At 58.8% G+C, this 57,671-nt stretch carries 51 protein-coding genes (1 of these 51 running past the window's edge); 19 read left to right on the plus strand and 32 right to left on the minus strand.

Features of this window, described 5'->3' with window-relative positions:
• Positions 1 to 10,305, minus strand: a 10,305-nt coding sequence (locus tag AD670_RS29805) for a non-ribosomal peptide synthetase (protein WP_053140601.1), incomplete at its 3' end; no start/stop codon positions are given.
• A gap of 210 nt (positions 10,306 to 10,515) precedes the next feature.
• On the opposite strand from AD670_RS29805, the gene AD670_RS29810 reads away from it, so the two are divergent.
• A complete protein-coding gene (locus tag AD670_RS29810; RefSeq protein ID WP_038846635.1) occupies positions 10,516 to 10,767 on the plus strand; it encodes a type II toxin-antitoxin system HicA family toxin in 252 nt (83 codons plus the stop codon).
• Positions 10,764 to 11,129, plus strand: coding sequence for a type II toxin-antitoxin system HicB family antitoxin (locus AD670_RS29815; RefSeq protein WP_053140604.1), 366 nt, complete (start codon positions 10,764 to 10,766; stop codon positions 11,127 to 11,129). The genes AD670_RS29810 and AD670_RS29815 overlap by 4 nt, the downstream gene beginning before the upstream one ends.
• Before the next feature lie 30 nt (positions 11,130 to 11,159).
• Here AD670_RS29815 and AD670_RS29820 read toward each other — a convergent pair whose 3' ends face one another.
• The 4 genes from AD670_RS29820 to AD670_RS29835 form a co-directional block, all read right to left on the minus strand.
• The gene (locus tag AD670_RS29820; RefSeq protein ID WP_053140607.1) at positions 11,160 to 12,332 is read right to left on the minus strand and encodes an MFS transporter; all 1,173 of its coding nucleotides are present in this window, start codon (positions 12,330 to 12,332) and stop codon (positions 11,160 to 11,162) included.
• A 40-nt stretch (positions 12,333 to 12,372) separates the two neighbouring features.
• Positions 12,373 to 13,728, minus strand: coding sequence for an MATE family efflux transporter (locus AD670_RS29825; RefSeq protein ID WP_053140610.1), 1,356 nt, complete (start codon positions 13,726 to 13,728; stop codon positions 12,373 to 12,375).
• Positions 13,729 to 13,973: 245 nt separating this feature from the next.
• A complete protein-coding gene (locus AD670_RS29830; protein ID WP_256243962.1) occupies positions 13,974 to 14,438 on the minus strand; it encodes a hypothetical protein in 465 nt (154 codons plus the stop codon).
• Positions 14,439 to 14,446: 8 nt separating this feature from the next.
• Positions 14,447 to 15,361, minus strand: a complete 915-nt coding sequence (locus tag AD670_RS29835) for a hypothetical protein (protein ID WP_053140617.1) — start codon at positions 15,359 to 15,361, stop codon at positions 14,447 to 14,449.
• A 185-nt stretch (positions 15,362 to 15,546) separates the two neighbouring features.
• Here AD670_RS29835 and AD670_RS29840 point away from each other — a divergent pair, with 185 nt between their 5' ends.
• The gene (locus AD670_RS29840) at positions 15,547 to 16,035 is read left to right on the plus strand and encodes a type VI secretion system tube protein Hcp (protein ID WP_053140620.1); all 489 of its coding nucleotides are present in this window, start codon (positions 15,547 to 15,549) and stop codon (positions 16,033 to 16,035) included.
• Here the strand turns inward: AD670_RS29840 and nadE are convergent.
• Genes nadE through AD670_RS29855 form a run of 3 tightly spaced genes read right to left on the minus strand, consistent with a single transcriptional unit; the run spans position 16,025 to position 18,715 of the window.
• Positions 16,025 to 16,837: an ammonia-dependent NAD(+) synthetase gene (gene nadE, locus AD670_RS29845; RefSeq protein WP_053140623.1), complete on the minus strand. Its 813-nt coding sequence runs from the start codon at positions 16,835 to 16,837 to the stop codon at positions 16,025 to 16,027. The genes AD670_RS29840 and nadE overlap by 11 nt on opposite strands.
• A 1-nt stretch (position 16,838) precedes the next feature.
• Positions 16,839 to 18,056: a nicotinate phosphoribosyltransferase gene (gene pncB, locus AD670_RS29850; RefSeq protein WP_053140626.1), complete on the minus strand. Its 1,218-nt coding sequence runs from the start codon at positions 18,054 to 18,056 to the stop codon at positions 16,839 to 16,841.
• An 11-nt stretch (positions 18,057 to 18,067) separates the two neighbouring features.
• Positions 18,068 to 18,715 (minus strand): nicotinamidase, encoded by a 648-nt coding sequence (locus AD670_RS29855; protein ID WP_053140629.1) that lies wholly within the window; start codon positions 18,713 to 18,715, stop codon positions 18,068 to 18,070.
• A gap of 146 nt (positions 18,716 to 18,861) precedes the next feature.
• On the opposite strand from AD670_RS29855, the gene AD670_RS29860 reads away from it, so the two are divergent.
• Positions 18,862 to 19,554 carry an NUDIX hydrolase gene (locus AD670_RS29860; RefSeq protein WP_053140632.1) on the plus strand — a complete coding sequence of 231 codons (693 nt, stop codon included), beginning with the start codon at positions 18,862 to 18,864 and terminating at the stop codon, positions 19,552 to 19,554.
• Positions 19,555 to 19,694: 140 nt separating this feature from the next.
• Here the strand turns inward: AD670_RS29860 and AD670_RS29865 are convergent, their stop codons facing one another.
• A complete protein-coding gene (locus tag AD670_RS29865) occupies positions 19,695 to 20,468 on the minus strand; it encodes an L-iditol 2-dehydrogenase (RefSeq protein ID WP_053140635.1) in 774 nt (257 codons plus the stop codon).
• 21 nt (positions 20,469 to 20,489) lie between these two features.
• Entirely contained in the window at positions 20,490 to 21,800 is a 1,311-nt protein-coding gene (locus AD670_RS29870) for a sugar ABC transporter substrate-binding protein (RefSeq protein ID WP_053140638.1), read from the minus strand.
• Between the two features lie 211 nt (positions 21,801 to 22,011).
• On the opposite strand from AD670_RS29870, the gene AD670_RS29875 reads away from it, so the two are divergent.
• The 3 genes from AD670_RS29875 to AD670_RS29885 all read left to right on the plus strand — a co-directional run bounded on the left by AD670_RS29875 (position 22,012) and on the right by AD670_RS29885 (position 25,096).
• On the plus strand, positions 22,012 to 22,950 hold the full coding sequence (locus tag AD670_RS29875; RefSeq protein WP_053140641.1) for an AraC family transcriptional regulator: 939 nt from the start codon (positions 22,012 to 22,014) through the stop codon (positions 22,948 to 22,950).
• 155 nt (positions 22,951 to 23,105) lie between these two features.
• The gene (locus AD670_RS29880) at positions 23,106 to 24,053 is read left to right on the plus strand and encodes a nucleoside-specific channel-forming protein Tsx (protein ID WP_053140644.1); all 948 of its coding nucleotides are present in this window, start codon (positions 23,106 to 23,108) and stop codon (positions 24,051 to 24,053) included.
• A gap of 14 nt (positions 24,054 to 24,067) precedes the next feature.
• Entirely contained in the window at positions 24,068 to 25,096 is a 1,029-nt protein-coding gene (locus AD670_RS29885) for a purine nucleoside permease (RefSeq protein WP_053140647.1), read from the plus strand.
• A 16-nt stretch (positions 25,097 to 25,112) separates the two neighbouring features.
• Here the strand turns inward: AD670_RS29885 and AD670_RS29890 are convergent, their stop codons facing one another.
• The 3 genes from AD670_RS29890 to AD670_RS29895 all read right to left on the minus strand — a co-directional run bounded on the left by AD670_RS29890 (position 25,113) and on the right by AD670_RS29895 (position 27,122).
• Positions 25,113 to 26,072, minus strand: coding sequence for a zinc-binding alcohol dehydrogenase family protein (locus AD670_RS29890; RefSeq protein ID WP_053140650.1), 960 nt, complete (start codon positions 26,070 to 26,072; stop codon positions 25,113 to 25,115).
• Positions 26,073 to 26,102: 30 nt separating this feature from the next.
• On the minus strand, positions 26,103 to 26,276 hold the full coding sequence (locus tag AD670_RS31310) for a DUF1427 family protein (RefSeq protein ID WP_082341076.1): 174 nt from the start codon (positions 26,274 to 26,276) through the stop codon (positions 26,103 to 26,105).
• A gap of 69 nt (positions 26,277 to 26,345) precedes the next feature.
• The gene (locus tag AD670_RS29895) at positions 26,346 to 27,122 is read right to left on the minus strand and encodes a helix-turn-helix domain-containing protein (RefSeq protein WP_053140653.1); all 777 of its coding nucleotides are present in this window, start codon (positions 27,120 to 27,122) and stop codon (positions 26,346 to 26,348) included.
• A gap of 116 nt (positions 27,123 to 27,238) precedes the next feature.
• Between AD670_RS29895 and AD670_RS29900 the strand changes: the two genes are divergently transcribed.
• Positions 27,239 to 27,481, plus strand: coding sequence for a DUF6555 family protein (locus tag AD670_RS29900; RefSeq protein ID WP_053140656.1), 243 nt, complete (start codon positions 27,239 to 27,241; stop codon positions 27,479 to 27,481).
• Between the two features lie 16 nt (positions 27,482 to 27,497).
• Entirely contained in the window at positions 27,498 to 27,761 is a 264-nt protein-coding gene (locus AD670_RS29905; protein ID WP_053140659.1) for a hypothetical protein, read from the plus strand.
• Between the two features lie 39 nt (positions 27,762 to 27,800).
• On the opposite strand, the gene AD670_RS31315 is transcribed toward AD670_RS29905, so the two are convergent.
• The 3 genes from AD670_RS31315 to AD670_RS29915 form a co-directional block, all read right to left on the minus strand.
• Positions 27,801 to 27,971: a metallothionein gene (locus tag AD670_RS31315; protein ID WP_082341077.1), complete on the minus strand. Its 171-nt coding sequence runs from the start codon at positions 27,969 to 27,971 to the stop codon at positions 27,801 to 27,803.
• Between the two features lie 88 nt (positions 27,972 to 28,059).
• Positions 28,060 to 28,512, minus strand: a complete 453-nt coding sequence (locus AD670_RS29910) for a DMT family transporter (RefSeq protein WP_053140662.1) — start codon at positions 28,510 to 28,512, stop codon at positions 28,060 to 28,062.
• A gap of 4 nt (positions 28,513 to 28,516) precedes the next feature.
• Entirely contained in the window at positions 28,517 to 29,005 is a 489-nt protein-coding gene (locus AD670_RS29915) for a DMT family transporter (protein WP_053140665.1), read from the minus strand.
• 118 nt (positions 29,006 to 29,123) lie between these two features.
• Between AD670_RS29915 and AD670_RS29920 the strand changes: the two genes are divergently transcribed.
• Complete coding sequence (locus tag AD670_RS29920; protein ID WP_053140668.1) at positions 29,124 to 30,056, plus strand: LysR family transcriptional regulator; 933 nt, start codon at positions 29,124 to 29,126, stop codon at positions 30,054 to 30,056.
• A 15-nt stretch (positions 30,057 to 30,071) separates the two neighbouring features.
• On the opposite strand, the gene AD670_RS29925 is transcribed toward AD670_RS29920, so the two are convergent.
• From AD670_RS29925 to AD670_RS29935, 3 genes are all read right to left on the minus strand, one after another.
• The gene (locus AD670_RS29925; RefSeq protein WP_053140671.1) at positions 30,072 to 31,391 is read right to left on the minus strand and encodes an Nramp family divalent metal transporter; all 1,320 of its coding nucleotides are present in this window, start codon (positions 31,389 to 31,391) and stop codon (positions 30,072 to 30,074) included.
• A 41-nt stretch (positions 31,392 to 31,432) separates the two neighbouring features.
• Positions 31,433 to 32,986: a DUF726 domain-containing protein gene (locus AD670_RS29930; protein ID WP_053140673.1), complete on the minus strand. Its 1,554-nt coding sequence runs from the start codon at positions 32,984 to 32,986 to the stop codon at positions 31,433 to 31,435.
• Between the two features lie 93 nt (positions 32,987 to 33,079).
• On the minus strand, positions 33,080 to 33,862 hold the full coding sequence (locus AD670_RS29935; RefSeq protein WP_053140676.1) for a helix-turn-helix domain-containing protein: 783 nt from the start codon (positions 33,860 to 33,862) through the stop codon (positions 33,080 to 33,082).
• A gap of 103 nt (positions 33,863 to 33,965) precedes the next feature.
• On the opposite strand from AD670_RS29935, the gene AD670_RS29940 reads away from it, so the two are divergent.
• Positions 33,966 to 34,847 (plus strand): EamA family transporter, encoded by an 882-nt coding sequence (locus AD670_RS29940; RefSeq protein ID WP_053140678.1) that lies wholly within the window; start codon positions 33,966 to 33,968, stop codon positions 34,845 to 34,847.
• A 20-nt stretch (positions 34,848 to 34,867) separates the two neighbouring features.
• Here AD670_RS29940 and cysC read toward each other — a convergent pair whose 3' ends face one another.
• The 12 genes from cysC to AD670_RS30000 form a co-directional block, all read right to left on the minus strand.
• Entirely contained in the window at positions 34,868 to 35,488 is a 621-nt protein-coding gene (gene cysC / locus AD670_RS29945) for an adenylyl-sulfate kinase (RefSeq protein ID WP_053140681.1), read from the minus strand.
• A gap of 73 nt (positions 35,489 to 35,561) precedes the next feature.
• Positions 35,562 to 36,518 carry a hypothetical protein gene (locus AD670_RS29950; RefSeq protein WP_053140683.1) on the minus strand — a complete coding sequence of 319 codons (957 nt, stop codon included), beginning with the start codon at positions 36,516 to 36,518 and terminating at the stop codon, positions 35,562 to 35,564.
• Positions 36,519 to 36,609: 91 nt separating this feature from the next.
• On the minus strand, positions 36,610 to 37,689 hold the full coding sequence (locus AD670_RS29955) for an acyltransferase (protein ID WP_156338349.1): 1,080 nt from the start codon (positions 37,687 to 37,689) through the stop codon (positions 36,610 to 36,612).
• Between the two features lie 201 nt (positions 37,690 to 37,890).
• Positions 37,891 to 38,598, minus strand: coding sequence for a cytidylyltransferase domain-containing protein (locus AD670_RS29960; RefSeq protein ID WP_053140688.1), 708 nt, complete (start codon positions 38,596 to 38,598; stop codon positions 37,891 to 37,893).
• The gene (gene hisH, locus AD670_RS29965) at positions 38,595 to 39,245 is read right to left on the minus strand and encodes an imidazole glycerol phosphate synthase subunit HisH (RefSeq protein ID WP_053140691.1); all 651 of its coding nucleotides are present in this window, start codon (positions 39,243 to 39,245) and stop codon (positions 38,595 to 38,597) included. Before hisH ends, AD670_RS29960 begins: the two co-directional genes overlap by 4 nt.
• Complete coding sequence (gene hisF / locus AD670_RS29970) at positions 39,238 to 39,999, minus strand: imidazole glycerol phosphate synthase subunit HisF (protein ID WP_053140694.1); 762 nt, start codon at positions 39,997 to 39,999, stop codon at positions 39,238 to 39,240. Before hisF ends, hisH begins: the two co-directional genes overlap by 8 nt.
• Entirely contained in the window at positions 39,996 to 41,315 is a 1,320-nt protein-coding gene (locus tag AD670_RS29975) for an N-acetyl sugar amidotransferase (RefSeq protein ID WP_371263210.1), read from the minus strand. Before AD670_RS29975 ends, hisF begins: the two co-directional genes overlap by 4 nt.
• A gap of 396 nt (positions 41,316 to 41,711) precedes the next feature.
• Positions 41,712 to 42,404: an acetyltransferase gene (locus AD670_RS29980; RefSeq protein ID WP_053140700.1), complete on the minus strand. Its 693-nt coding sequence runs from the start codon at positions 42,402 to 42,404 to the stop codon at positions 41,712 to 41,714.
• Positions 42,401 to 43,486, minus strand: a complete 1,086-nt coding sequence (gene neuB, locus AD670_RS29985; RefSeq protein ID WP_053140703.1) for an N-acetylneuraminate synthase — start codon at positions 43,484 to 43,486, stop codon at positions 42,401 to 42,403. The genes AD670_RS29980 and neuB overlap by 4 nt, the downstream gene beginning before the upstream one ends.
• A 3-nt stretch (positions 43,487 to 43,489) precedes the next feature.
• Positions 43,490 to 44,644: a UDP-N-acetylglucosamine 2-epimerase gene (gene neuC / locus AD670_RS29990; RefSeq protein ID WP_053140706.1), complete on the minus strand. Its 1,155-nt coding sequence runs from the start codon at positions 44,642 to 44,644 to the stop codon at positions 43,490 to 43,492.
• The gene (locus AD670_RS29995) at positions 44,641 to 45,792 is read right to left on the minus strand and encodes a LegC family aminotransferase (RefSeq protein ID WP_053140709.1); all 1,152 of its coding nucleotides are present in this window, start codon (positions 45,790 to 45,792) and stop codon (positions 44,641 to 44,643) included. The genes neuC and AD670_RS29995 overlap by 4 nt, the downstream gene beginning before the upstream one ends.
• Before the next feature lie 8 nt (positions 45,793 to 45,800).
• A complete protein-coding gene (locus tag AD670_RS30000; protein WP_053140711.1) occupies positions 45,801 to 46,781 on the minus strand; it encodes an NAD-dependent 4,6-dehydratase LegB in 981 nt (326 codons plus the stop codon).
• Between the two features lie 695 nt (positions 46,782 to 47,476).
• Between AD670_RS30000 and AD670_RS30005 the strand changes: the two genes are divergently transcribed.
• The 7 genes from AD670_RS30005 to AD670_RS30035 all read left to right on the plus strand — a co-directional run bounded on the left by AD670_RS30005 (position 47,477) and on the right by AD670_RS30035 (position 55,937).
• On the plus strand, positions 47,477 to 48,544 hold the full coding sequence (locus tag AD670_RS30005; RefSeq protein WP_053140714.1) for a nucleotidyltransferase family protein: 1,068 nt from the start codon (positions 47,477 to 47,479) through the stop codon (positions 48,542 to 48,544).
• Positions 48,501 to 48,986 (plus strand): hypothetical protein, encoded by a 486-nt coding sequence (locus tag AD670_RS30010; protein WP_156338351.1) that lies wholly within the window; start codon positions 48,501 to 48,503, stop codon positions 48,984 to 48,986. Before AD670_RS30005 ends, AD670_RS30010 begins: the two co-directional genes overlap by 44 nt.
• Positions 48,987 to 49,214: 228 nt before the next feature.
• Complete coding sequence (locus AD670_RS30015) at positions 49,215 to 50,768, plus strand: hypothetical protein (protein WP_156338353.1); 1,554 nt, start codon at positions 49,215 to 49,217, stop codon at positions 50,766 to 50,768.
• A gap of 5 nt (positions 50,769 to 50,773) precedes the next feature.
• On the plus strand, positions 50,774 to 51,625 hold the full coding sequence (locus AD670_RS30020) for an ABC transporter permease (protein WP_032885379.1): 852 nt from the start codon (positions 50,774 to 50,776) through the stop codon (positions 51,623 to 51,625).
• Positions 51,622 to 53,022: an ABC transporter ATP-binding protein gene (locus AD670_RS30025; protein WP_053140723.1), complete on the plus strand. Its 1,401-nt coding sequence runs from the start codon at positions 51,622 to 51,624 to the stop codon at positions 53,020 to 53,022. Before AD670_RS30020 ends, AD670_RS30025 begins: the two co-directional genes overlap by 4 nt.
• A gap of 147 nt (positions 53,023 to 53,169) precedes the next feature.
• Positions 53,170 to 54,234 (plus strand): hypothetical protein, encoded by a 1,065-nt coding sequence (locus tag AD670_RS30030; RefSeq protein WP_053140726.1) that lies wholly within the window; start codon positions 53,170 to 53,172, stop codon positions 54,232 to 54,234.
• Positions 54,234 to 55,937: a hypothetical protein gene (locus tag AD670_RS30035; protein WP_053140728.1), complete on the plus strand. Its 1,704-nt coding sequence runs from the start codon at positions 54,234 to 54,236 to the stop codon at positions 55,935 to 55,937. The genes AD670_RS30030 and AD670_RS30035 overlap by 1 nt, the downstream gene beginning before the upstream one ends.
• A gap of 53 nt (positions 55,938 to 55,990) precedes the next feature.
• Here the strand turns inward: AD670_RS30035 and AD670_RS30040 are convergent, their stop codons facing one another.
• Complete coding sequence (locus AD670_RS30040; RefSeq protein ID WP_256243963.1) at positions 55,991 to 56,920, minus strand: glycosyltransferase family 2 protein; 930 nt, start codon at positions 56,918 to 56,920, stop codon at positions 55,991 to 55,993.
• Positions 56,921 to 57,481: 561 nt separating this feature from the next.
• Between AD670_RS30040 and AD670_RS30045 the strand changes: the two genes are divergently transcribed.
• Positions 57,482 to 57,671, plus strand: partial view of a monovalent cation:proton antiporter-2 (CPA2) family protein gene (locus tag AD670_RS30045; protein ID WP_053140730.1) — the 5' portion only. It continues 1,619 nt past the right edge of the window; 190 of the gene's 1,809 nt are visible here — the first part of the coding sequence; the start codon lies at positions 57,482 to 57,484; the stop codon falls past the right edge of the window.

The following is a 57,671-nucleotide window of genomic DNA, read 5'->3' on the forward strand; positions in this document are numbered from 1 at the left end:
GCTGCCGGGTTTGCCGAACGGGTCGGGCACAAAGCGCTCGGCGGTCAGCGCCGGACGCTCCAGGTAACCACGGGCCACGCCCTCGCCGCCCAGGTACAACTCGCCGGCGACGCCGATGGGTTGCAGGTTGAGTTGCGCATCCAGCACGTAGCCGCTGCGGTTGCCCAGCAACGTGCCGATTGGCGCGTAGACGGCGCCGCAAGGATCGCCTCGGCGGGCTTTCCACAGCAGCGGCGTGACCACGGTTTCGGTCGGGCCGTAGCCGTTGAACAGGTAGGTCGGCTTGAGCGCGCGCCAGGCCAGGTCGTAGCTGGCCTGCGCCACCGCATCGCCGCCAAAGCAGTAGACCCGCACCGCCGGTGGATTGCCGTCACGCTCGGCATGCTCGGCCAGTTGTTGCAGGTACACCGGCGGGAATACCGCCATGGTCACGTTGTGGCGGTGCATCTGTTCGTAGGTGTACTCGGGCAGCCACAGGCTGTCGTCACGGATCAGCACACTGGCGCCGTTGATCAGCGGGTGCATCCAGCCTTCGTGGGAACCGTCGAAGGCGAATGACATGAAGTGCAGTTCGCAATCGGCAGGACTGGTTTCGTAGCGCTCGCCAGTGGCAATGATGTGCGCCACCAACGGCCCATGGGCGACCGCCACGCCTTTAGGCATGCCGGTGGAACCGGAGGTGTAGATCACGTAGGCGAGGTTGTCGCCGTGCAGGTTGACCTGGGGCGCAGTGTCGCTGTAGTCGGCCCAGGCCTCGGTGCTATCGATGGCCAGCGTCTGCATGCCTTCGGGTACCGGCAGTTGCGGCAGCGCGCGGGTGTGGCTCAGCAGCAATTGGGCGCGGCTGTCCTGCATCATGTACAGCAGGCGATCACGCGGGTATTCGATATCCAGCGGCACATAGACGCCACCGGCCTTGAGCACCGCGAGGAACGCCACCAGACTTTCGGCGCTGCGCGGCATGGCGATGGCCACGCGCACTTCGGGGCCGATGCCACGGGCGATCAAGGCATGGGCCAGGCGGTTGGCCTGGCGGTCCAGCTCGCCATAGCTCAGGGTTTGTGTGTCGAACTTCACCGCCACGGCAGCGGGATTTTCCCGCGCACGGTCGGCCACCCGTTCGTGCACCAGGCGCTCGGCGCTGAAGCCGGCGTCGGTTTGATTCCACAGCGCAAGGATGTGCTGCTGCTCGTCCTGGTCCAGCAGGTTCAACTGGCTGATGGACTGCTGTTGATCGGCAACCATCGCCTGCAACAGGTTCTGCCAATGGCGCGCCATTCGCTCGATGGTGGGGGTCTCGAACAGGTCGGTGGCATAGCTCAACGACGCGCGCAACCGGTCCTGGGACTCCTCGATATCGAGGGTCAAGTCGAACTGCGCGACCGTCTCATCCCAACTGACCGGGCTGAGCTCCAGGTGTTCAAGGCGCTGAAGATGCTCACCGGCCAGGCTCACATGGTGGTTGAACGCGACCTGGAACAACGGGCTCAGGCTCAGGCTGCGCTCGGGCTGCAACGCCTCGACCAATTGCTCGAACGGCAGGTCCTGATGGGCCTGGGCCTCCAGCGCGCGCTGCTTAACCTGGGCGAGTAACTCGCGCACGCTGGTGTGCCCGTCGATCTCGGCCTTGAGCACCTGGGTGTTGACGAAAAAGCCGATCAGGCGCTCGGTCTCGATGCGGTTGCGGTTGGCAATCGGCACGCCGACACGAATGTCCTGCTGCCCGCTGTAGCGGTGCAACAACACCTGGTAAGACGCCAGCAGCAGCATGAACAACGTCACGCCCTCACGCTGGGCCAGCGTCTTGAGTTGCTCCAGCAACGGTGCCGCCAGTGGGACGCTCAAGCGCGCACCGCGATGGGTCGGCACCGCCGGGCGCTGGTGATCGAACGGCAGTTCCAGTACCGGTTGCTCACCGCCAAGCTGACCGCGCCAGTAATCCAGCTGCCGCGCCTTCTCCCCCGCTTCCATCCAGCTACGTTGCCAGAGGGCGTAGTCGACATACTGGATGGGCAAGTCCGGCAATTGCAGCGCTTGCCCCTGGCTGTAGGCCGCGTAGAGCTGGACCAGTTCGTCGACCATCACCTGCATCGACCAGCCATCGGAAATGATGTGATGCTGCACCAGCACCAGTACGTGTTCATCCTCGGCCAGCCGCAACAGGCTGACGCGCATCAGCGGCCCCTGGCGCAAATCAAACGGCTGGGTGATCAGGGTTTCGATCAGCGCCTGCAAACCGCCCTCGTGGGTATCAAGCGAGGCGATCTCGATGTGCCCTTGTGGGTTGATCACCTGCACGGCGCGCTCGCCATCCTGTTGCAGATGTGCGCGCAGGCTTTCGTGGCGTGCCACCAGCGTGTCGAAGGCGCGCTGCAATGAAGGTTTGTCCAGGGCGCCTTTCAGGCGCAATGCACTCGGCACGTGGTAGGCCGCGCTATGCGGGTCCAACTGCCAGAGGAACCACTGACGCTCCTGGGCGTAAGACAGCAACAACGGCTGGTCACGCTTGGCTTTCACCAGCGCCGGCGTCGCATCACGCTCGGTGCCCAGCGCCCGGACAAAATCCGCCAACAGTGGCTGCTCGAACAGCACCTTGAGGCTGACTTCAACCCCCAGGCCATGCCGTACGCGGGACACCATTTGCGTGGCGAGCAACGAATGCCCGCCCATTTCGAAGAAGTGATCGTTGAGTCCGACCCGCTCGGCGCCCAGCACCTGGGCCCAGATGCCCGCGACCTGTTGCTCCACCGCAGTAACCGGTGCGATCCAGTCAACCAGGGACTGGCGAGCATCGGGCTTAGGCAGTGCGGCACGGTCCAGCTTGCCGTTGGGGCTCAGTGGCAGGCGGTCCAACAGCAGCAGGTGCGCCGGCACCATGTAGTCCGGCAGTTCCTCGCGCAGCGTGGCCTTGAGCTGGGTGCGCAATTCGGTTTGTTGCGCTTCGGACAGCGCCCGGTTGGCGACGATGTAGCCGACCAGTTGGTTGTCGGCCGCGATCACCAACGCCTCGCGCACACTGGCCTGGGCCAGCAGGCGTGCTTCGATTTCGCCCAGTTCGATGCGGAAACCGCGGACTTTGACCTGATGGTCGATGCGCCCCACGTACTCGATCATGCCGTCGGCGCGATAGCGCGCCAGGTCACCCGTGCGGTACAGGCGGCCAGCGCCGTCGGTGCAGAACGGGTCAGGCACGAAGCGCTCAGCGGTCAGCTCAGGGCGATTGAAATACCCCCGCGCCAACAGCGGCCCGCCGATCACCAGTTCACCCGCTACACCCACCGGCACCGGGTTGAGGTTGGCGTCCAGCAGGTAAATGGCGCGGCCGTCCAGCACGCGACCGATCGGCATCATCGACGGCAACGCTTCACGGCCGTCGACGTACGCGGCGCAGTCCAGGGCGGTGGCGGTGACTGTGGCCTCGGTGGGGCCGTAGGTGTTGAGCAGGCGAACGTGTTGCAGGCCCGCTTCACGCCAGGCGCTCAGGCCTTCGGGCGGCATGGCTTCGCCGCCGATATGCAACTGGCGCAAACGCCCGTAATCACGCGGGCCACGCTCGGCGAAATCACGCACCAGCGCCAGCCAGTAGGCGGTTGTCAGGTCGACCACGGAAATATCGTGGTCGCGCAATTGCCGGTAGAAGGTGTCGCTGTCCCACAGCTCGCCGCCACGCACCACCACCGCCGCGCCGCAGCACAGGGCCGGGTACAACTGCTCGACAAAACCGTCGAAGTTGAAGGTGCCAAATTGCAGCACGCGATCCTGGGGTTGCAACGCGAACAGCTCGGTGAAGACCTCCACGTGCCGCGCCAGGGATGCCTGGTCGATGCCCACGCCCTTCGGACGGCCAGTGGAGCCGGAAGTGAACATCACGTAGGCCAGGTTGGCAGGCAGCGCCCGCGGCGCCGGGTTTGTCCCGCTGTAGTCGGCCAGCCAGTCGGCGCGATCTTCCAGGCAGACCCGCACCAGGTTGTCGGTGAGCGGCAGTTGCTCCAGCAGCGCCTGCTGGGTCAGCAGCAGTTGCAGGCCGCTGTCCTCAATCATGCATTGCAGGCGCTCGGCGGGGTATTTCGGGTCCAGCGGCACATAGGCGCCACCGGCCTTGAGCACCGCCAGCAGGCCGACGATCATCTCCAGGGAACGGTCCACCGCGACGCCCACCAGGGTGTCGGCGCAGACGCCCTGCTCGATCAGGTGATGGGCCAGGCGGTTCGCGCGCAGGTTGAGTTCGGCGTAGCTCATGCGCTGTTCATCGAGGATCAGCGCGATGTTGTGCGGGCACAGCGCTGCCTGCTGTTCGAAGCGCTGCAAAACGCTGGCCTGGGCCGGCCGTGCGACATCACGCGGGTTCCACTCCTGCAGCACGCGCCGGTGTTCATCGGGCAGCAACAACGGCACGGCGCCCAGCGCTTGCCCAGGCGCAGCGACAAACTGCTGCAGCAATCCCTGCAGGTACGCGCCAATCTGGCGTACGGCCTCATCATCGAAGTCCGCGCGTGGGTATTCCAAGTGCAGGCTCAAGTGTTGGCCGCCGTGCACGGTGAGGGTCAGCGGGTAGTTGGTGCGTTCCTGATGGCTGACGCCACTGAAGCGCAGGCCACCCTCGCCCGACTGCTCCAGGCTCTTGGCCACCGGGAAGTTTTCGAACACCACCAGGGTGTCGAACAGTGCCTCGCCGGCCGAACCGCCCCAGCGCTGGATATCGAACAGCGGCGTGTGCTCGTGCTCGCGCATTTCCACGTTCAACGCCTGCACGCTACGCACCCAGTCGCCGACGCTTTGCGATGGATTCACCGCCGCGATCAGTGGCAGGGTGTTGATGAACAAGCCGACTTGTTGCTCGACATTCGCCAACTGCGCCGGGCGCCCCGAGACGGTGACGCCGCAGGCGACACTGGCTTGGCCGGTGTAGCGCTGCAGCAGCAGCAACCACGCCGATTGCACAAGCGTATTGAGGGTGACTTGATGGGCACGGGCGAAGGTGGCCAGGTCGCGTGTCTGGGTTTGATCCAATTCCCAGCGCATCTGCCCATAGCCATCGCGGCTGGAGGGCGCGGTCCTGGCCACGCTGCGAGCCAGATGCGTCGGTTCTTCCAACTGCGCCAGACGTTCGCGCCAGAAAGCTTCGCCCAGCGCCGGGTCCTGCTGTTGCAGCCAGGCAATATGCGCGCAGAACGCTGCGCCGGCCGGCGGCAATGCCTGGCCTTTGTAGGCTTGCAGCACCTCGTTGAGCACCAGGGCGTTGCTCCAGCCATCCATCAGGATGTGATGGCTGGTGTAGATCAAGTGCCAGCGCTCGTCGCTGACCCGCACCAGCGCCACCCGCAGCAGTGGCGGACGGGCCAATTCGAAACCCTGGCGCTGGTGTTCGCCAGCCAGGCCGTCGAGTGCCGTGTCGAGGTCTGGCTGCTCGCGCCAATCCAATGTGTCGAATGGCAGGCTGACGTGGCGATGCACCACCTGCAGGGCCTGGCCCTGGTCGTCCTGCCAGACAAACCCGGTGCGCAGCATGTCATGGCGCGCCAGCACCTGTGCCCAGGCGCGCTGGAACTGATCGACGTCAACGCCCTGCACATCAGCGCGTAACTGGCTGACGTAGACATCGTCCTCACCCTGTTGATAGAGGCTATGGAACAGCATGCCCTGCTGCATCGGCGACAACGGGTACACGTCCTGGACGTCGCGGGCGGGCAGCGCGAGGTCGTCCAGTTGTGCCTGGGTCAACTGCGCCAGGGTCACGTCGGCCGGGGTCAGGCCACCCTGTTGCGGATCGCTGCAATGTGCAATCAGCGCCAACAGTTCCTGGCGATAGTCATCCACCAGGCGCTGCACAGTCGACACTTCGAACATCTCGCGACTGAAGCCCCATTGCAGGGACAGCTCACCGCCGTACACCTGCCCTTCCACGGTCAGCCAGTTGGCCAACGGCGCGTCCGCATCCTGGGCCTGGCCGCTGCCCTGAGTAGCCGGCGCAAACAGCGCCGACTCGTTGAACTGACGGTCGAACTGGCCCAGGTAGTTGAAGGTAATGCGCGGCGCGGCCAGGTCGGCCAAGGCTTCGCGGGCCTGGGGCGAACCCAGGTAGCGCAACAGACCGTAGCCGATGCCTTTGTGCGGTATGGCGCGCAGTTGCTCCTTGACCGACTTGATCGCCGCCGACAGCTCGCCGTCGGCGTGCAGGCGTACCGGGAACAGGCTGGTGAACCAGCCCACGGTGCGGGTCAGGTCGATGTCGTCGAACAGGTCTTCGCGACCATGGCCTTCCAGTTGGATCAATGTGGCGGGCTGGCCGCTCCAACGGCTGATCACCCGCGCCAGGGCCGTGAGCAACAGGTCGTTGACCTGGGTGCGGTAGGCCGCCGGTGCGTCCTGGAGCAATTGCCGGGTGTGTTCGGCATCCAGGCGGAGTTCGAGCTTGCTGCCCAAGCGGTTTTGCAGGCCACCCTGGGGGTTGTCGCACGGCAAGTCCGCGTCGGCCGACTGGGCCTGCCAGTACGGCAGCTGGTCGTCCAGCGTGCAGGCATGGGCTTGCAACTGCTCAGCCCAGCGCTGGTAGGCGCTGGTTTTAGCCGGCAGCGAGGCAGCGCGGTAAGCCTGTTGCAGGTCTTCGAGGACGATGCGCCACGACACGCCATCGACCACCAGGTGATGGATCACCAACAGCAGGCGCTGGCTGCCATCGGCCATGCTCACCAACGCGGCGCGCAACAACGGGCCTTGCGCCAGGTCGAGGCTGCGCTGGGCTTCATCGCACAGCGCCGCCAGCTCATCGTCGCTGCTGGCGTGGGTTTGCCACAGGCCCGACTCGGTGACTGGCGCGGCATAGGCTTGCTGCCAAGCCTCGGCCCGTTGCACAAAACGCAGGCGCAGGGCGTCGTGATGGTTGATCAGCTGGGTTAGCGCGGCTTCCAGGCGTGCCGGTTCCAACAGCTCGCGCAGGGTCAACAGCAACGATTGGTTCCAATGCTGACGCACGGGTATCGCCTGGGCGAAAAAGCCCTGTTGCACCGGGGTCAGGATCACTTCGCCGCTGGCAGGGCCTTGGTCGATAACGCTGGTGTGCTCGAAGCTTGCCACCAACGCCAGGCTGCGCACGCTCTGGTACTGGAACAGGTCGCGCGGACTGAGGCGAATCCCCGCCTGGCGCGCGCGGCTGACCACTTGGATGGAGATGATCGAATCGCCGCCCAGTTCGAAAAAGTTGTCGTCCAGGCCGACCTGCTCGACGCCGAGCACATCGCTCCAGATCGCCGCCAGGGCTTTTTGCACGGCGTTTTCCGGCGCGGTGTAGGCCTGCTGCGCGGCGACGTCCGGCAGTGGCAGGGCCTTGCGGTCGAGCTTGCCGTTGGCGGTCACCGGCAGCTTGGCCAGGGGCACCATATGGGTCGGCACCATGTATTCCGGCAAGCTGCCGAGCAGCCAGGCCTTGAGGTCGGTGGGCGCCTCGCCTTGCGGCACCAGGTAGGCCACCAGGTGCTTGCCGCCCTGCACCAGCACGACCGCCTCGCGCACCGACGGGTGTTGCATCAGGCGCGCCTCGATTTCCCCCAGTTCGATGCGCAGTCCGCGCAGCTTGACCTGGTGGTCGAGACGACCAAGGTATTCGATCACACCGTCGGCACGCTGGCGCACACGGTCGCCGGTGCGGTACAGGCGCGCACCGTCGGCGAATGGGCTGGGCACAAAGCGCTCGGCAGTCAATGCCGGGCGACGGTGGTAACTGCGCGCCAGGCCGGTGCCGCCCAGGCACAACTCGCCAGCCACGCCGGCAGGCACCGGATTGAGCTGCGCGTCGAGCACGTAGGTGCCGAGGTTGGCGATGGGTTGACCGATGGGCACGCTGTCGGCGCCTTCGTCGATGCAGGTCCAGTGGGTCACGTCGATGGCCGCTTCGGTCGGGCCGTAGAGGTTGAATAATCCGGCCTGGGGCAGCTTGGCGAACACTTGCAGTTGCGCGTCCAGGGGCAAGGCTTCGCCACTGCACACGATACGCTTGAGGCTTGTGCACACCTGCACGCCCGGCTCATGGATAAACGCCTGGAGCATCGATGGCACGAAGTGCAAGGTGGTGATGCCTTGCTCGCCGATGGTCTCGATCAGCCGCGCCGGCTCGCGGTGTTCGCCAGGCGCGGCGACCACCAGGCGGGCGCCGGTCATCAGCGGCCAGAAGAACTCCCACACCGACACGTCAAAGCTGAACGGGGTTTTCTGCAGCACTGCGTCGCTGGCGTCGAGGCCGTAGGCCTGTTGCATCCAGCACAGGCGGTTGACCAATGCGCGATGGCTGTTGCCGGCGCCCTTGGGCTTGCCGGTGGAGCCAGAGGTGTAGATCACGTAGGCGAGGTTCAGCGCGTGGATCGCCACGGCGGGCGATTCGCTGCTGTAGCCGTCGAGCCACAGCGCAGGCTGGTCCAGGGCAATCACGCGGATACCGGCGGCGGGCAGCTCAGCCAGCAGGCGCTGCTGGCTGAGCAGCAGCTGGATGCCGCTGTCTTCGATCATGTAGGCCAGGCGTTCCTGGGGGTATTCAGGGTCGAGCGGGACGTAGGCGCCGCCGGCCTTGAGGATCGCCAGCAGGCCGACGACCATCTCGACGGAACGCTCGATGCAGATCCCCACCAGCGCGTCCGGGCCAACCCCCTGCTCGCGCAAGGCATGGGCCAACTGGTTGGCCCGGGCGTCGAGTTGCGCATAGGTCAGGGTGGTCGAACCGAATACCAGCGCCGGCGCGTGCGGCGTGCGCTGTACCTGGTCTTCGATCAGGTGATGAATGCCCCGCTCGCTCGGATACGTTTGCGCGGTCTGGTTCCAGGCGTGCACCAGCACCTGCTGCTCATCGGCGGCCAGCATCGGCAGTTCGCCAATGCGCTGCTCGCCATCGGCAACCATGGCCTGCAACAGGCGGATCCAGTGCCGGGCCATGCGCGCGATGGACGGCGCGTCGAACAGGTCATTGGCGTAGGTCAGCGCGGCATGCAGGGTGCCGGATTTTTCATAGGTGTCGAGGGTCAGGTCGAACTGGGTGGTACGGCCTTGCCACTCCACCAAGGCCAGCTCCAGGCCGGAGGCGGTGCTGACCGAGGCGATGTCGGCCACCACCGGCTGATGGTTGTACATCACCTGGAACAGCGGCGTATGGCTGAGGCTGCGCTCGACGTTCAGGGCTTCCACCAGGCGCTCGAAGGGCAATTCCTGATGGGCCTGGGCACCGAGCGCATGCTCCTTGATGCCCTGCAGCAACTCGGCAACCTGGGTTTGCCCGCTCAGCTCAGTACGCAAGACTTGGGTGTTGACGAAGAAGCCGATCAGCCCTTCGACTTCGGTGCGATTACGGTTGGCAATCGGCACCCCGACGCGGATATCGCCCTGACCGGTGTAGCGATGCAGCAGCACATTGAACGCGCCGAGCAACAGCATGAACAGGGTGACGTTGTGCTGTTGCGCGCAGGTGCGCAACTGCGCGGCCAGCGCTGGCTCAATCGCGAAGGTGTGGCGCGTGCCCTGGTAGCTGGGCATGGCCGGGCGTGGGTGGTCGGTGGGCAGCTCGAGCACCGGGTGCTCATCGCCCAGGCGCGCCTGCCAGTACGCCAATTGACGAGCCTGCTCCCCCGCTTCCAGCCAGCGGCGCTGCCACAAGGCGTAGTCGCTGTACTGGATCGGCAGCGCCGGCAGTTGCGGCGCTTCGTTGCGCTCGTGGGCGTCGTAAAAACGGATGAACTCGTCGATCAGCACGTTCATCGACCAGCCATCGGAGACGATATGGTGCAGGGTCAGCAGCAACACGTGTTCCTGGGCATCGAGCCTGAGCAGTTGCACACGCAGCAGCGGGCCGTGCTCCAGGTCGAACGGCAGCAGCGATTGGCGGGTGGCCGCGTCGTTGACGGCGTGTTCACGTTCGGCCGGGGCCAACGCCGTGAGATCAAGCTGTTCAATGGCCAGCGACGGCTGTACGGCGACCTGCATCAAGCGTTCATCGGCCTGGCGCTGGAACACCGTGCGCAGGGTTTCGTGGCGGGCCACCAGACTGGCGAACGCTTGCTCCATTGCGCCCAGGTTCAGCGCGCCTTTGAGCCGCACGGCGCCCGGCAGGTTGTAGGCGCCGCTGTTCGGGTCCAGTTGCCAGAGAAACCACATGCGCTGTTGCGCGTAGGACAGCGCCTGGCGGTCCTCAGCCTCCACGCCGGCCGGAATCGGAAACCGCGAAAAATCCACCCCTTCTTTCTGCAATGCCTGCAGGAACAGCTGGCGTTTTTCCAGGGGCAACCCGATAAACCGGCGAGCAAGTTTCAAGGAGTCTTCAGCATTCATTTGTTGGAGTCCGGAGCAATAGGCAGGAAGCACAAAGGCACGTCGTCCCTATAAAACGAACCGGACAGGGAAAAATTAGCGGGGGGATGGGCGGCGTAGAGCGAGCTGTCATCAAGGGTTACATCAATCCCAGGAAAGACACACGAACCCTAGCTAGCATTGACGAATACCACTTTCTGCAACTAAATTTAGTTACACGCAAGGAACGCCGTGTCCAAAAATGAAAAGCTGCTCGCCAAACTGCTCAACGAGCACATGGCATTTACCTGGCCCGAGCTCGTCACGCTGCTGCGTCGTCTTGGCTACACACAGATTGAGGGGGCCGGAAGCCGCGTCAAGTTCGACATCGGCGACCCGAGTGCAATGATCACCTTGCACAAGCCTCATCCCGGCAACGAACTGAAACACTACATTCGCCGCCAGATCATCGAACAATTGAAATCAGGAGAACTGATTCAGTGAACAACCAACTGAAACACAATGGCTACATCGGCTCTATCGAAGCCAGCCTCGAAGACAACTGCCTGTTCGGCAAGATCCTGTTCATCAAGGCTCTGGTGAGCTACGAAGGCAAAACCGTCGCCGAACTGGACGCCGCATTTCGCGAAGCCGTGGACGACTACCTCACTACCTGCCAAGCCCTTGGGCAAACACCGGAGAAGCCGTGCAAAGGCTCTTTCAACGTGCGGGTCGGCCACGACCTTCACCTTGCCGCCGCCCTTGAAGCGACACGTAAAAAGGTGACCCTGAATGACCTGACGCGCCAGGCGCTGAACGAATTCCTGCAACACCACCGAGCGGACTCCTGCCCCGTGACTGGCTGACGTTTCGACGTTTCATTGCCAGTGTGGCGCTCAGTCCAAGCGCCGATACCCCAGCACCGCTGAGCCCATCACCACCGCCCCCGCCGCCAGCGCTACCCAGAACCCGCTGGCTGCCCCGAAGTGATCGATCATCCAGCCGGAGCTGGCGGCGCCGATGGCCACGCCGATGCTCAGGCCGGTGATCAGCCAGGTCATGCCTTCGGTCAGGCGGCTCGACGGGACGATACGTTCCACCAGGGCCATGGACACGATCAGGGTCGGAGCGAAGAACAAGCCGGAGACAAAGATGGCCACTGCCAAACCCGGAATGTTGGTGACCAGCAGCAACGGCAAGGTGGTCAACGCCGTAGCCACGCCGCAGAACAGGAACTGCCGGGGCAACGACGCCTTCAGCTTGAGGGTGCCAAAGGCCAATCCCGCCAGGCACGAACCGATGGCGTACACCGAGAGCACGATGCTTGCCGCCGCCGGCTGGCCCTGCTGCTGGGCAAAGGCCACGCTGACCACATCCACCACGCCGACGATCACGCCCATGGCCAGCAGCAGGATCATCAGGATCAGTACCGACGGTGACGCGATCAGCCAGCCCCGATGGTGAGCGTGGTGCTCGTGCACCGGGGGTTCGGTCGCGCGTTGCAGCACAAACGTGGTCACGCCAACCGCCAGCAGCAGCGCGGCCACCAGAGGCCCGGCTTCGGGGAACAGCACCACGCTCAAGCCCACCGAAATCGGTGGGCCGATGATGAAGCACACCTCATCCAGCACCGATTCCAGGGCAAACGCGGTTTGCAGCTTGGGCTGGCCCCGGTACAGCTCGGTCCAGCGCGCCCGCACCATGGCGGACATATTCGGCATGCAGCCCGCCAGGGCAGCAAACAGGAACAGCGTCCAAGTCGGTGCCTGCAACCGCGTGCACAGCAACAGCAGCAACAGCGCCCCGCCGCCGATCACGGCGGCAATCGGCAGCACCCGGCCTTGGCTGTAGCGGTCCACCAAGCGTGACACCTGCGGCGCGCAAAACGCCGTGGCCAGGGCGAACACTGCCGCCACCGATCCGGCCAGGCCATAGCCGCCGTGCACCTGGGAGAGCATGGTGATCAGGCCAATACCGGCCATGGACACCGGCATGCGCGCCAGCATGCCGGCCAATACAAAGGCGCGGGCGCCGGGGACTTGAAACAACTCGGCGTAAGGGTTTGCCATGACTTAAACGCCTTCTGTCCTTAAATTGCGCATCCTTTTATCACACCAGCCGCTTGATCTGCTTATGCCGCCACACCAGCCGGTAATACGCGGTCTGCAAGCCCAGCATCGCCAGGTACGTCACCGGGAATGCCATCCAGACGCCTTCGAGGCCGAAGTGTGCATTCAGCAGGTACGCCATCGGCAGCTCCACGCACAGCACGCAAAAGATCGAGATCGCCACCGGCATCAGCACCACGCCGCTGGCGCGCATGATTCCGCCGATCACGGCCTGGAAGCCGAACACGAGGATGCTCCACAACATGATGTGCAGCAGGTGCTCGGCATTCACGCGTGCGGCGTCATCGGTGATGAACAGCCCGAGCAACCAGTGGGATAACACGTAGCCCAGCACGATCAGGCCACCGGTCAGGCAGGTGTTGATCAGCAACCCCGTGCGCAGGATCGGCCCGATACGCTCCAGGCGCCCCGCGCCAATCGCCTGGGCGCCGAGGATCGACGCGGTGATGGCAATCGACAGGGCCGGGAATTGCACATAGTTGACGATCTGCGTCACTGCCCCATACGCCGCCGTGGCTTGGGAACCGTGACCGTTGACCAGGGCGAGGATGACCAGTTCAGACAGCGACAGCACCACCATCTGTAGGCCAGTAGGTAAGCCGATGCGTAGGACCTTTCCCAAAATCACGCGATCCAGGCGCAAGGCCGCGAGCAACTCGCGATCTGGCGCCATCACATGGTTTTTATGGCGCAGGCGCAGGATCAAAAACAGCATCGCCGCAGCGTTGCCCACCAAGCCGGCGTACACCGCGCTCTGGATGCCCATGGGCGGCAGGCCGATCCAGCCGCGAATCAGCGCCGGGGTCAGCAGCACGCCGACCAGGGTCGACACTATCAGCGCCAGCAGCGGCGAAATCGTATCGCTGACGCCGCGCAACAGCTGGGTGTAGAGGATAAACACCAGCAGCAGCGGCATGATCAACATCATCATTTGGGCATAGCCCACGGCATCGTCGAGCACATCCGCGGGCGTGCCCAATGCCTGCAACGCGGGGCGCGCAAACAGACTGCCAAGCACCGCCGCAAGCAAGCCCACCAATGCGCCGAGGGTCAGGGTGGCACCGGTAATCGCCTTGACCATCGCGGTTTCCTGCGCCCCCCAGGCCTGGCCGATCAACACCGAAGCGCCCGCCCCCAGGCCGATCACCAGGGCAATAAAGAAAAACACAATGGGGAACATCCCCGACACAGCCGCCAGTGCCTGGGTGCCGAGCAGTTGCCCGACGTAAATACCGTTGAGCGTGCCGGAAAAGCTCTGCAGGAAATTGGACAGCACCATCGGTGCCAGAAAGATCAGGTAGACCTGCCACAGCGGTCGTTGCAAAGGGCTTTGCATGAAAAACGGGGCCTCGGAGAACTAAAGCGTCCGAGGGTTATACCGTAATTGGATCCGATCTTCCTGTGCTTTGCATGATCTACGGATCGCCATCAGGCGCGGGTTCCGAGGCCCGCATTGGATCTTCAGCATCACCGCGACTCAGGTCGCCACCCAGAAACGGCTCGGCGTGCCGATGGAATATGCACAGCCCAAGGAAGGCGCGGTGAGTCGGTCGATTGAGCCGTATAGCCTTATAACCGCGCCTAGCGCCGGAATCGTTGGCGCTGGGTGCGGATTATTCTGCCGATGCGCTGGCGTTTTTCGCGCAGTTTTACCCACTCATTGCGGGCTTCGCGGTGCAGTTTGCTGTTGAGCAGTAGTAGGGCAAGCAATGGAAACAGAATGCCTGACACATAGAAAACTTTATGAGGACGATAGGCGATGGTGGGTAGAACACCAACCAAGCACAAGAACATCAAGATAACTGGGACCCATATCCATCCTGGATAGCCACGGACAACCATGAAGTTGCAGTGGGCGATAAGAAAAGACGCACCGAGTACCGAAAAATAGGAATACCTGAGGTTCTCACCGGCGGGTAGCACTTCAAAGTAACTGCCAATCATCAGCGGTATACCGATGGCGATCGTAAAACCTTGAGCAAAAAGTGCCCCCATAGATACAGGAAAATAGCGTTTCAAATAACGCAGGAGTTCCTTATAAGTCATCAGAAATATCATTCTTCAAACGCCTCATATAACCCCACGGCAATCGTTCGAAAATTGCCATTTACAATGCTACCTCCCACAGTCATTGAAGCGCCTACGACATCCTTGATCTGAGTAACCGTGGCATGGCGAAGCTTCGCAGAGGTCAGTCGCTTGGGTAAATCACCTGCCAGCTGTTTCAACTTGATCATTTTCGAAGTCAACTGCGGATGTTGAATACTCAACAACTCCTTCGTCAATTTTGCTCTTTCCTGTCGAGTAAGCCCCTTGAGTACTGGGTACCAACCTTTGCCGGTGGTTGCCTTCGTCAAACTGACTAGCTTTACAGTCGTTAGGAAGGAGGTGCTGGCCCCCACAAGCGCAACAGCGTCCAGAGCAGCGGTTGCATGTTGATACCAAGGATCACTGTCCAGCGCTTGATTTTTCAAGGGATCGGTCAATTCGTTGTACACACGATACCCGCCAACAATGCATTGGACGAAACTGGCCGTAGCAGACGTATAGCCAACAACTGCAACTACTGAGCTGATACCGCCAGTAAATGGGATTGCAGCGGTACCACTGACTGCCACAAGCCAACCTAAAATCGCACTGCCGCATGCAAGCCCCATCCCGAGCGCCTCAAACACGAGTTGCGATTCCACCGGCTCATGCTCCAACCGCCGCACAAAATCCAAGCGCGCCATCGAACTCGGCATCTCCCGCAAGATCACGCGTTTGGGCAACACACTGCAAATCGGCTGAAACTCACGCAACGTCACCGGCCACAACTGGGCGTCGAGGTAAACCACCCCTGCCCCGGCAATCGCAGGATCAGCGTCGATCACAGCAAACAGTCGACGCAGATCAATGCTGCTTTCTACCCGCTCACGGGTGGTGAGGTGAGCCTTAGGGAAACCGTCCTTCAATACGCTGGTAGCCATTCCTTTACTCCTGAACCCACAAGAGCGCAGAGCGTAAAGAATCAATATCCGTGAGGAATGTAGGAAGGTTTCCTTTTTTAAGACAGCCACTTCCCGATCTGGCCTCAGCGTCTTGTAGTCAATCCTGGGAATAGGAAAAGTACGCCCCGCGCCACTACCGGCGAACGATCAAACAAGGAGCGAACATGGCAACCGATATGTTTTTGAAGCTGGGAGACATCAAGGGCGAGTCCAGGGACCAGGCACATCGTGATGAAATCGATATAACCCGCTGGGGCTGGAGCCTGTCCCAATCCGGCTCCATGCACAGCGGCACGGGTGGCGGGGCCGGCAAGGTCAATATGGCGAATATCGCGATTGAGAAGACCCTGGATAAATCCACGCCAAACCTGATGATGGCCTGCGCAACCGGCAAGCATTACCCCGAAGCCCGTATCGTGGTGCGCAAGGCTGGCGGCGACAGCAGCGTGGAGTATCTGCTGATCACGTTGAAGGAAGTCATGGTTGCCACTTACGACACGCGTGCAGCGGCAACCAATGACGTACTCACGGAGGAAATCAGCCTTAACTTCGCCAAGGTTGAAGTCAGTTACCAGCCGCAGAAAGCCGATGGTGGAAAAGATGGCGGGCCAATCAGGTTCGGCTGGAACATTCGCGAAAATATCAAGGTGTAGGCACGACAGGCAGCGCCCGCTTGTGCGCTGTCTTGCTGTACGCCCCCTCGACAATCGCCCTCACCCGCTCACTCACCGGCTCGCCCATCAGGTACGCATCGATCTCTTCGTACGTGCAGCCATAGGCCTGTTCATCCAGCTTGCCCGGTGCGAGTTCTTCCAAGTCGGCAGTGGGCTGCTTGTGAACCAGGTTCGTCGGGGCCCCAAGGGCACTGGCGAGCAGGCGCACCTGGGTCTTGGTCAGGCCGGCCAGCGGGGCCAGGTCGCAGGCGCCGTCGCCGAATTTGGTGAAGAACCCCATCAGCGCTTCGGCGCCATGGTCGGTACCGACGACCAGGCCGTTGTGCAGGTTGGCCACCGCGTACTGGGCGATCATGCGGGTGCGGGCCTTGACATTGCCTTTGATGAAGTCGACCTGGGCGGCGCTGGCCTCGGAAGCGCTGAGGCTGGCCATCAGGCCGTCGACGCTGGCGGCGATGTTCAGGGTGTCGATATGGTCCGGGGTGATGAAATCCAGCGAGGCCTGGGCGTCGCGCTCATCGGCTTGGGTCTTGTAGGGCAGGCGCATGGCGATAAAGCGCGCGGCGTAGTCCTCGGCCCGCAGTTGCTCCACCGCCAGTTGGCATAGGCGCCCGGCAGTGAGGGAATCGACGCCGCCGCTGATGCCCAGGACCAGGGCCTTGCAGCCGGAATGACGCAAGGTGTGCGTGATGAAGTCGATGCGCCGTTGGATTTCCCGAGGCTCGCCACCTTTACCCAGCGCACGGTTGATATTCAGTTCCTGCGCGATACGTTCTTGCATGTCACACCTCCACGTTGCCGACATTGAATACCTTCGCTGCGTACTGCAAAAACGAGGCGTCTTCGCAGACGTTCTTCACCGGGTCATCGGAGAACTTCACCACCGGTTCGCCGTGCACCCGCACCAGCTTCATGACGATGCTCAGCGGCTCAACGCCGTCCACGTCACAGGCCAGGCTGGTGCCCATGCCGAAACCGAACTTGGCCTTGCCACGGATGTGCCGCAGGATCGGCAGGCATTTTTCGAAGTTCAGGCCGTCGGAGAACATCAGGTCCTTGGTCATCGGGTCGATACCCAGCTGTTTGTAGCGGGCCAGCACCTTGTCGGCCCAGGCGATGGGATCACCGGAGTCCTGGCGCAGGCCGTCGTAGAGCTTGGCGAAGTACAGGTCGAAATCCTTGAGGAAAAAATCGGTGCTGATGGTGTCAGTCAAGGCAACGCCCAGCCGGCCACGGTATTCACGCACCCAGTTTTCCAGGCCGGCGTTCTGGCTTTCACGCAACCGCCCCAGTTGCTGGTGCACCATCATCCACTGGTGAGCCATGGTGCCGATCAGCGGCAAGTCGAATTCATAGGCCAGGTGCGCATTGCTGGTGCCGACGAACTGGCCGGGGAAGTCGCGACGCATGATGTCCACCACTTCGCGCTGGGCCTTGAACGACAGGCGCCGGCGCGTGGAGAAGTCAGAGACACGCAGGTCGGCCAACTCGTCTCGGCTGAGGTTTTTTTCCAGCCAGTCGAACTTCTGGTAGAGCTTGCGGGTGACATCTTCCAGGGTCACGTCGGGGTATTTGGCGCGGTTGCGCAGCTCGCTGACCAGCGCCAGTACCGGTTGCTCGAACATGATGCAGTGCAGCATCGGGCCGATGACGCGGATGTTGAGTTGGCCGTCCACCTCACTGACGTGGATATAGCGCAGGTTGAAGCGGAACAGACCGAGGAAGCGTTCGTAGTCGGGGGTCAGGTATTCGCGAAAGCGCGGGTTGAACAGAAAGCGCAGCTCGCCCTCGCGCATCTGCAGGCCGGCCATTTTTTCAAGCTCGGCGCGCAACTCGGGGATCAGGTGGCCGAGTTTTTCCTTGGCACGCACGATGAAGTTGTATTCCACATCGACATTCGGGTGCTGGTGCAACACCGCCTGCATCATGGTGAAGGTGTAGTAGTCGGTGTCGAGCAAGCCCTGGATCACCGGGGCTTCGTAGTCGTAGGCACTTTCCATGGTGTATCTCCTTAACGCGTGGCCATCGCGGCCAGTTCTTCGCGGGTGCTGCTGATGACAGCACCGGCCTTGAGCAACTCATTGACGGCCTGTACGCCGCCCTCCTCGCTGATTCCACGGCACGCCGGCAGGTGCAGGACCACCTCCAGGCCGGCCTTGAGCAGTTGCAAGGCGGTGGTCTTGACGCAGTAGTCCAGAGCCAGGCCGCCGACGATCACGCGGCTGACGCCCTGGGCCTTGAGGTACTCGATCACGCCGGTGGAGAGTTTGTCGTGCAGGTCGTGGTAGCAGGCGCCATAGGGGTGCAGGTCGGGTTCGACGCCCTTCCAGATGAAGTAGTCGTAGTCATAGGGGGTGGGCAGTTCGTCGAGCAGAGTGAAGCCCTCGGTGCCCGGCACGCAGTGGCTGACCCAGGTCACGTCGGCGTGGACCAGGCCGGTGGGCTTGAGCATCTCGCTGTGTTGCGTGACCACCCAAGGTGCGTGCGGGGTGTGGGCGTCCTTGCTGCCGACACGGTGGCCGGCGAGGCTGGCCATGTAATTGAGTTCGGCACCGATCTGGTCACCGCCGGCCACCGGCAACTCGTTGGGACACAGCGGCGTGAAGCTCTTCTGGGCATCGACGTCGAATGAAGCAAGGGCAGTTTTCGCAAGGGTCATGGCGGTTCTCCTGTGGCCTGGAAATAAAAGTACACGTCATGTACTTTCATTGCAAGAAACACTTATTTATCTATCCTGACGCAGGTACATGACATATCTGTTCGATCCGTTAGACTGTGCCCCACCGCTGTTCAGAAGGACGTCACATGCCCCTTAGCCCCTACCTCCATACCGTCGACCTGTGCGTGCTGTGCTACTGCCGCGCTGCCGGAGAACTCAAACTGCTGCTGAACAAACGCGAAGCCGAGCCCTTCGCCGGGCATTGGGCGCTGCCGGGCGTGGTGGTGAATGGCGGCGTGCAAGATCTGAGCCTCCAGGATGCGGTGGAACGCTTGCGCGTCAGTGACAAGGTCGGTCTGGAGCTGGCCTGGAGCGAGCAAGTGGGCACGGTGGGCGATGCGTTTCGCGATCCGCGTTGCTGGTCGTCATCAACGTACTACTTGGCGATCGTCGCGGATGAGGTGCAGTTGGGGGAGCATCAAGGCTGGTTTGGGTTGAAGGCGGTAGCGGACGGCAGCATCAAGTTGCCGTTCGATCACAACAGCATCGTCGCGGCCGTGCAGGAGCGGTTGTTCTCCAAGTCGCTGTACAGCAGCTTGCCGCTGATGTTCCTGGGCAATGAGTTCAGCGCGCCGGAAGCGACCACGATCTTTTCCCTGGTGCTGGCGCGCCCGGTGCTCAAGACCAGTATTCGCCAGCGCTTGTTGAAGCTGACGGAGGCGGGATATTTGCGCGAGACGGGGCGCAAGAAGCATGGCGAGGGCGGCAGGCCCCAGGCGACGGTGGAGAACTTGAAGCCTGGGGCGGTGTACTTCTTTGATCGCAGTTTTGCCGACTAAGCACCCTTTTCAAGAACGATGACGTTCAAATGTGGGAGGGGGCTTGCTCCCGATAGCGGTGGATCAGTCACTTTATTTGCTGACTGTCACACTGCTATCGGGAGCAAGCCCCCTCCCACAGTTTTGATTGGGGGATGGCTTTAGCTCATCCAGTTGCCGCCATCCACGTTATAGGTTTGCGCCACCACATAATCCGCCTCCTTCGACGCCAGGAAGATTGCCATTCCGGTGAGGTCTTCAGCCGTACCCATCCGCCCAAACGGCACCTCTGCCCCCACCCGCCGCTTCTTCTCGCCAGGCGCCAGCCCTTCATGCTTGGCGAACAGCGCATCTACCCCGTCCCAATGCTCTCCATCCACCACGCCGGGGGCGATGGCGTTGACGTTGATCCCTTGCTTGATCAGGTTGAGCCCCGCCGATTGCGTGAGGCTGATCACTGCCGCCTTGGTCGCGCAGTAGATCGCCACCAACGCTTCGCCACGCCGCCCGGCCTGGCTGGCCATGTTGATGATCTTGCCGCCGTGGCCCTGGCTGATCATCTGCCGGGCGGCGGCTTGCAGGGTGAACAGCGTGCCGGCGACATTGATCGAGAACAGCCGATCAAAGCTGTCGCGGGTGATGTCGACGATGGGTGCCAGGTCGAACAGCGCCGCATTGTTGACCAGGATGTCGAGCTTGCCGGCCTGGGCGACCACGGCGGCAATTGCGTTGTCGATGGAGGCCTGGTCGGTGACGTCCATCGCGACCGCGTAGGCCTGTGGGCCAAGCTCGGCAGCGGTGGCCTGGGCCCGCTGCAGGTTGATGTCGGCGATGGCGACGGTCGCGCCTTCATGGATATAGGCCTGGGCAAACGCGCGGCCAATCCCGCGCGCCGATCCGGTGATCAGCGCGCTCTTACCTTCGAGTCGTTTCATAAGGCAGGTGTCCTTTGAACATTATTTGGGATAGCCGGCGCGTTTCATTTCGCGCTCGGTGGTGGACTGCGCCTGGAGTAACGCCTGCTCAACCGACATGCCCCCCGTCAGCGCCGCCGAGAACAGCTTGCCGACGGACGTGCCGATGGCCTGGAACTCCGGGATGGTCACGTACTGGATGCCCACGTACGGCACAGGCTTGGCCGACGGGTGCGCAGGGTCGGCGTGTTTCATCATCTCCAGGGTCACCTGGGCAAACGGTGCGGCCTTGAGGTACGCCGCGTTGTAGGTGGACTGGCGGGTGCCAGGCGGTACGTTGGTGATGCCTTCTTTATCGGCGACCAGCTGGATGTAGTCCTTGGACGTGGCCCAGGCGATAAAGGCCTTGGCGGCGTCCTTGTGCTGGGAGGTGGCCGGGATGGCCAGCGACCAGGCGTACAGCCAGGAGGAGCCTTTGTCGGTGACTTCGGTGGGGGCCGCGGCGAAGCCTACGCTGTCGGCGACTTTGCTCTGGCTATTGTCGGTGGTGAAGGAGCCGGCGACGCTGGCATCGACCCAGATCGCGCACTTGCCGCTGTTGAACAGCGCCAGGGTCTCGTTGAAGCCGTTGCTGGATACGCCCGGCGGGCCGTATTGCTTGAGGGTGTTGACGTAGAAGTTGGCGGCGGCGGTCCATTCGGGGCTGGTCAATTGCGGCTTCCATTGTTCATCGAACCAACGCGCACCGAAGGCGTTGGCCATGGTGCTCAGCAGCGCGATGTTCTCGCCCCAACCGGCCTTGCCGCGCAGGCACATGCCGTATTGGCCGTTGTTCTTGTCCGTGAGCTTGGCGGCGAACTCACCGAGCTGGGTCCAGGTCGGGTGCGTGGGCATGCTCAGGCCGGCCTGCTTGAACAGGTCGGTGCGGTAGTAGGTGACGGTGCTTTCCACGTAGAACGGCAAGGCATACAAGGTGTCGTTGACCGACAGGCCCTGGCGCACCGAGGGGAAGATATCGTCAGCATCGTAATCGGCGGGTAGTGAGGTCAGCGGTTCCAGCCAGTGCTTGGCGCCCCACAGCGGGGTTTCGTAGGTGCCGATGGTGAGCACGTCGAACTGGCCGCCCTGGGTGGCGATATCGGTGGTGAGGCGCTGGCGCAGCACGTTTTCTTCCAGCACCACCCACTTGAGCTGGATGTCCGGGTGCTGCTGCTCGAACACCTTGGAGAGACGTTGCATGCGGATCATGTCACTGTTGTTGACGGTAGCGATGGTCACGGTGTCGGCTGCCTGGCTGGGCATAGCCAAGGCCAGGCCGGAAAGCAGGAACAACGCTTGCGGAATCTTGGACATAGCGGTTTCCACCTGTTGTTTTTGTTGTTGAGGGCCGATTACAGCAGCTTGGGCCCAGCCCTCACAAACGCATGGCGAATGCGCGGCTGATACTTTTTTAACCGCTGGTTCAGGAGCAAAAAAGTATCAGTGCCGGGCGAAACCGGGGGTAGCGCAAGGATTGCCAACCCGCGTATTTTGAGGCGATTGCACCCATAGAAGAGGCATCAGCATGCCCGTCAGTCGCGCCACGCTGTTCGAACACCGCCCCGCCGAGCTTGAGGTGATCCTGCCCGAGCCGCAGCACTGCTTTCGTTGGTTCGAACACGACTACCCTTACGATCTGGCGCGCTGGAACCATCATCCTGAATTCGAAATCCACCTGATCCGCCAGGGCAGCGGCAAGCTGGTGGCGGGCGACTATATCGGTGCGTTCGGTGCCGGGCATGTCGCGCTGATCGGCCCGGACCTGCCCCACGACTGGATCGGCGAACTGGCCCCCGGTGAACACCTGGCCGGCCGCGACGTGGTGCTGCAATTCGACGGCGCTGCCCTCCTCGCCCTGCGCAAGACCCTGCCGGAACTTGGCGACTTGCACGCGCTGTTCGAACACGCCCGACGTGGCCTGGAGTTCAGCGGCGACACCGCCGTGCAGGCTGCAAGCTTGATGGAGGCCATCGGCAGCGCCCATGGCCTGCAACGGCTGATCCTGTTCCTGCAACTGCTCGACTGCCTGAAAAACGCCCCGGCGCAGCAGGTAAAGGCCCTGGCCAGTCCCTGTTACGCACCGACCCTGGACGCCCGCAGCGCCGAGCGCATCAACAAGGCGTTCGACTACCTGATGAGCGAACTCACCGGTGACGTGCGCCTCTCGGTGATAGCCCAACAGTTGGACATGAGCGAACCGGGCTTCTCACGCTTCTTCAAGCGCAACACCGGCCATGGGTTTATCGACCTGATGCGCAAATTCCGCGTGCAACGCGCCTGTCGGTTATTGCTGCAAAGCGAGATGTCGGTGGCGGATATCTGTTTTGAAGTGGGCTACGCCAACCTGTCCAACTTCAACCGGCACTTTCGGATCGAGATGCACCAGACCCCCAGTGAATACCGCCGCGAAACGCCGATGCACCTGTTCAACCCCATCGAAAAAATGACACCCAGTCATTTCTGATCAAAAGGTCGACTAATTCAGCTTTTTTCCATGGCATTCAAGCCATTGAGCAAAGTTGGTACAGCCTGTGCAAACGTTTGCGGTACGAACTTGGCAGCCAAGTTCACCTTCACCCGATGAATCGGGTTCAAACCGCGTACGAATAGGGACTTTCAATGCACTCCACCTCTAGGCCCCGTGTTTGCTTTGGTGTTTCCTTGCTACTGGCCGCCGTTACGGGAGTACTCAGCGCACCCATTTTGGCGCAGGAAAAACCCGCCGATGACTCAGCACAGGGCGAAACCCTGAGCCCTGAGGCCAGCCCGGCGAAAAAAGGCGTCTATCTATCGGAATGGTTCAACCAGGACCTGACGCTGATCGGCAGTAAAGACATCAGCTTCGGCCCCAAGCCGCAGGATGATGTGTACCTGGAATACGAGTACTTCGGCCGCAAGGGGCCCTTCGAGTTATACGGCTACATCGACGTGCCGAAGATCCTGGGCATCGGTAACAGTAACGACAAAGGCGCGTGGGACCATGGCTCGCCGGTCTTCATGGAGCACGAGCCGCGTATCTCCATCGATTACCTGGCCGGACGCAGCCTGGCCATCGGCCCGTTCAAGGAATGGTATGTGGCGTTCGACTGGATCTACGACCACGGCAGCAATAAAGCCAACCGTGCCAACACCCTGTACAGCGGCCTGGGCACCGACATCGACACCCACTCGCGGGTCAACCTGTCGGCGAACTTCTACGGGCGTTACCAGTGGGAAAACTACGGCGCCAGCAATGAGTATTCCTGGGACGGCTACCGCGCGCAGATGAAATACATCGTGCCCATCGGCAAGTTCGACAACGGCGCCTCGCTGACCTATATCGGCTTCACCAACTACGATTTCGGCTCGGACCTGCACAAGGACAACCCGGCGCGCACCGCCAACGCCCTGGTGGCGACCAACGTGCTGCTGTATTCCTTCACCCACCTGCGCTTTACCCTGGTCGGTCGTTATTTTCATAACGGCGGCAACTGGGAAGATGGCAGTGAGTTGAACTTCGGCGAGGGTAACTTCCGCGCCCGCTCCGACGGCTGGGGGTATTACGCCGGCGTGGGCTACCAATTCTGATCAAGGAGTATTAGATGAATACATTTACCCGTCTCTCGCTGGCCGTCGGCCTGGCCCTGTTGCCCCACGTGGTGTTGGCTGACTCTGCTGCCCCCATCAAGCCCAAGGTGATGCTGATCACCATGTTCGCTCCCGAGGCGCAAACCTGGATCGACCGCCTGGAACTCAAGCAGGAAGTGCGCGTGCCCGGCCTGTCCGCCGAATACCCGGTGATCCGTTGCAACACCCAGGACGTGTGCCTGCTGGTGACCGGCATGGGCCAGACCAACGCCGCCGCGTCCACCCTGGCCTTGGCGTTGTCGCCCAAGTTCGACCTGCGCCAGAGCTATTTCCTGATCGCCGGGATTGCCGGGATCAGCCCCAAACACGGCACTATCGGCACCGCCGCCTGGGCCCACTACCTGGTGGAATTCGGTACCCAGTGGGAGCTGGATTCGCGGGATGCCCCCAAGGACTGGCCGACCGGCTATCTCGGCATCAACACCAAGGGGCCCAACGAAAAACCACCACTGGACTACAAGACCGAAGTGTTTGAGCTGAACCCCAAGCTGCAGGCCAAGGCGTTTGCGCTGTCGCACAACGTCGAACTCACGGAAAGCAAAGAGTCCGCCGCCTGGCGCAAACACTACCCCGCCGCTCCCGCCAACCAGCCACCGCAAGTCACCCGCTGCGACACGCTGGCGGGCAATACCTGGTTCTCCGGCACGCGCCTGAGCGAACGCGCCGAGGTGTGGACCAAGTTACTCACGGATAACAAAGGCGAATACTGCACCACCCAACAGGAGGACAACTCCACCTACGAAGCCCTGCTGCGCGCCAGCCGTGAAGGGTTGGTGGACATCCAGCGCCTGGCCGTCGTACGGGCCGGATCGGACTTCGACCGCCCGTACCCTGGCTACAGCGAAGTGGACAACCTGCTCAAATACGCCGATCAGGGTGGGTTCGTACCCGCGTTGGAAAACCTGTACCGCACGGGTAACCCGCTGGTACAGGCGATCCTCAAGAACTGGTCGGCATGGGAGAAAGGCGTTCCAGAAGCCTAGTGCGCCGCGAACTGTGTCAAGGCAGCAAGATGATCTTGTCCGCACTGCCTTGATTCACATCCTCGTAGCACTGCACGCCATCGGCCAGCGCCACTTCGCGCAGGCCGGTCGGCAGCGGCAGCAGGCCCTCATCGAAGAAACGCCCGAACTGCTCCAGCATCACCGCGCACTGCTCACAGTTGTAGAGCAATGAATTGATCCCCACCACCGAGCCGCCCTTGCGATACAGGGCCAGGGCCGGCAGTTGTACATGGCCGTCCACCGGCGCGGCGATAATCGCGATGCGACCGAACGGCGCCAGGCCTGCCACGGCCGCCGGCAGCCAGAAGCCGGTGGTGTCGAAGATCACATCGGCGCCGCCCTTGAATACCGCATTGACCTGCGCGCCCAACTCTTCGGGCTTGCCCAACGCAATCGCGTCGAATCCTTGCCCCTGCAACACCTCGACCTGGTCAGCCTTGCGCACCGCCGCCAACACCTGGGCACCCCGGATGTTCGCCAAGGCCAATGCCGCACTGCCCACAGCACCATTGGCGCCGATCACCAGCAACCGCGTGCCCTTGCCCACGCCACTGCGCTCCAGCGCATCCCAGGCGGTGGTGTACGGCACCCCCAGGCTGGCGGCCTGGGCAAAACTCAGGTGGGTCGGTTTGTGCGCGACGCCTCTGGCCGATACGGTGAGGTACTGGGCATGGGACCCGTCGGCAAAAAAGCCCAGGTCGCGACCGGTGCCCCAGACCTCCTGCCCCACCAGCGCCTGCGGACCTTGCACGACCACACCGGCAAAGTCGCGGCCAGGTATGCGCGGCACGGTGGTGTAGGGGAAACGCCCGAGCACGTTCTTCACGTCGCTGGGGTTGAGGCCCGCCGCCTTGATCTGTACCAGCACTTGATCGGCGGCCGGCACCGGCGTGGCGACGTCGACGAAGCTCAGGGCGCTGAGGTCGCCAGTGGTGGAGAATTGCAGTGCTTTCATGACCAGTATCCATCGAAGGGAGAAAAGGAATCAGGACCACCAACCGCTGAGCAACTGCCGCCCCATGGGCCAGAGTTTTTCGCCGAGCAGCATGCCCATCAGCCCTACCAGCGCAATGGCGGGCGGTGCGGGCGAGCGGAAATCCAGCGCGCCGTAGATCACGCCGACAAAGAGGCCAATGGCAAGGGAGATCATGTAATTCATGGGGGCGGCGCCTGGTGGGTTGATGGGCTTAGTGTAGGAAGCCCAGCCCGGCAGCATCGGCCAAGCGCTTCAGGATTTCGGCCAACTCACGTACTGAGAAGGCGCCATCCCCAGTTCACGCCGGAACATGTCGCTGAAACTGCTCGGCGAATAACCCAGGGAACGCGCGATAGCGCTGACCGACTGACCCTGGATCAACTCGGCCACCGCCGTCGCCAGTTGCACCTGGCGGCGCCATTCGGCAAAGCCCACGCCCAGGCTGTGCTGGAACAGCCGCGCCAAGGTGCGCACGCTGGCACCGGCCGCTTCAGCATGCTGCTCGAAAGGAATCTCCAGGGACGGCGCCGCCATCACTGCCTGGCACGCGCTGATCAGCCGGCGATCGGCCTCCACCGGCATGGCGATACGGATCTGCGAGCGGCGCGCCCGTTGCAACTCCAGCAGGGCCAGGCCGACCAAGGCGTCGTAATAGCCCGAGTCACCGCTGTCGCCCTGCTCCACCAGCGTGACGATCAACTCGCGCAGCAGCCCGCCGACTTCGATCACCTGCACCTGGCTGTCCAATGTCGCCGCCAGGGCCGGTCGCAAGTAGATATTGCGCATCTGCAGATCCGACACCACGCGGATCCCGTGCTCCACGCCCGGCGGCAGCCAGACCGCACGCTGGGGCGGCACCACCAGGGCCTCCCGAGGGGTCTCGACCCACATCACGCCGCTCATGGCATAGAGCAATTGGCCCCAGTCGTGGCTATGGGGCTCCACGTACAAACCACGCGGGTACGTGCGTGCCAAGGGCTGCACGGGGACGGCGTGATCACTGAGGTCGGGGGGGGCAGCCAGGGCCATGGAGTGCACATCTATCAGGAGTGAACCGCCATGGTAATGACCGCCGTCCGACAATCCGAGTGAATTTTTGCCGCCTGGGGCGATCACTTGCTTACACCACCAGGGTTGATGGGCCAATGAATAACGCAAAACTGTTTGTGATCGACTACTCCCTCCATGGCGAAGCCAAGTCATTCATTATTCGCCTGGAAAAGCTCGATGCCGCCGAAGCCTGGCATTGGGCAAGCTGTGATGCGGGTGTGGGCCGTATCGGCCGTTTTGCCCGCGAGCAGGTGAAGAAGACCAGCCAGGAACAGGCCGAGAAGTACGGCATTACCAATGTGCAATGGCGCCGCTCGGATGCGCGCGCCCAGGCTTGATCAAGGAGCGATAACCATGGATTCAATCAACGGCAAGGCGCGCATCGATTACACGCGCGACACCTTGTTCGGCCCGCTGGCCAGGCATGTCGAGTGTCAGGTCAGCCTTCAGCACAAACCCGGCTGGATGCTGCTGAAGGTGTTCCAGCCACTGCCGGATGATTTGCATGATGCGCAAACGCTGGTGTTTGCGCTGGAAGGTCGGCGGACCAGCGGCATTGTCAAAGACCGCAAGCGCTTGTCCGACCATAGCTTGCGCCTGGAGCTGGAAACCCAGTAACCCTGCGGGAGCTGGCAAACCAGCTCCCCTTTGAGGTGTTCAGCCTTTGGCCGACTTGGCGCACTCGCACCCGGTCGCCGCCGCACATGGCTCGCCATGGGCATGGTGCTCGGCGCAGCCCTGGCAGCAATAGCCCTTGCCGTCCTTCATTACCGCATCAGCTCCCAGCACACACTTGCAGTGTGGGCAGGCACACGTTTGATCGGGCATGCTCAGACTCCTTCTTCATGGTCGTCCGGTGCGGCGAGTGCCAGCACCTTAAGCAGTGACTGCCAGCCGCCCGCGATGGTTCAAACCATCAGTCGGTGCGCGTGTTGCTGCGATACATGAACACCAGCGCCATCGCCAGACAGGCCATCGCTACGATCCGGCTGCCCGACAATTCGATCGCCGGGTTACCCAGCCAACCGAAGTTGTCGATCAGCATGCCCATGCCCAACTGGCCGACGATCACCGCCACCGTGGCGACGGCCGTACCGACTACCGGTACCGCGCCGACCATCACCATCATGTACACCACGCCGAACAACGCGCCGGTCAACTGCCATTTGGGCACGTCCAGTAAGCTGAGGGCCTGAGCCGGCTCGAAGAAGAAAATCAACAGCGCGGTGGTCAGTGCGCCCACCGCGAACGTCAGCAGACTGCTGCGCAACACACCGACCGACTGGCCCAGGCGACCATTGATTGCCGCCTGCACACTCAACACCGCACCCGCCGCGATCACCAGCACCAATAACAGAATCAGATTCATCGTCTTACCCTCGTGCAATCAGAACAAGTGCCGCCACAATCAACGCCAGTGCAATCCAGCGCTCGCCGTTCACACGTTTGCGCGCGGTGCCAAACCAGCCGAAATGGTCGATCAGCACGCTTTTGCCGACCTGCCCCGACAGAATCGCGATCATGGTCATGGCGATGCCGATATGCGGCGTGGCCAGGGTCAGCACCACCACGTACATCGGCCCCAGGAACCCACCGATCAACTGCCAGCGCGGCAGCTCGGACAGCGCCGGCCCCTTCTGCGGGCCGCTGAACAGCAGCAGCAAAAACAGAATCGCCGAGCCCACACCGAAGATGCTCAAGGTTGCCCACAGGTGCCCCACTTGCACGCCCAGCGGCCCGAGCAATCCTGCCTCGACCGACAAGCCCATGCCGGCCAGGATCACCAGCGGCAACAACAGCAGCCGTAGAAGGTTTTTCTTCGGCGTGGCGTGCGCCACGGCCTCGATGGAACTTGCTTGCATACATCACCTGCACATCAACAAAGGATTGGATGGCGCGCATTATCCGGTGGTCGTGCTGTGCAATAAATGGGAGCATGCGGACAACACCTTTGCACAAAACGCACAACCTGGAGCCACGATGCAGGGTTTGAATGAATTGAGTTTCAAGGCGCTGCGCCTGTTCGTCGCGGTGCTGGATCACGGCAGTTTTTCTGAAGTGGCCCGCCGCGAAGGCCTGGCACCCTCCTCCATCTCCCGGCAGATCCAACTGATGGAACAGGCCCTCGGGCAACAGTTGCTCTATCGCCACACCCGCGCGGTGAGCCCCACCGAGGCCGGGCGCCTGCTGGGGCGGCATGCGCGCGTGATGCTCGAACAACTGGAAGCGGCCGGCCAGGCCCTGCAGGAACAGGAAAGCGAACCCAGCGGGCTGGTGCGCATCAACGCGCCGATGGTGTTCGGCCAACGTCACCTGTCTCCGTGGCTGGGTGAGTTGTGCCGGCGCTACCCGAAGCTGCAACTGGATATCCAGCAAACCGACACCTTCGTCGACCCGCTGCAAGACGGCACCGACCTGCTGTTTCGTATCGGCGTGCTTAACGATTCCAGCATGCAGGCGCGCATCTTCGCGCCCCAGCGCTTTCGCCTTGCCGCCAGTCCCGCCTACCTGGCCCGGCATGGCACGCCCCAGCACCCGCAGGAACTGCTCCAGCACCAGTGCCTGGCCTACAAAGGCATCACTGGCCAGCAACGCTGGTTCTTCCGCAAGGGCCAGGGCGACTGGACGCCCTACAGCGTCAAGGGCCCGATCACCGGCAACCACGCCGACACCCTCACCCACGCCGCCGAACAAGGCCTGGGACTGGTGGTGTTTCCATCCTGGTTGATCGGCGAAGGCTTGCGCGCCGGCACCTTGCAGGCGGTGCTGACAGAATACGAAGTAGCGACCACGCTCGAGCCCCAGCAGATCGCGGCGTTGTGGCCGGGCAGCCGGCGCTTGTCGCTGAAAGTGCGCACGGTGATTGATTATTTTGTGGAGTGTTTTGGGACGGTGCCGTATTGGGATCGATGAGCGGCTGAGGAATACTCAGAACACCCACTGCCCAATCAACCACGCATTCGCCCCACTGATCAGCGCAAACAGAAACCACGCCAGCACCTTGGTGTGCAGGCGATTGACGAACGGCCCCATCAATTGCTGATCGCCGGTCATGCGGATCAACGGGTACAGCGCAAACGGCAACTGCAGGCTAAGCACCACCTGGCTGAGGATCAACAGCTTGCTAATGGCTTCGTCGCCCATCAGCCACACCCCTAGAAACGCGGGGATCAGCGCCAGCCCACGGGTGATCAGGCGGCGTTGCCAGCAGGGAATGCGCAGGTTGAGGTAACCCTCCATGATCACTTGCCCGGCGATGGTGCCGGTAAAGGTCGAGCTTTGCCCGGACGCCAGCAAGGCGATGCCGAACAGGATGCTGGCAAAGGCGCCGCCCACCAGAGGGTCAAGCAAGTGATAGGCGTCCTGGATCTCCACCACGTCGGTGTGACCGCTCTTGTGGAACGCGGCAGCGGCGAGTATCAGGATGGCGGCGTTGACCAGCAGCGCCAGGGCCAGGGAGCCGATGGTGTCGATCCGGGCCAGCTTGACCGCATCCTGTTTGCTGGCGAGGTCTTTGCCGATCAGCCGGGTTTGCACGATAGAGCTGTGCAGGTAGAGGTTATGGGGCATCACCGTGGCGCCGAGAATACCGATGGCCAGGTACAACGGCGCGGCATCGCTGATGGCCGACAGTGATGGGGTGAAGCCACTGAACACATCCGGCCAATAAGGTTTGATCAGTACCAGTTCGATAAAGAAACACACGCCGATGGTCGCCACCAGCGCCAGCATGATCGCTTCCAGGCGGCGGAAACCCCGGTTTTGCAGGGCCAGGACCAACAGCGTATCGAAGGCGGTGATGACAATGCCGGTGGTCAGGGAAACGCCCAGCAGCAGGTGAAAGGCCAGGGCGCAGCCGAGCACTTCGGCGAGGTCGGTGGCGATGATGGAGATTTCCGCCAGCACCCACTGGGTGCGTGCGGAGCGCTTGCTATAGCGCTCACGACACAGTTGCGCCAGGTCCTTGCCGGTAGCGATACCCAACCGCGAGCACAGGCACTGCACCGCCATCCCCGCGAGACTGGCCAGCAGCACCACGAACAACAGGCTATAGCCATAGCGCGACCCGGCTTCGATGGCCGTGGCCCAGTTGCCGGGGTCCATGTAGCCGATGGAGATCAGCAGACCGGGGCCGGCAAACATCAGGATGCGTTTGAAGAACGACGCCTTTGGGTCAACGACGACGGAACCCGCCACTTCCGGCGGGCAGAATGGCGCAGTAGCAATTTTCGGCAGGCTGAATTTCACGCGGTATCCCAGGCAAACACACTCGACAGGGGTTCAGCTTATCAGTCGGACGCAACCGTGCGCATCACCGTCTCCCGAGGCAGGTCAAACGCGTCCACCACCTGAACCACCAGGTCCATCTCCTGGTTCAGCGCTTCACGCTCCATACGCTGGCGAATCACTCCGATCACCAGCACCGCCAGGGTGGTGATCGAATACGCCGGGCCGGAAAATGCACGCACGCCGCTCACCAACAGCATCGCCGCCGCCAACGCCTGGCCTACCACGGGGATCGCCGTGGCCGCACCACGGCGCAGGATAAACCCGGTCAACCCGGCCAGCGCCGTGCCGCTCAACGCCGTAGTGGCCGAGCGGCCGACATCGAAACGAGTGAACAGTCCCTGCTCTTTTTGTGCGGCGGCCTTGAGCTCAGCGTCGAATACCTGGCGGTCGGCGTTGCTGAGTTTGTCCTTGTACTGCTCGACCAGTTTTTCTGCGACCTGCGCTTCAATGTCCACCAGCGCCACGGTTCCTAAGGGCTCGGCAAACTTGATCCCCAGCCGCTGCGCCACCTCTTCGGCAATCTGCCGATAGCTCACGCCATGACCACGGGCCAGGTTCATAAAGCTGTCGCCGCCCATGCGCTGCAACTCGATGGCCAGTTTGAGCGGCTCGCGTACCGTGGCGTCAATCGATGCGCTGCGCTTTTGCGCCATCAATTCGGCGAGGAACTTGAGCTCCTCCGGCCGCGCCTGCACCAGGGCCGCGAATAGGTCGGTGTCCTCTTCGGCAAAGCGTACTTCGCTGCTGCGCTGGTCGGAGCGGATCAGGCCGCGCCGCTCATGCAACAGGTCGGTGTACTGCACCACGGTTTGCAACTGCGGCCAGTAGGCGGCGTGATCGAAGGTAGCCAGGTGCACATTGGTGACCTTGGCCTTGAGCGCCGGCGTCACCGGGATCGCATACCGGCCGATACAACGCTCGGTATCCGGCTTCATGGCCAGGGCCCAGTCCTTGCTGGAATGACAGTTGATCACGCGCCCCTTGAGCAGCGCGCACACCTCATCCCAGGGACTGGACGTACAGATCGCCCCGCCCATCAACAGCAGGTTGTCCAACGGCAGTTCCCGCGCGGTGTCCGGGCTGGCCAGCAGGCTCTTGACCAGAATCCGCGCACCCAGGGAATGACCGATCAGGTTGATACGCCGCACCTCCAGCGACTCGCCGTGCAGGTAGCTGACCAGCTCCGGCAGCAAGCTCCTGGCGACTTCGTCCACCCGCGCCTCGACGCTTTTGTAGTGGTCGAGAAAATAGGCAATCGCCTTGCCGACGCCTACGGTCGCGGCTCCCATGCTGCCACCACCCAGCATCGCGGTAATCACATCCTTGAACGGCGCAAACAGGTTTTCCAGGAAGTGCCCCGCAGGCCAGAACAACATCAGGTTGGTCGACTCTTCGATACCCGCGAGCTGCGCCTTGAAATTGCCCAGTTGTTGCCGGTTGAAGAACGCCGAGTAACCGTGAACATAGAGATTGAGCACATCACCCTGAGGCTCGCCGCACAATACGAAGGTGGGCTTGCGGGTGCGGTGCATTTCATCCCACTGGTGCTGCATGGGCCGGTGACTCCTGGTGACGAGGGAGGGCGATAATAACAAAGGGAAGGCCTTAGCACGGTGAATCCTGACCGGCGTGGCCGCTGCAAAGGCTCAGAACTGAGCCGCAGCCTTGGATTTGGCCAGGTAGCGCGCGGGCGAATCTCCCAGGTTGCGCCGGAACACCGAGGTGAACGCGCTGGAACTGCTGAAACCCAACTCGAACGCAACATCGGTGATGGATGCGCCGTGGCTTAGCCGCGCGGTTGCTTCCAGCAGGCATACCTGTTGGCGCCAGGACACGAACGTCATCCCCGTGCCCTCGTAGAAATGGCGGGTGAAAGTGCGTCGGCTCATGTTCGACCAATCAGCCATCTCATCGAGGGTGATCTTCTGCGTGGGCGCATCCAGGAAGCGCTGACAGGCTCGCGCCAGCCGTGGCTCGCCAGGCAATGGCGCGCTGAGGGGCAGCTCGGGCATGGCACCGATTTCATCTATCAACAGCGTCAACACGCAGCGATGCCTCACGCTGGGCAATGTCGAGGATTCGATAGCCAGCGCCGCCTCCAGCAAATGCCTGAGCAGGGGCGACACTTCAAACACCTGACAGCGCGCCTGCAACCCCGCCCGCTCAGCCGCCTCGGCGTTCAAGTAGGTATTGAGCATCACCACATCCCCGCGCATATGCATGGCGTGGGGTACACCAGCCGGTACCCAGATCGCCCGCTGCGGCGGTACCACCCAGTTGCCGAGGTCGGTGAACATTTTCAATGCCCCGGTGGAGGCATAGGCGAATTGCCCGCGTGAGTGCGTATGGCGCGCAAAGACAGTGCCGCTGGGGTATTCGCGCAGCGTTACCACGGCGTCTGGGCTGGCGGAATCGAAGGTCGGGATCATGGCCCGATTCTGTCAAAACATGACCTTACATAGCAAGCGGGCCAATCACCCCTCCCCTAACATCACCGCCTTTGAACAAGCGCAATGACCAAGGGAACATTCCATGCTGAAAAAACACCTGGCCTTAGCCGTGTTCGTCACCCTGGTATGGGGCGTGAATTTCCCCATTACCAAACTCGGCCTGCGCTCGATCGACCCTTTTGTCCTCACGGGCATCCGCTTTGCCCTCGCCGCGCTGCCGCTGGTGTTCTTCATCAAACGCCCGGCAGTCAAATTCGGCTACGTGGCCGCCTACGGCGTCATCTTCGGGTTGGGCATGTGGGGCGTGATCAACTATGGCATCCAGGCCGGTGTCAGCCCGGGCATCGCCTCGCTGCTCATTCAGCTCAGCGTATTTTTCACCATGGGCTGGGGTTATCTGTTGTTCAAGGAACGAATCCGAGGTCCGCAAGTGGTTGGTGCTGGCCTCGCATTGGTCGGACTGGCCGGGATTATCTCGACGCAAGCCGGCGACCATGCGCTGCTGGGTGTCCTGCTGATTGTGCTCAGTGCCCTGGCGTGGAGCGTTGGCAACGTCATCATCAAACAATCGGGCGTCAAAGAGATCTTCGCGTTCATGGTGTGGGCCAGCCTGTTCCCCCCCATTCCACTGTTCCTGATGGCTTGGTGGATGCGCGGCAGCGCGCCCTTCGAAAGCTTAAGTGCGAGCCTCGACCTGGCCGCCGCCGGGTCCATTCTTTTTCAGGTCTACCTCGCCACGCACTTTGCCTATTGGGGCTGGAACTCGTTGCTCAGGTTGTACCCCGTGTCGACGGTGGCACCGCTGTCGTTGCTGATTCCGGTATTCGGAATCACCAGTTCGATACTGATCACCGGCGAGCACCTGTCCACGCCAAACCTGCTTTGCGTTGCGGTAATCATCGCGGGCCTGGCAGTGGGGTTAACGCCCCAATACGGACCGCGCCTGAGCACAACCCCCAAATAATCCGTTCAACCATAAAGCCCTCAGCGAGCAGTTCTCACCGGGATATGCTCGACAACGTATTCAACCAGCTGACTCAGGCTTTGCTCGAACGTCTGGTTGGCCGTATCGATAACCAAATCAGGGTTCAAGGGCGGCTCGTAGGGTGCATCTATCCCGGTGAAGTCGAGAATTTCCCTGGCTCGGGCCTTGCGATACAGGCCCTTTGGGTCACGCTTCTCACACGTTGCCAGGTCTGCCGCGATATAAATTTCGTGGAAAGACGTGTTGCTGGCCGCGGCACGAGCACGAGCGCGCCCCTCGCGATAGGGTGAAATAAACGCCGTGATGCAAATCATGCCCGCATCGGCAAACAGTGCTGCCACTTCACTGACCCGGCGGATGTTCTCTGTTCTGTCTTCCTCTGAGAATCCGAGGTTGGCGTTAAGTCCTTTGCGAACATTGTCTCCGTCCAGTGTGTAGCACGCGTAGCCAGACCTCAGTAGATGCGCCTCCAAGGCCATTGCCAAACTCGACTTTCCGGACGCCGAGAGGCCTGTAAACCAAAGTACAGCGCCTTGTGCCCCCATGTAATGGGCGCGCTCGGCCTGGGTCACATGGTGACTGACAGACGTCAAGTTAGGGGTATTGAAAGGCAACTTCATAAGTTTGATCCAGCGTCTCTTAATGGTAGTCCGTGGTCTTGGGCACTTCAGGCATGGGCATCTTATGGAGTGATCAACCCCCGACTTCTGCCAGGTAGGTGGCTAAATACTCACTGGGAAAGGCGGCCTGTCCCAATCCTTTGAGGCCGCCAATAAGCTCCTCACGCCATTTTTCAACCAATACCGCTGAGACCTTGCGTTTATCGACGCTGACGCCGGCCGAGCGCAGCAACCGTCGGCTTCGCCGCATGGAGTTCGGGTCATTTTCAATGTAATACGATAGAAAGCTACGTTTTATCGAGTTCAAATGAGGGAGCAAGAACTGTTCGGGTTTCCCCCGTTGATCGGCAGACAGTACTTTTAGAATCCGATTCAGCACTCTCATGGCCTGAAGCTCATGGCCCGTCAGTGAACGGTTGTGCTGAATACTCTGCGGAGAGCGAGGCCTCAAGGTAAAGCCGGCGTGCGCCTCAATCAGGTCGTAGAAACCATTGGGGTCATCACGTAATAACTCGACGGGAATAACCAGTACATTGGATGCGCCGAACAGTGAAGCGTAAAGATCATACAACCTTGTGTAATTCAGAAGTTGGAGCAACATGGCATGCCACCGCTCGGCAAACACACAAGGGTTTTCAGAGGCGCCCTCTTTTACCGCTTGGTTGTAGTAGCTGTCCACAAACGACAACGGACTTCTTGTCACAATCAGTACTTTAGCGTCGGGTAACTCATGCTTCAGCGCCGCCGCCACCAGGCGTTGGTACGTTTGAATTTCAACGGTCGTCACCGGTCTCGGGGCCCAGCCGCAGAGTTCTTCACTGCTCACGAAAACAGGGGTGTCAGCCTGTGGTTGATGGGGCGCTATAGTCGATTGCCCCGGCCCGCTCAGATAGGCCTCCAGCGAAGCCCCATGCACAATATTCTGCGCGTAATTGTGCCATTGCAGCACCTGCACATCGCCCCGCTGCTGTGCTGCGGCCTGTATGTAAGTTGACGCTGACTTGGGGAGGCCAATATGAATAAGCTGCATTAAATATCCTGTCGGGCCCTCGCGACAACGATCGGCGCCCCCGTGAGTGAATTTAGCGACCCGCAGAAGCCTGCGGGCTTAGGCAATTCGCCTAGGTCAGTTTCGTCGCTTGAACCTTGACCAGCCCCTCCTTAGGAGCGAGCAACTTTCTTTTCAGCCAGACACGCACATTGACGTGCTTATCTTCCAGCAACCACGCGAGCACAGTAGCGAACAGTGTGCAGATAAGTGCAGACAGCCAGGCATTAGGCACGCGCGATGAATCGATATACTGAGCCACTAAAACGCGAATTGGCTCATGTGTCAGGTACAGCGCATAGGACACAAATGCCCCCTTTGCAGCCACCCATCTGAGCGGTGATGGAATATGAAGATTTCTGCAGGCCAGTACCACCAGCATCATCCCCGCACCTGTAAAAGTCAGAAGCTGCAAGTCATACATATTTACATGACTGGCGAGTGAGAGTTTCTGAAATCTCCAGAGAATCCCAGCCACAACGGCCATAAGAGGAATAACAGCCTGCCGCCAACCGATCTTTGGCGCGTAAACGAATATCGCCGCGCAGGCTGCGCCCAGAAACCACTCCCATGCCACCGATTCCCACACAGTGAAATACCCAACCACCAGGGTCGCAGGGCCTGCCATTAGCATTGCAAGCGCTTTCTCGATCTTTCCCATCGACCGCCAAAAAAAGGCGATGCCAAAAAACACATAGAGCCACCACTCAATAGCAATCGTCCAAAGAACACTGTTCCCCCCATAAATCCTTATAGGCGGCACGCCATCGATCATCCTCGCAAAGGGCGTGTGCTGAAGCTGGAAAAGGTGCCCAATAGAATCCCAAGCCGTCGGCGGCACACGCCCCAACAAAACAATACAAATCAGAAATGTAATTATCAGCCCGGGAACATATAGAACATATATCCGGCTAAACCGATCTATCATGTACTCGCTAAAACTGTATTGGGTTTTACTCAGGCATTGATAGGCAATAAGGAAGCCTGACAGCCAGAAAAAAATAACAACCGCAAGGCTTTGAAATGGCATTTCCCCGCCAAACCAAGTGTCAGGAACCAGTGAAAAGGTGTGCCCTAACAGCACCACAAACGCTGCCAATGCTCGTATTGCATCGAGCATGCTTGACTGGCCGATGGATAATCTATTAATCAAGAACAATTCCCTTTTTTATGACTCGCCATATAACAACTCATCTATTTTCAACGTTGTTGAAATGAAGAGACAAATGCTTCCATGCCCTATTGGCGTGCAGACCCGGCACGTCACACTTACGCATAACGTGCTATGCCCTGCGCGAAAACGAAAAAACCGTCATTCAAATGAGAATGACGGTTTTTTTGAAACTTAGCCGCTTCATGGCGCGTCCGCTCGTAGCGCTGTCTGCTCCAGCGTACGTACCGCAACGTCCCAATCCTCGGGCGTATCAATATCCAACGACTCGCGACTGTCAGTCATCACTAACGGCACAGTCCCGGGGCCGATGAAACGCTTCTGTTCACGAAGAACGTCTGGCGCCAGCAGGTAAATCGAACCGTCCAGCGTGTAGGCTGGTTCCAGATCCTGAGAACGCTTCGACAGGCTCTCCCAACCGAGGAAAGGCGTCATGGTGTCCCCGTCCAACTTGAAACACCAAGCGGGATGGGAGCTGGCGGCCGTAACACTGACCACGGAGCGGGAAACATCCTGCTGGTACTGCAACACCGCGCGCCGAATGGACTCTGCCGAACGAAAGGGTGAGGTCGGCTGCAGCAACATGACACCGTCGACGGCGCCGTGAACAGCCTCATATTCATCCAGCACCTGCACCACTACGTCAAAGCTGCCGGCGGTATCGGTGGCCAAATGCGCAGGCCTCATACTGAGAACACTGCCACCAAACGTGCGGGCAACCTCAGCAATAGCCAGATCATCCGTCGAGATCACCACATCGGTGACGACACCACTTCGCTGTGCCGCTTCAATGGTCCATGCAATCAACGGCCGCCCACCCAGAACCTTGATGTTCTTTCCGGGTAGCCGTTTGGATCCGCCCCTCGCGGGTACGATTGCCAGGATTTTCATTTCAGCGCCACAAAGTCGCGCAACATCGACAACCCGACTTTGCCACTTTTTTCCGGATGAAATTGAGCGCCCCACACATTGTCGCGCCCGATAACCGCCGCCACTGCAGTATCGCCGTACCGGCAATCTGCAACGCGATGAGCACCATCGTCAGGCACAGCCATGTAGGAGTGCACAAAATAGACCGCGCTATTGTGCGGTTCTACCGAGGCCAGCAATGTTCCTTCCCAGGAAGCACGCCCTGCGGCACAAACCAGATCGGACCAACCGATATGCGGAATTTTCAGACGAGCGCCGCTGTTATCAACGGCGGGTATGGGTTCTACCGTACCCGGGATCAATCCCAATCCGTTGATAAGGCCAAACTCGTGACTGCAATCGAGCAACAGCTGCATGCCCAGGCAAATACCAAAAAGTGGCGCACCCGAGGAAGCGTACTCTTTGATTGCCTGATCCATTCCATTCGCCGACAACATCGTCATTGCATTGGAAAATGCGCCCACACCAGGCAACAGAACCTTAGTGGCGTCCTTCAACGCATCGGGATCGGAAACCAGGTTCACCGTCGCACCACAGTGCTCAAGCGCCCGACGGACGCTGAACAGGTTGCCTACGCCATAATCGATAACAGTAACTACATTACTCATAGGTTCGAACCCGGATCCCGCCAGCAGATGCTTCTGTTCGGATGTCAGCCAACGATGCTCGCTTGAAGTGAAGAATGTCAGCCATAGCGACTGCATCCGCCCCCCTCCGGACCACCTCGACGGCATCCTGGGCTTTGCCCATGCCGCCGCTGGCAATAACAGGAATATTGACTGACTCGGTCACGGCCTGGACAAGCGCCAGATCGAAACCTTTGCGAGTGCCTTCGCGGTCGACCGAGGTCAGCAGAATTTCTCCGGCACCCAGCGCTGCCGCCTGCTTTGCCCAGTCAACAACGTCAATGCCGGTGCTTTCACGGCCATTGTCGGTGAACACTTCCCAACGTTCCGGCGAGACGCTTTTTGCCTCAATCGACAAAACCATACATTGGCTGCCAAAACGTCGAGCGATCTCGGTAATCAACTGTGGGTTGCTTACCGCAGCAGTGTTGACGGCCACCTTGTCAGCGCCACATCTCAACAGATGGGCGACGTCGTCAGTCGATCGCACGCCTCCGCCGACGGTCAGAGGAATAAACACATTCTCTGCCGCCTGCTTGATCAGCTCACTCAGGCTGTTGCGCCCATAAAGGCTCGCGACGCAATCCATGTAGATCAATTCATCAATGCCCTGCTCGTAGTAGCGCAGGGCATGTTCGTTGGGGGACCCGACAATGCGGAGCCCCTCAAGATGAATGCCTTTAATGAGATTGGCACCTTTCACATCAAGGCGGGCAATCAGTCGCGTGTTGCTCATTCAGCGTTAACCTGAGGATTCCAGGGGGTGTAGCGCAGTTTCCATTCGCCATCAACCACATGCCACAAGTGCGGAGAACGGAAACGATCACACGTCTCCAGGAACTCTTCACGGGTCATGCTGATGTACTCCAGAAACTCCTTTTCGTAGCGCGATGGGTATTCACCCTCGTAACGCTGCATCAACGCAATGGCTTCGTCCTTGTCGATGTGGTGGTTACGAATTTCCTGGGCGGAGTCCATCATCGAGCGGCCCACGCCGAACTTGATCCAACGCGTGAAGTAGAAGAAACCATCCACCTTGTCATCAAGGCTGTTGTACTTGGAGTACGTGCCCTCGGTGCGAACAGGGTTGGCCTCAAAACCGGTGTGTTCTACGGCGTAGTAGTAGGCTTCCTGCGGTACCCACTTCTTGTAGTAACCCAGGTATTTGAAATCGATACCCTTACGCTCAAGCACTTCGGCTGGCATTGGCAGATAGCTTTTCAGGTCGACCAGCGGAACGCCTTCGTCCAGGTATTCGCCAATTTTCTTGCCACCCAGATAAACATCGCGAACGTCTTTACCACCGAAATAATCCAGGGAAAAACCCTCGCTTTCCGCGACTTCATTGGCGGCAGCGTAGCTGGAGGTTTTATGGGAAATCTTTTCGCCGTACTCGCCTGGCATTTCTCCGTAGAAGATCAACGGGATATTCAGTTGAGCTGCCATTTTGGCAACGAAGGTCTTCTGCCCCAGGATGAACGGCTGGAAAGGGTGCAGCAGGTTGATGGTCGCATTGCGGGTCAGCAGGCGGTGAATCTTGCCATTCGGGGTATACAGATAGTTATCGAAGCCACCCACATGCAGCCACTGCTGGAAGTTTTTCCAGCCGATATCGGTATACAGATGCGGCGACCAGGTCACGGTCAGCGGATTCATGCCGTACTTGTACTTCAACAGGTGAGACTGCATGGCGCTGTCTTTGCCACCACTGCCACCTACGATGCAGTCATAGGTGCCGTCGGACTTACGATGCTGATTGCACAACTCGACGAGTTCGCGCTCGCGCTCGTCCCAATCGATTTCGCCATCTTCCTTGAGTATGTTGAAACGGCAAGCGTGGCACACGCCGTCTTCGTCAAAGCTCAGGGTTGTCTTGGTCGATCCATTGCTGTGCGCGTACTCATTACTCGACATCGGCTGCTGGTTCGACATGTTGCACTTTTTGCAGAACTTAACGTCGCGCGGCAACCCGTAATAAACTTCCAGTTCACTTTTTGGCTTGCTGAACCTTGAAAGATCTATAGATGAACTCGGGGCAATTTTCAAAACCAATCTCCAATCACGAAATTATTTATTGAACAGTGTACTTGTACGTGCCAACAGCGGGTCGTTGGGTCTGTATCGCTTACGCCCCGCCTGCTGCACGCGCTCGAACAACAGTGGTATATCGCTCTGACCCCCAAGATAAACGAATTCATCGATTACGGCAGGGTCCACACGTAGATACCAGCGCTTACGTGTATTCGGTTTATCGGCCTCTCATGGAGGCCACTATTTTTGCATCTTCAGTCGCTTAACGTTTTTTCCTACCGTGTTGCCTGACATCAATTGGAAACTTTTGAACGCCACTGGATGCGTCAGACGCACAATGCTTGCGCAGCCCACTTCATGGGTTGCGACCAACGGCCTGACAAGCGCATTTTCCCAGAGGACGTTGGTCAACTGAGCTCATGATTTTTTTGGCTGAACTTTAAATTTCGACTCATGAATCCGCATTGGAGAACTCACCACCAAATGCCCTGCTTGCAGGTCCCTGACCAACGTACTTCCCGCCGCCACGATGGCGTTCTCGCCAATACTACGGCCTTGCAGGGTGGTGGAACCTGCGCCAACAAACGCGCCAGTCGCCACCTTGACTCCACCGCATAAAACAGCCCCGGGAGCGATGTGAACATGGCTCGCGATTATACAGTCGTGATCGACCCTGGCCCCGGTATTTATGATCGTGTTGGCACCTATGACGGAATCGGGCTGAATCACTGCCCCCGCCATGATTTGGGCGCCCGCCTCCAGCACTACAGTGGAGTCGATCCATGCTGCCGAGTGCAGAAGTGCTGGAAACGTATAGCCCTTGGCCGTCAGTTCCATAAATACCTGCATCCGGCGATCGCTGCCGATAACTTGTCCCAGACCATTGACCAATGCCACTTGGGTCGGATCCAGCCCATTAAGCGCCTCGTCTCCCCCCAATACCCTTACGCCCCGCCAGAACTCGATACCACTGTGCGCCAGAGCGGGATCGCAGACCCCCTTCACCACCGCCCCCATCGACTGAAGCAGCGCCAATAACACCTTCGCGTGCCCCCCGGCGCCAAGAATGACGAATGGAAGCTGGGAAACGTCGCGACCTGACTCCGTCATTCGATGATCTCACCGGCGCGATAGTTGCGCGTAGCCACTGCTCCTACTCGCTGCCACAACTCGGTCGCAGGCAAGCCGCTGCCAGAGCGCGCCGTGGTCAGATCGGCGCGGGCGAACCGCTGACCCGAAGTAATTTCGCGTGCAGCCACTACCTGCTGACGAGCAGCCTTGCGGGTATCCCACTCACTGGGTTGTGGCGATTTCCCCGGTTTTCCAAGGGCCAGTTCCAACGCTCTTATCTGCCTTACCATGTCAGCAAGCTCAGCGGGCTCCAGCGACGCCTTGTGATCCGGGCCCGGCATGGAACGATCCAGCGTGAAATGTTTTTCGATTACAGTCGCGCCACGAGCGACCGCGGCAACGGGCACCAACAATCCTTCGGTATGGTCCGAGTACCCGACTTCAAGCCCGAACGCTGCTTTCAGCGTATCCATGGCACGAAGGTTAACTTCCGCCATAGGCGTAGGATATTGCGAAGTACAGTGCAACAGCGTGACATGGCCGGCCAATCGGCCTCTTGCCTCATCATCACTCCAGCACCGCCACACTTCATCCATATTTGCCGGTTCGGTTTGATTGCACAGTGCGTGCGCAACGATAGCCAGACCTTGCTCGACTTCACTCAGTGTCGCCATGCCCGTGGACAGGATGAGTGCCTTCCCGGTCCTGGCAAACTGCCAAAGCAACGGTCCGTTGGTCAGCTCGCCCGAAGGAACCTTGAAGAATGGAATATCCAGCGAACACAGAAAATCCAGGCTATCGCTATCAAAAGCGGTGCTGATGAACTCAATGCCACGGGCTTTGGCATGGCTTTGCAAATCAGCGTGCCAGGCGCGGGGCAGTTCAAGCTTCTGCAGCATCGCCAACTGGCTTTCAGCCGCGTCGGTCGTTTCCTGCTGATACAAGGCCTTGGGGGCACTTGCAGACGCCAATTTGCGCGCATCGAACGTCTGGAACTTTACCGCATCGGCCCCAGCGCTCGCGGCCAGGTCGACCAGTTCGAATGCCAACTCGCGCTCACCGTTATGGTTCACACCGGCTTCAGCAATAACGTACACCGCATCTTTTTTGGGTAGTTTCATACGTCAACTCAAATCATGAAATGTTTTGTGACTTAATAGCTCACAAGTTTCAAGAACGGCCACAATAGCCTCGGCGACTTCACCCTGCCCATACGGGTTGGTTGTTTCCCTGCAAGACTGTGCAAATGGCGCACTCAGCGCCAGCGCAAGCGCCGCGACGATGGAGTCTTTATCGGGCGGACAGGCCAACACCGAGTCCGCGCAAAGCCGGCCGGCCTGACGCATGCCAATATTGACGGTCGGCACACCAAAAGACGGCACTTCGATGATCCCACTGGAAGAATTGCCGACAACCGCTGAAGCGCGTGCGACGACACTGAGGTAGCGACGAAAACCCAATGAAGGGATCGCCAGGACCCGATCAGGATGGCGGCCAGCAAATTCCTCCAGCAACGGAATGATCGCGCGACCACCGTTATCGGCATTCGGGTAGGTCAGAATGACGCGATAATCCGCGAACTCCTCCAGGGCCAGCAACAAGGCGTTGAAGCTTTCAACTGGATCCTCTGTCAACGCCGTGACCGGGTGGTAAGTGACCAGGATGAGCGGTGCATCCACATCAAACTGGAGGCTCTCGCTTAACTCGTGTGCCGACATAAGCGGCGTGCGCTTGATGTGATCAAGCCCCACCGCTCCGACATTAAAGACCCGCTCGGGGCTTTCACCCATCTGAATGACACGCTGCCGGTAGGGCTCAGCCGCGACGAAATGCAGGTATGCCATTTTCGTGATTGCATGGCGAATGGCATCATCATAAGCGCCCTCCGTCAGCTCCCCACCGTGCAGGTGAACGACAGGAATACGCATGACCAACGCCGCCTGAACAATACTCAGCGCCTCGAATCGGTCACCCAGCACCACCAACATCTCCGGGCGCAAACGGTCCAGGGCATCAGCAAAACCCAGGGTCCCCAAGCCCATCGACTTGGCCACGCCGACGTCAGTATTGGAAGATAGAAGCATCTCGACCTTAGCGTCGATGGCAAAACCATCCTGCTCGATTTGCCGCCAGGTCTCTCCAAACTCAGGAGAAAGGTGCATGCAACTGACGATGGTTTGCAGCTCAAGCAGCTCGCTGGCCTGAATGCCTTTCATCAGCCAGTACAGCAAGCCGTACTCAGCGCGAGTCCCGGTAAATACGGCGACGCGACGTGTCATAAGCGACCCGCAGGCGGCACGCTGCTGGGCAGGTTAACGATACGCTCCTCCAGCCAATACGAGTTACTCAGGTCACCCTTCAAGCAATGCTCGTAAGTCGGCAGATGGCTCATCAATTTCCAGATCGGCCGCGTCATGACGCCACTGTCGTTGGTTGCTTTCAGCAGCGCGTCACGCTGCGTCTTGTCATTGCAGATAACCGCGTTCAACCAGTAATTGGATTTGCCATGCGCCGGCTCGGTAAAAAACTGCAAGTCGGTTTGTGCCAGCTCATGCTTGTAATTCATTGCCAGCTTTCGCTTGGATACCAGGAATGAATCCAACTGTTCCAGCTGTGCACAACCCAGGGCCGCATTAAGGTTCGGCAACCGGTAGTTGTAGCCCACTTCATCATGCACGTATTCGTAAGCATGAGGCTGTTTGGCAGTGGTCGTAAGATGCTTGGCTTTGGCACCCAGCACCTCGTTGGTCAGCACCATGCCGCCGCCGCCAGTGGTAATGATCTTGTTGCCATTGAAACTGAGCGTGCCGATCAACCCGAATGTACCGGTATGACGCTCCTTGTAAGTGCTGCCCAGAGACTCGGCAGCATCCTCCACCAACGCCAGGCGCCAACGAGCACAGACGTCCATGAGCGCATCCAGCGCTACAGGATGGCCAAATGTGTGCATTGGCAAGCAGGCCCTGAGCACACGGTCGTCACTTCGCAAACGGCAAACGCCATCGGCGTCGATAAACGCTTCGGACTCAAGCCAAGCCTCCAGGGCTGACGGCGAAAGACCCAAGGTCTCGCGATCGACATCAACGAAAACAGGTTGAGCGCCACAATAGGCAATGGCATTGCACGTCGCGACAAATGTCAGGGCCTGAGTAATGACCAGATCACCCGGCTTCACGCCCGCCAACAAAAGGGCTATGTGCAGTGCCGCAGTACCGTTCACGGTCGCTACGGCGCGCTCACTGCCGGTGTAAACCTGCATGTCCTGCTCGAAACGATCTACAAAGGCCCCCACGCTGGAAACGAAGGTCGATTCGATCGTGTCTGCTACATACTTTTTCTCGTTACCGGAGAACACCGGGGCATGCAACGGAATGAACTCATGTGTTCCGTATTGATCGCGTACAAACCGAACTAGGGCATCAAACATTTCGAGCCTCAAACGTTATAAATATTGGCTTTATATTTGCTGAGATTTTGAGGCTGGGAAAACCACTCAACCGTCTTTTCAAGACCTTGACGAATCGAATACTCAGGTTCGAAACCGGTAAGACCGTGGATCTTTGAGTTATCACACCACAAGCGGAAAACTTCAGATTTCTCTGGACGCAGACGTTGGTCATCCGTCAGGAACTCCACATCGCTATTCATCAATTCGCGAATGATATTGAGCGTATCACCTACCGAAATTTCAAAATTCGAACCGATATTTACTGTTTCGCCGATCGCTTGTTCGCAACGGGCCAATTCCAGGAAACCACGGCAGGTATCGGCGACATAGTTGAAGTCGCGAGTCGGGGTTACATCACCCAACTTGATCTGTTTCTGCCCGGCGGCGATCTGGCTGATAATCGTCGGGATAACCGCGCGCGCAGACTGGCGAGGGCCGTAGGTGTTAAATGGCCGGGCAATCGTCAATGGCAGATCAAAGGCATTGAAAAAGCTCATCGCCATGGCATCAGCGCCGATTTTTGAAGCACTGTACGGCGACTGCGCCTGCAGCGGATGCTTCTCATCGATAGGCACGTACTGGGCAGTCCCGTACACCTCACTGGTTGACGTATGGATAATGCGCTTCACGCCATTTTCCAGGGCCGCCTGGCAGATATTCAATGTGCCTTTGACATTGGTGTCTACGTAACTGTCCGGGGCGACGTACGAATAAGGAATGGCAATCAGCGCTGCCAAGTGAAAAACGATGTCGACACCTTTAGTGATGTGCTTGCAATAGTGCGGGTCACGCACATCGCCATTGAGCACCTCAATTCGAGACAGGCAATCGACATCCTCAAGCCAACCCCAATAGTTGAAGGAGTTGTACTGAGACAACGCCTTGACATTATAACCCTCACGCACGAGCAGCTCGGTCAAATGCGAGCCAATGAACCCATCCGCGCCGGTCACTAAAACTGTAGTCATCGTTCAACCCTTAACGTACTTGCCCCGAAGCTCCAGAGCCCAAGACACAAAAAACCAGTTACGCAAGAGTCCTACAAACGGATCCTGCTTCAAAAATTGCGACACGTGCAAAAGCACGCGCATACCACACCGCACCGAACCGCATAGAGATAACCTGGCTGGCAACCCGCAAGGCAATGCCATCAGAGAGAGCACATCTTGCACTGAACAGCCCGGCTTGCGCCATTAGCTGCCCAACAAGTAGCCGGCAGCAACGATGACACAGCGCAGCCTGTGACGCAGCGAAACCAGAGGTGTAGTAAAAAATCAAACAGGGGGGAGGCTCCCATTACTTTACGCCAAGGGAGCTTTGCCAGGATCAATCGCGAGCCGCCTGAAAAGCGTCTCGCAAGAAATCGGTGAGCATGCATCCCTGCAATGATTAGCCGATCATACCAGCTCAAAGGGCGCCGAAAAACATCCCTCGCCACTCTTCCTACAAAAACCAGTATAAGTCGCTTACGTTGCGCATGCCTGAACCGCACACTGATCACTCTTGTTGACTTACGAGACCTGTCGTGTAGGCTTATTGCGCCCCTGTTTATCAGCTGCGGCTGCACAACAGTTCGGCTATTAAAAAGATTCGGAGCGTTATAGAGAAGTAGACAGGGAAGCTCTGCTCCGAGGTACTCCAGTCAGATTAGGAAGTCGAAAAAGTGAAGGATTGGAGAGATACCGTAGTCTCGCCGAACACTCCGTTGCGCGAAGCGATTGTTCGCATTGACGCCTGTGGAATGCAAATGGCACTGGTGTTGGATGATGACGAAAAACTGGTCGGGCTACTCAGCGACGGTGACGTCCGCCGAGCAATCCTCAAGGAAGTCCACCTTGAGACGCCGGTTGCCGAGGTAATGAACGAGGCACCGCAGACTGCTCACGCAACATCTTCCAGTAACGAACAATTGAACCTGATGCGCCGAGGTGTTTTGCACCATCTGCCGCTACTGGATGATGAACAGCGCGTGGTGGGTTTAGCCACTCTCGATGCCCTCACGGGAATACTTGAGCGCCCAAACTGGGTGGTATTAATGGCTGGCGGCCTGGGACAACGCCTGCGCCCCCTGACAGAACACTGTCCCAAGCCGATGCTGATGATTGCCGGAAAGCCCATATTGGAGTGCATTCTGGAGAGTTTCATCGAGCAAGGATTTCGCAACTTCTTTCTCTCCGTCAACTACCTCGCTGAAGTGGTACGCAACCACTTTGGGGATGGCAGCAAATGGGGTGTGCGAATTCGCTACCTGGAAGAAAACAAACGACTAGGTACGGCAGGCGCCTTGTCGCTACTGCCCAAACGCCCCGAGCACCCTATTCTGGTAATGAATGGCGATCTCTTGACCCATGCGCGTTTCGACGACTTGTTGCAGTTTCATGAAGATCACAACGCCGAAGCCACAATGACAGTACGCGAGTACGACTTTCAGGTGCCCTACGGCGTGGTGAAGGTCGACGGCTCAGCCATTACCGGCATTGATGAAAAACCGATACACAGCTTTTATGTCAACGCGGGCATTTACGCTATTTCGCCTTCAGTGCTCGACCGCATTCCCTCGGGCACTTTTTACGACATGCCGACAATGTTCGAGAACCTGATCGAGGCCAAAAGAGCCACTGCGGCATTTCCCCTGCGTGAGTACTGGCTCGACATTGGTCGCATCGAAGAATTCGAACGCGCACAACATGAGTGGTCTGCGAAAAAAACCGAAAGGCAGTCTGCAAACTAACGCAAAACAGCACAGTGAATATTCCATGAAAAAAATGCTTTTGGTCCTGACTCTTTTGACCGCAACCGTGGGCACCCTTGCCGGCTGCGATCAATCATCCGACAAACAAGGACAAGCTCTCGGCCGCCCAGCTAAAGCTACCGCCGCAGTGACCCTTGAGAATCAGGCCCTCGAACTTGCACTGTCTTCTCCCGAAGGCGCTGCACAATTGGCCGCGAAGTCCCCGGAAACAGTTGCCGTTGCTGCGATGCAGGCGTCTGAAAAGGCGCTGTCGGAAATCAACTCCTCGCCAGAGTCGGCAATGGTGAGGCTGAATGCCTACGCACAACTCGCATCAGCCGCCTCTGCCGCAGCCCCGCAGTCGCAAGTTGCGAAAGACGCAGCACAGAAGGCTAAAAGCGCTAAATTGCGAGCCACCGCTGCAATCAAGGACGCTAAATAAATAGCAGTCGATCCAAAGAGTCTTGCGGGCAAGCGAGTGATAAGCACAAATCGCTCGACTTCGACGGCACAACGGGTTGTGCGAAGGGTCGAAGGGGACAGAACGTTCAAAGGCCCGCAAGCTGCGCTTTTTGAGAAAAAATTCCTACTCTATTTTTTCCAATACAAAACCACTTCATTAGCTTAGCGACGGAGATGTCAGGACGATGCACGCAACAAAAGGTGAGGAATGAAATTGGGCTCTCCACTCCCCGGCAAAAATGTACTTTTTGTCGTAAACGAAGCCGGGGAGTTCGTCGAGCTTCGCCGAGTCGCTCAGGCTGCCAAGATGGCTGGTTACGCCGTCAGCTTCCTTTTCGTACAAGCGGGTTATATCAACCTCAAGCCTGACCGTGCATTTTGTCGCATGAATGGCTTCAGCGCTTACTACCCAGGGCGTCCATTAAAACGCTCTGTACAGTCGATAAAGTACGAAAAAATCGCGAACGAGCTTGAAAACGGCTACATCCCCCACTCGCTGATGGAAAAAGCCAGTCCCAAAGGTCGCGCGCTCACGTGGGCCGGCCTGGTTCTGACGACAGTGCTCAGCCCGCTTTTCAAGCTGCATGACATTGCCACCCGCTCGGCGCAAAAGCGCACGGAAAAATCCAACAGTAAAAACTTCCAACCGTTTAACTACGCGCGCCAGCTGTACAACGTCCTCAAGCCTTCAATGGTGGTTTTCGGCCAGGAATTCCCCGGCTCGGTGAACACCTTGCTGACGAAAATCTGCAACAAAGATAACGTCCCGACACTGATCGTCCCGTTTGCGGTGGGCACGGCCAAGGAAATGGTTGAAAGCCTTTCCGACAAACCGATGTACGAAGCGGACAGGAACATCCTTAACAAACTGGCGGCGTTTCTGTTTCCGCACTGGGTCAACTACTACGCGTCGAAGAAACTCCTTCGCCTGCCCGGCCAGCGAATATTCCTGCTCGAGGCCTTCGGTTTTGCGCCGGAACACCCGTGGATCCCTAACAACAGCAAAGTCACCTGCATCGCCGTCGAAAGCCCTGAAATGGAGCGCTACTATCGCCGCATGCGCTTCCCGGAGCAGCAGTTGCGCCTGACCGGCGCTGCGTACGACGATGTCATGCACGCTGCAAGAGAATCGCAAACCGCTCGGGAGCGCATTTTCCGACGACTGCGCCTGGATCCTACAAAGCCTTTGCTCGTGTGTGCCTGGCCCACCGACCAATATGGCTCACGCAGCATCCCGATGGAGTTCCAGGACTACAAGGCACTTTGCAAGGCGTGGGCGAAAGCACTCGCAAGCGTCAGTCGCTTTACTGATTTCAACGTGATCATTCGTCCACATCCAGTCACCGACCCCGAGCTTTTGAGTGAGGTCCTCAGGCCCTATCGCCTGCACCACCGAGTGACCGATATCGACACACTTGAACTCGTTCCGGCGTGCGACCTGTTTGTCGCGTGCGTGTCGTCCACTCTGCGCTGGGCCACGGCATGCGGGATTCCAGCCATCAACTATGACTGCTACGACTACGGTTATACCGACTTCGAAAACGCGAAAGGCCTTGTTACGACCAACCGCTACAGCGTCTTCCAATCGACACTGGAGCGCTTGACCGACAACAAGGAAGCCTACGCAGAGGCGCGAGCCAATCAAATTGAATGCGCTCATGAATGGGGGCTGCATGACGGTAAATCGATGGCGAGAATTATCGACCTGTTCGACGAACTGACCAGTGCTCAGCCTATCTCCACACCCTCAACCAGAACCTGACCCTCATGAGTACCGAAGAAAAAATCCGTCCGCCTCTCAAGGAAACGGTTGTTAACAATTCCCGCCGTTTCGACCTGCGCGGCCTGATCAGAACCCTATGGGATTTTCGCTTACTGTTGTGGGTGTTCTGCAAACGTGATCTGAAGGGACGTTACACACAAACGATCTTCGGATTGGGCTGGGTCGTCCTGACGCCACTCATTACCGTTGGCGTATTCGTTATCGTGTTCGGCATCATGGTCAAGGTGCCGACTGACGGGCTGCCAACCATTATGTTTTACCTGGTGGCGGTCATACCCTGGTACGCCTTCATGAACGTCCTCAACCCCTCGGTCCAGATGATCGAGGGTAATGCGGGCCTGATCACCAAAGTCTACTTCCCGCGCCTGCTGATTGGCGGCGCCTACGCTGTAGGCGCTGCCGTCGACTTCCTGATCGCCTACACGTTGCTGATTACGCCTTTCGCCATTATCTATGACGTCTGGACGATTCAATTGCTGCTCATCATGCCGTTGCTACTGGCCTGCACACTCATGACAGGCCTGGGCATAGGCTTGATGCTTGCGCCATTGAATGCCAAGTATCGAGACGTGAAACACCTGGTGCCCTTGGCATTACAGCTTTTTTATTACTCAACACCTGCTATTTACCCAGTCTCGGCTGTCCCGCCCTGGGCTAAACCCTGGTACGCGGTCAACCCGCTTTCCCTGGTCATTACCGGCTACCGTGACGCCATGCACGGACACTGGCCCGCACAATCCACCCTGCTTACGCTCATTGCCATTGCGGTAACTTGCTTCTCGGTTGGTGTGTTCATATTCCAGCACTTCGATAAAAATGTGGTAGACACCCTATGACGTGGGCCATTCGTTGCGAGAACATTTCCAAACTTTATCGTATTGGCAAATCGAACGTCACCGCTGCCGAAATGATCAATATGCGTATTCGGTGGATGCTCGGCCGAGTAGTCAACCCACTGAAGAAGTCGAACGCCGCAAAGCCGGTGGAAACCACTCACGAATCGCACACCATTCTTGACGCACTGCAGACCCAGGACGCCCCCCCCAACCACTTCTGGTCGCTGAAGGACGTGGATCTGGAGATAAAACAAGGTGACCGAGTCGGCATCATCGGCCCCAACGGTTGCGGTAAAAGTACCCTGCTGAAAATCTTGTCCAGAATCACCTCGCCTTCGCACGGCGGCTTTCGCTTCCGTGGACGCTTGATCAGCCTGCTGGAGATTGGTACGGGATTTCACGGCGATCTCAGCGGTCGTGAAAACATCTACCTGAACGGCTCGATCATGGGCATGAAACCTCAGGAAATCAGCCGCCGCATCGAGGAAATCATCGAGTTTTCGGAACTCGGGGAACTGATCGACACCCCGGTGAAGCGCTATTCCTCAGGCATGTATGTGCGCCTCGCCTTTTCGGTGGCAGCCCACCTCGAATCCGAGATTCTCATCGTCGATGAGGTTCTGGCGGTAGGTGATGCCGCGTTCCAAAGACGCTGCACCGAAAAAATGCTTCAAGTCGCCGACCAGGGACGCACACTGCTGTTCGTCAGCCATGACATGGACGCCGTCAACCGTATTTGCAATCGAGCCGTCCATATGGCCCACGGCCGTATTATCAACGACAGCAAAATCGAACTGCCAAAAAGCGTCGAAGATAAACAACTTTCCACGCAAACCGTCTCAGACATCACCCGCTCTTATATACGTTCGGGCATTCAGCTGACCCCGGCGGTCACTTGGGCCGAGGTCAACGCGCCGATGTTTGACGATTGCGTAAGACTCGACTCGATCATGGTGCTGGATAAAAACGGTGATCCGAGCCCCGAATTTGACGTGAAGGAAGAGTTTGTCATTGAGGTCAAGTTCACCGTGCTTGAGGCGAAATGGCCGATCAATGTACACCTGCACCTCAAAGACCTGGCCGGCCATTACGTCCTGGTGGCCATGGACAACCTGTACACCGGCACGGATGTTCGGGCCGTAGGACAGTATGTCGAGCGCTGCACGGTGAAGTCGCCGCTGCTCAATGTCGGGGACTATCGTATCGACGTTGAGCTTTGGCCTGGTGCTGAACTCGATCACAGGATCATCAAGCAGGCCGTTATCAGCTTCACGGTTGCCGATGACAGTGAACCGACCGGGGTTCGTGGAAACTGGCCCAACGCGTGGCCCAACTGCATGGTGCGGCCTCAACTGGCCTGGGATGTAGGCATGCCCGTCAATCGTCAGGCGCGATAATCAGTGGTCTCGGACAATGCGCGCCCCCTCTCCCTTGCCCTCCAGGGGAGAGAGGTGATTTTGATCTCGTCTCCACATCAGCTTTTACATGCCCTTTGTGCGCTTCGCTTCGATAGAGAATCCAGGCGTATTGCAAACGAAAGCCCAGTGACCCTGGTGCTCTGGTCCTATCAGTTGATGGACCACTCGCCGAACTCACAAAGTCGGCAATTTTTTGATACCGCACTCAAAAGTTTCCCCTTCGTCACCGCAGTGCTGCCATCACTGAAAGAACGAAAATGGCCGTTGTCGCCATACCGAAAACTGTCAAAACGCGTTGAGTGGCTCAGGAAGTATTTGGACATCACTCCCGGAGAGTGTGTCGCGTTCTATTACGCGCACGATGCCAGTTCGGAACATACTGCGCAGGCGTTCATGCAGGCGCTATCAGCAAAACGGAACATTTGTTATGGCGATTCACCTGGCTTTCTCTATCCGCCTACAAAGCCCCCTGCCCCGACCTTTGATATCAGTCTTCGCGGGCTGAAGCATTTGTTTTGGTTCAGTCGCGTCAACATTGCCAACGATTGGATTACAGCAGAGACGGCATTGACCGTCATCGACTTTGACGACTTGGACTGCTCCCTTCCTTACCCCGAACACACCATCATCCCTAGCGAAATTCTCGTCCAGACGCTAACCACGTTGAAAAGATTTTTCGCACCCGTGCTCCAGCTTGAACAGGACATTGGCACACGATCAAAAACCGAACCTACCTGGCTACTCATCCTCAGCAACTTCACAAGCAGCAAACTGACAGATGAGTCTGATGAGCTTGAGCTGTATGTCCAGATCTGCAAGGAACACGTAGCACCGGGCGGCACAATACTGATTAAAAAACATGCCGGAACGCCCGCCGCATTCGTGGAACAGTTAGTGCAGCGCCTCGATAGCTATCACGCAAAAAAACTGCCTGAGCGCCTGGATAGCCTGCCTATTGAATTTCTAGGTCACGTACTCGAATCGTGCGGGATTATTTCCGTTTCATCCGCGTCCGCGCTACTGAGCTTATTACAAGCGCCCCACCTCATTCACGCACTGACTGCGCAAAACATCGAAAAGTTCTTCAGGCCGGCTTATAAAGACTACATGACCCTGGCCAACGAAAAAATACTAAAAAAAACCAGGCATACCCTACCAACACTTCGCTCAACACCTTTAAGAACTGAATAATGCTCCGTCTCAATATAAAAACCGTTGCGCCCCTATGTATAGCCACATTGATAGTCCTCGGTATTTCAACGTTAGTCTATTCCCTGCACAAGGAGACTTCCAACGACGACACCGTTATTGACAGCCTCCCCTACACCATCACCCAGCCAGGGAACTATAGGCTTGAGCGATCGCTGCACAGCGACCGCAACGGCATTGAAATCCTTGCCAGCAATGTCACCATCGACCTCGATGAAAATACACTCAGTGGACCTACTGACGGTGATAACACCGGATTCGGCATCTTTTCTTTTGGCCAAAGTAACATCACCATAAAAAACGGACTTATCCGTGGTTTCCAATACGGGATTTATCTTTCTGGGTTCTCCGATCTCGCGACTCACTCGTCAATGCTAGAAGGGAGCAACCATTTAGTCGACGGTATGAATATACGTTTCAGCACCTTCAGGGGCATTCGGGTCGAGGGTGAGAACTCGATTGTTTCTAACAATATGATCTCCGACATCGGGGGCGACACGACCACTGAGAACGCTTATGCCATGGGGATCGAAACTTATGGCAAGGAAATCCTCATCCAAAACAACAGCCTCATGGAAATAAGAGGCCAAGGGATTCAGGATATTGGTGAGGGTGTGGGAATTTCACTCTCGCGATATGGCGAAGGCAGTGTCGTAGACAATAATCGCGTGGCCAATCGAGAGCTCGAAATAAGCAGCAGTTCTCCGGCCTGGCAAACCAGATCAAGATCGACCTACGGTATATGGGTAGGTGGCGACGGCATTAAGGATGTTGTCATCAGCAACAACCGGGTCAACAACTTCAAGCAGGGAATAACGTTCAAACGGTCTGAGTCGGGCTCCATCGTAGGCAACCGCGTCACCAACGCGTTTATCCCTTATTACCTCCCCGAAAACGAAGACAGAACAAGAGTGGCAGACCTTGGGCAGAATACTTCGGATGAACAGAATCTTGATCTGAAGCCTGGGCGGGCCACGCCTGGCCAGATTGAAACCGTGGAACCCCCTTACCTCACCTACCTTTCACCGCTGCATCGGCGCTCTAACCCGGCCTTCCTGCCTCGGCCAAACCCGACCAATGGCGACGACATCATCATTGGAATCGGCGAACGAAACATGGTCGATTACTGGGTCCCAATCGACCCAAGCAAGCCCGACAGCCCTGTATTCATTGATTTGGCGGCAGGACGAGCGACCGGCGGCGGTGGAAACGATCGCCTGATCAACATTCGCGGCGCCCAGGGTTCGCCCTACGACGACATAATTCTCGGCGATGACAACAACAACTTGTTGGCTGGCGGAAGTGGCAACGACCGTATTGAAGGCCGGGAAGGAAATGACTATCTCTATGGCGATGATGGAGACGACGAGCTGTTTGGCGGCCCAGGTGATGATGTGCTGGATGGCGGTGACGGCAACGACATTCTGTGGGGCGGTTCGGGCGCCGACACGTTCATTTTCTGGAAAGGTAGCGGTGGCGGAAAAACCATTATTGGAGACTTTTCAGGCAGCGACGGCGAGCAAGACCGAATTGACCTTGCGGGTGTTGTATCTACCTTTGAAGAAGTAATGGATGTATCGGAAGAGGTGGGCGACGACTTGCTTATCACCCTTAACGAAGATGATTCAATCTTGCTGCTCAATGTAAAGAAAGACCAGCTCACCCCTGCTGACTTCATCTTCTGACATTGATACCTAGCACTATCAGGCGCTTGCCAACAGGCTCGCGCCGCCTTTTGCTATACGCGACGCGTTACTATCGCGAGCGCCAGCCCAAGATTCCCTATTAGCGTCTGACGGTATACGCCTGAACGTATAACCCCCCAGATCCGCGCAACGAATCGATTCTTTCTCGCCGCGGAAAAACGCTCAAGAATCTGTTTGTTTTCCGCAGTAAATTGGTGACTGATCGCCTGCAACGAAACAATATTATTATCAATCCAGCGCTGATAACGGCCGCGCCATAGTTCCCGTGCGCGCTTACTGTTGTTGCGAAAGCCACGATTGGTACCAATGCAATTCAAACTGTGCTGACGGTAACGAACCGTCGGCGTTGCATCATAATAAATTCGGCCATTGCAACCGCTGACGATCATATAGGCCCACCAGTCGTGAGAGGCCACAGGAACACTGTCACCGGCCTCACGAATCAGATCCATCAGTGCCTGATTGAAAACCATGGTATTGCCACCGGCAATATTTTGAACGAGCGCGTTCTGAAATTTTGCTGGCTTTGAAAAGAACGAAGAAAAACCGATACTCTGGCCGAGTTCATCAATCAGCTCCGTGCGCGAACAATAGAGCGCGGGCACAGAAGCATCTCCACTGGCCAGCCAATCCACAGCGATCCGGAGTTTGTCTTCATGCCAAATATCGTCTTGATCACACCAGGCGTAATAGTCGGCATTCACATCAGGTCGACAGCTAACCGTTAAAAAGTTGCGGACAAACCCCTCGACCGGACCGCCAGCCAGCTCGATACGCTCATGCCCCAGGCGCTCAACATGGGCAGTAACAATGGCTCGCGTAGAGTCGCTGGACCCATCGTCAGAAACATAGATTTTAAAGTCCTGATGGGTCTGACAAGCAATTGAACTTATTTGCTCTTCCAGAAAGCGCTCACCATTTCGAGTGCACAACAATACGGCGACAGAAGCATTAGCAGTCAAGCCCTCGCCATCCTTTGGCACGTGATTGAAATCTAAACTCGTTGAAATCCCGTTTACAGTCACGTTTCATCAATCCCCAAAATCTAAGTATCAGTGCCGATAGCAATAAAAATTGGCGCTTCACAAAACGAAAATACCTTCGAGCTTTTTTTGCGTGAAAGTCAGATTCGCTATGTACACAAACGCCATTATCGCCCATCAGAAAAATCTGATCTCGAAGGGGCATTTTCCACTCCAGCTGAAAGATTGTCTATCTTACGGTGAGTGAAAAACGCTTTTTACTACATTGCAAATTGCCACTAGTCGGCAATCATCCCTCATGATGTACGAAATGTCTTACAACCCCCGCAACGAACCTTGTCAGGCAAAACGGCAATAACCCTCAAAACGTCCTGAATTGAATGCCCTCAATATTTTCGTGACGCCCCGTAAAAAAGGAGCGCCGTCCAGCATTCATTGATATTCATCTCAAAAATACAATTTTCGAAATGTAAAAAGCGCTCTAATAAAAGCGCTCTAATAGACGCCTATTGATTGGCTTTAAAGATTCTGGAGTTCGCAATGCCCCATGAAGGCAACCTGCTACAAGCAGCCGTGGTGTTCCTGCTCGCGGCCGTGCTGACCGTGCCCCTGGCCAAGCGCCTGCAATTGGGCGCGGTGTTGGGCTATCTGTTTGCCGGTGTGATCATCGGCCCGTCGGTGCTGGGCCTGATCGGCAACCCGCAAAGCGTCGCGCAGTTCTCCGAACTGG

Origin of the sequence: Pseudomonas sp. MIACH, assembly GCF_001269925.1 — a bacterium.
In the GTDB taxonomy this organism is placed as follows: domain Bacteria; phylum Pseudomonadota; class Gammaproteobacteria; order Pseudomonadales; family Pseudomonadaceae; genus Aquipseudomonas.

Excerpts from the sequence above, each read along its gene's own strand:
- cysC (WP_053140681.1), bottom strand. The coding sequence starts at position 35,488 with ATGAAGTTGCCTTTCAATACCCCTAACTTGACGTCTGTCAGTCACCAT.
- AD670_RS29870 (WP_053140638.1), bottom strand. The coding sequence starts at position 21,800 with ATGTCCAAGATTCCGCAAGCGTTGTTCCTGCTTTCCGGCCTGGCCTTG.
- pncB (WP_053140626.1), bottom strand. The coding sequence starts at position 18,056 with ATGGAAAGTGCCTACGACTACGAAGCCCCGGTGATCCAGGGCTTGCTC.
- AD670_RS29940 (WP_053140678.1), top strand. The coding sequence starts at position 33,966 with ATGCTGAAAAAACACCTGGCCTTAGCCGTGTTCGTCACCCTGGTATGG.
- AD670_RS29875 (WP_053140641.1), top strand. The coding sequence starts at position 22,012 with ATGCCCGTCAGTCGCGCCACGCTGTTCGAACACCGCCCCGCCGAGCTT.
- AD670_RS29950 (WP_053140683.1), bottom strand. The coding sequence starts at position 36,518 with ATGCAGCTTATTCATATTGGCCTCCCCAAGTCAGCGTCAACTTACATA.
- AD670_RS31315 (WP_082341077.1), bottom strand. The coding sequence starts at position 27,971 with ATGCCCGATCAAACGTGTGCCTGCCCACACTGCAAGTGTGTGCTGGGA.
- AD670_RS29910 (WP_053140662.1), bottom strand. The coding sequence starts at position 28,512 with ATGAATCTGATTCTGTTATTGGTGCTGGTGATCGCGGCGGGTGCGGTG.
- AD670_RS29995 (WP_053140709.1), bottom strand. The coding sequence starts at position 45,792 with ATGTTTGATGCCCTAGTTCGGTTTGTACGCGATCAATACGGAACACAT.
- AD670_RS29885 (WP_053140647.1), top strand. The coding sequence starts at position 24,068 with ATGAATACATTTACCCGTCTCTCGCTGGCCGTCGGCCTGGCCCTGTTG.
- AD670_RS29830 (WP_256243962.1), bottom strand. The coding sequence starts at position 14,438 with ATGACTTATAAGGAACTCCTGCGTTATTTGAAACGCTATTTTCCTGTA.
- AD670_RS29890 (WP_053140650.1), bottom strand. The coding sequence starts at position 26,072 with ATGAAAGCACTGCAATTCTCCACCACTGGCGACCTCAGCGCCCTGAGC.
- hisH (WP_053140691.1), bottom strand. The coding sequence starts at position 39,245 with ATGAGTAATGTAGTTACTGTTATCGATTATGGCGTAGGCAACCTGTTC.
- AD670_RS29855 (WP_053140629.1), bottom strand. The coding sequence starts at position 18,715 with ATGACCCTTGCGAAAACTGCCCTTGCTTCATTCGACGTCGATGCCCAG.
- AD670_RS29920 (WP_053140668.1), top strand. The coding sequence starts at position 29,124 with ATGCAGGGTTTGAATGAATTGAGTTTCAAGGCGCTGCGCCTGTTCGTC.
- AD670_RS29820 (WP_053140607.1), bottom strand. The coding sequence starts at position 12,332 with ATGGCAAACCCTTACGCCGAGTTGTTTCAAGTCCCCGGCGCCCGCGCC.
- AD670_RS30020 (WP_032885379.1), top strand. The coding sequence starts at position 50,774 with ATGAGTACCGAAGAAAAAATCCGTCCGCCTCTCAAGGAAACGGTTGTT.
- neuB (WP_053140703.1), bottom strand. The coding sequence starts at position 43,486 with ATGAAACTACCCAAAAAAGATGCGGTGTACGTTATTGCTGAAGCCGGT.
- AD670_RS29935 (WP_053140676.1), bottom strand. The coding sequence starts at position 33,862 with ATGATCCCGACCTTCGATTCCGCCAGCCCAGACGCCGTGGTAACGCTG.
- AD670_RS29880 (WP_053140644.1), top strand. The coding sequence starts at position 23,106 with ATGCACTCCACCTCTAGGCCCCGTGTTTGCTTTGGTGTTTCCTTGCTA.
- AD670_RS30000 (WP_053140711.1), bottom strand. The coding sequence starts at position 46,781 with ATGACTACAGTTTTAGTGACCGGCGCGGATGGGTTCATTGGCTCGCAT.
- AD670_RS29900 (WP_053140656.1), top strand. The coding sequence starts at position 27,239 with ATGAATAACGCAAAACTGTTTGTGATCGACTACTCCCTCCATGGCGAA.
- AD670_RS29840 (WP_053140620.1), top strand. The coding sequence starts at position 15,547 with ATGGCAACCGATATGTTTTTGAAGCTGGGAGACATCAAGGGCGAGTCC.
- AD670_RS29915 (WP_053140665.1), bottom strand. The coding sequence starts at position 29,005 with ATGCAAGCAAGTTCCATCGAGGCCGTGGCGCACGCCACGCCGAAGAAA.
- AD670_RS29960 (WP_053140688.1), bottom strand. The coding sequence starts at position 38,598 with ATGAAAATCCTGGCAATCGTACCCGCGAGGGGCGGATCCAAACGGCTA.
- AD670_RS30035 (WP_053140728.1), top strand. The coding sequence starts at position 54,234 with ATGCTCCGTCTCAATATAAAAACCGTTGCGCCCCTATGTATAGCCACA.
- neuC (WP_053140706.1), bottom strand. The coding sequence starts at position 44,644 with ATGACACGTCGCGTCGCCGTATTTACCGGGACTCGCGCTGAGTACGGC.
- hisF (WP_053140694.1), bottom strand. The coding sequence starts at position 39,999 with ATGAGCAACACGCGACTGATTGCCCGCCTTGATGTGAAAGGTGCCAAT.
- AD670_RS29895 (WP_053140653.1), bottom strand. The coding sequence starts at position 27,122 with ATGGCCCTGGCTGCCCCCCCCGACCTCAGTGATCACGCCGTCCCCGTG.
- AD670_RS30025 (WP_053140723.1), top strand. The coding sequence starts at position 51,622 with ATGACGTGGGCCATTCGTTGCGAGAACATTTCCAAACTTTATCGTATT.
- nadE (WP_053140623.1), bottom strand. The coding sequence starts at position 16,837 with ATGCAAGAACGTATCGCGCAGGAACTGAATATCAACCGTGCGCTGGGT.
- AD670_RS29905 (WP_053140659.1), top strand. The coding sequence starts at position 27,498 with ATGGATTCAATCAACGGCAAGGCGCGCATCGATTACACGCGCGACACC.
- AD670_RS29865 (WP_053140635.1), bottom strand. The coding sequence starts at position 20,468 with ATGAAACGACTCGAAGGTAAGAGCGCGCTGATCACCGGATCGGCGCGC.
- AD670_RS31310 (WP_082341076.1), bottom strand. The coding sequence starts at position 26,276 with ATGAATTACATGATCTCCCTTGCCATTGGCCTCTTTGTCGGCGTGATC.
- AD670_RS29860 (WP_053140632.1), top strand. The coding sequence starts at position 18,862 with ATGCCCCTTAGCCCCTACCTCCATACCGTCGACCTGTGCGTGCTGTGC.
- AD670_RS30010 (WP_156338351.1), top strand. The coding sequence starts at position 48,501 with ATGAGTGGTCTGCGAAAAAAACCGAAAGGCAGTCTGCAAACTAACGCA.
- AD670_RS29930 (WP_053140673.1), bottom strand. The coding sequence starts at position 32,986 with ATGCAGCACCAGTGGGATGAAATGCACCGCACCCGCAAGCCCACCTTC.
- AD670_RS29825 (WP_053140610.1), bottom strand. The coding sequence starts at position 13,728 with ATGCAAAGCCCTTTGCAACGACCGCTGTGGCAGGTCTACCTGATCTTT.
- AD670_RS29980 (WP_053140700.1), bottom strand. The coding sequence starts at position 42,404 with ATGACGGAGTCAGGTCGCGACGTTTCCCAGCTTCCATTCGTCATTCTT.
- AD670_RS29835 (WP_053140617.1), bottom strand. The coding sequence starts at position 15,361 with ATGGCTACCAGCGTATTGAAGGACGGTTTCCCTAAGGCTCACCTCACC.
- AD670_RS30015 (WP_156338353.1), top strand. The coding sequence starts at position 49,215 with ATGAAATTGGGCTCTCCACTCCCCGGCAAAAATGTACTTTTTGTCGTA.